We start from the raw sequence: 56639 nt of genomic DNA, 5'->3' as shown, positions 1-56639 counted from the left end.
GTCGTCTTCCTCACCGGTCTCGAGGAGTCCGTCTTCCCGCACATGCGATCGATGGGCGACCCCAAGGAGATGGAGGAGGAGCGCCGGATCGCGTACGTCGGTCTCACCCGCGCCGAGGAGCGCCTCTACGTGACACGCGCCCTCGTACGCTCCGCGTGGGGCGCCCCGTCCCACAACCCACCGTCGCGGTTCCTCGACGAGATTCCTGCCGAGCTCGTCGACTGGAAGCGCACCGAGTCCGACACGACGACCTGGTCGGGTGGCTACCTGCCTCGCCGGACCACGACGCCGATCCGCGCCGCCAGCGCTGCTCGGGCGAGCAAGGAGAAGCGTGACGTCCCGAGCCTGGCGCCCGGCGACCGTGTCTCGCACGACGCCTTCGGTCTGGGCACGGTGGTCGCGCTCGAGGGGGCCGGCGACCGCGCGGTGGCCTCGGTCGACTTCGGGTCGGAGGGCGTGAAGCGCCTGCTGCTGCGCTACGCGCCGGTCGAAAAGATCTAACCTTCCCGGGTCACTTTCTGGCGCCCCCGGGTCGCTGTCGGGCGCTGCCGGGTCGGCGTCTGGCGCCAGACGGCTCGCCGCACCCGCAGAGAGTGACCCGGCACCCGCAGGGAGTGACCCGGCACCCGCAGGGAGTGACCCGGGGTCAGGGGTTGACGTTGTGCGCGCGGAGCGAGGCCAGCGGGTCGATGGGCGATCCGCCGGCCGGGCGCACCTCGAGGTGGAGGTGGGGGCCCGTCGTGTTGCCGGTGGAGCCGACGTAGCCGATCACGGTGCCCGGATCGACCTTGGTGCCGGAGCTGACCTTGACCGACGACTGGTGGCAGTACCAGATCTCCGTACCGTCCTCGAGCGTCAGCACGGTCTTGTTGCCGTAGGCGCCGTCGTACCCGGTGCTCGTGATCGTGCCGCGTGCCACCGCGACGAGCGGTGTGCCGGACGGCGCGGCGAAGTCGAGCCCGGTGTGGACGGTGGACCACAGCGAGCTGGACTGGCCGAAGCGTGCTGTCAGGCGGTAGCCGGTGAGCGGGAGAACCCACTGGTTCTTCTTGATCTGCTGCGAGCGTGCCTCGGTCCGGTCGGCGAGCGCCGCAAGCGAGGCGGAGAGCTGAGCGGCCTGCTGCTCGGCCTGCTTGTCGAGGAGTGCGCGGTCGAAGTCGCGGGTGACGTCGACGTTGTTCGGGTCGTACCTCTTGGCGGACGAGCCGCTCACGTCGGCGGAGAGCGCCTGGAAGTCGGCGGTCTCCATCACAGGCGGCTTGGCCGACGAGACCGCGACCGCGCCGATGCCGGCGATGACGAGCGCTGCGGCGCCGATGAGGGCAGGAGTCGGGAGGCGACGGGACTTGCCGGTGCGGGCCCGCGACGAACGAGACCCGGGAGGGGTCGCGCGACGGGCGCTGCGCATCTCACCGGAGCGACGCTCAGTGACGGTCGTGTGGTCGCTGACCGCGTCGATCTGCGCGGTGGCGTCGCCCGGGATCGGGGGGAGCTCGGCCACGCGCTTGCCGCGGGTCGGCGGAGGCGGGCCGGCAGGGGACGAGCTGGGGGAAGCGGTGCGAGGGGCGCTCTCACGTGGGGCGCTCGCCATCGTCTTGGCGGCGGGCCGGGCGGCGCGGCGGCCACCGGCGGATCGCGACGGTGTCGCGGACGAAGCAGGGGGGTGGGGCGTGGACTGCTGGGCGGAGGACGGGGCCGGAGCCGGGGCTGCTTCCGCCGGGGGAAGGGCGGTCAGCGGTCGGCTGACCTCGGTATGCGCGGCGACCTCGGTGTGGACCGCGGTGATCTCGGTCCGGATCAGCGTCGTCTCGGCCGGTGAGGGCGGAAGGGGCGTCGGAGTGATCTGAGGTGACCGCGTCGCTTCACCTGTCGGTGGGACGGTCTTGCCGGCGACCCTGCGGCCGGGCGAGCTCGATGCCGTGCCAGCGCTGGAGTCTGACGATCGCGAGCCGCCCTTCTTGGGCTTCTCGGCGCGGCGCTTGGGGGCGGGGCGCGACGTCACGAAACGGAACCTCCAGTAGTGGACTGACGGCTGTCGACACTAGCGGAAGCGCCCCCGTTACCGAAGAGTGACAACCCGACCACTGTCCAGCATCTTGGACAGTTGGTCAAGGTTGTCCTCTCGATCGCTGTCATGGCGGGCCGAGCGCCGTAAACGTGTGAACCCGGCCTCACTGGGCTGTCCGCGCAGCATCAGGGGAGGAAATGCGTTCTCGTACGACCTCCGCGACCAGTGCGGGCTCCGTCCACGGCATCCAGTGGCCTGCGTCGACCTCGCGGCGCTGGAGGTAGTCGACGGCGCGGGGGAGGTCTTCGTATAGGGCGGGGGAGAGAAAGGCGTCGCGCAGCGGGACGACGAGCGTGACCGGAACCGTCGTCGACGCCGGCGCTGGGGTCCGCAGCGCGTGGAAGGCGTTCGCGCGGTAGAGGTTGACGCCGTTCGCGCCATCACGCGCCAGCGAGCCTGACCAGTGCGCGTCGTCGAGGCCCTGCGACCGTACGAGCACCCGGCGGACCGACCGCGTCGCGCGGCGCATGACGAGCTCGGGGACGAGCGGGACCTGGAAGGCCGCGATGTACCAGGACTTCGCGAGCTGCTCGGCCAGCACCCCGAAGCGCCTCCGGGAGAACGCGTCGCGCAGGAACGCCCCGTACAGGCGCAGATCGGGGCCGCTGATCGACACGTACGAGGCGATGCGACCCCGCAGCCGATCGTCGGAGCCGGCGGCGAACACAGCCGCCCACAGCTGCACCGAGCCCCAGTCGTGCCCGACGAGGTGGACGGGGCCGCCGTCCGGCCGTACGGCGTCGAGGACGGCGACCAGGTCGTCGATCAGCCGCTCGACCCGGTAGCCGTCGCGGTCGGCCGGCGCCGTCGACGCGCCCGCGCCGCGGACGTCGTACGTGACGACGTCGAGGTCGTCGAGCAGGGGCACGACCTTGTCCCACACGTGGTGGTTGTCGGGGTAGCCGTGGACGAGCACGACGGTGGGCCCCGTACGGGTGCCCGTCCGCCTCACCGCGAGGGTCACCCCTGCGGAAGGCACACTGAGAGGAGCGCTGTCACCGGCCATGCTCGGATCCTAGTCCGCGCACCCCGTCCGGCTGTGACGAGGCTCACGGGACTAAAGTCGCGAAGGTTGTACGGCAGCGTACCTGTACCAAAGGACGGCATCACCGTGGATCTGATGGAGTACCAAGCGAAGGAGCTCTTCGCCAAGCACGGGGTTCCCGTGGCGCTCGGCGTCGTGGCGAACACCCCCGAAGAGGCGCGCAAGGGCGCCGAAGATCTGGGTGGCGCAGTCGTCGTCAAGGCCCAGGTCAAGGCCGGCGGCCGTGGCAAGGCGGGTGGCGTCAAGTTCGCGCCCACGCCCCAGGACGCCTTCGACCGCGCCAGCGACATCCTCGGCATGGAGATCAAGGGCCTCACGGTCAACCGTGTCCTGATCGCGCCCGCTGCCAGCATCGAGGACGAGTACTACTTCTCCTTCCTGCTCGACCGTGCGAACCGGCAGTACCTCTGCATCGCGTCGGTCGAGGGTGGTGTCGAGATCGAGGAGGTCGCCAAGACCAACCCCGATGCCGTCAAGCAGATCCCGATCGACCCGGGCACCGGCGTCGACGCTGAGAAGGCACGCGCGATCGCGACCGAGGCCGGGTTCCCGGAGCCGGTCTTCGAGCAGGCCGTCACCATGATCGAGGCCCTCTGGAAGGTCTTCGTCGAGGAGGACGCCACGCTCGTCGAGGTCAACCCACTGGCGAAGCTCGCGGGCGACACGCTCGAGGCACTCGACGGCAAGGTCTCGCTCGACGAGAACGCCGAGTTCCGTCACCCCGAGCACGAGGCGTTCGTCGACAAGAGCGCGGAGAACCCGCTCGAGGCGAAGGCCAAGGAGCTCAACCTCAACTACGTCAAGCTCGAGGGCCAGGTCGGCATCATCGGCAACGGCGCGGGTCTGGTCATGTCGACGCTCGACGTCGTCGCGTACGCCGGTGAGGCTCACGGCGGCGTGAAGCCGGCCAACTTCCTCGACATCGGTGGCGGCGCGAACGCCCAGGTGATGGCGAACGGACTCGACGTGATCCTCGGCGATCCCGATGTGAAGTCCGTCTTCGTCAACGTCTTCGGCGGCATCACCGCCTGTGACGAGGTCGCCAACGGCATCGTGGGCGCGCTGGACCTGCTCGGCGACGCGGCTACCAAGCCGCTCGTCGTCCGCCTCGACGGCAACAACGTCGAGCTCGGCCGGCAGATCCTCAACGAGCGCAACCACCCGCTGGTCACCCTCGTCGACACCATGGACGGCGCGGCCGACAAGGCCGCCGAGCTGGCGAACGCCTGAGAGGGGACGAGGACATGTCCATCTACCTGAACAAGGACTCGAAGATCATCGTCCAGGGCATCACGGGCGGCATGGGTGCCAAGCACACCGCTCTGATGATCGACGCGGGTTCGCAGATCGTCGGCGGTGTCAACGCGCGCAAGGCCGGCACCACCGTGACGCACAAGAAGGACGGCGCTGAGGTCGAGCTTCCCGTCTTCGGCACCGTCAAGGAGGCGATGGCCGAGACCGGCGCCGACGTGTCGGTCGTGTTCGTGCCGCCGGCCTTCACCAAGGACGCCTGCATCGAGGCGATCGACGCCGGCATCGGCCTGCTCGTCGTCATCACCGAGGGCGTCCCGGTCCAGGACACGGCCGAGGTCTGGTCGTACCTGCAGGGCAAGCAGACCCGCATGATCGGCCCGAACTGCCCCGGCATCATCACGCCAGAGGAGTCGCTGGCCGGCATCACGCCGCACACCATCGCGGGCAAGGGCCCGATCGGCCTCGTGTCGAAGTCGGGCACGCTGACCTACCAGATGATGTACGAGCTGTCGGACCACGGCTTCTCGACCGCCATCGGCATCGGCGGCGACCCGATCGTCGGGACGACGCACATCGATGCGCTCGAGGCGTTCGAGAACGACCCCGAGACCAAGGCGATCGTCATGATCGGCGAGATCGGTGGCGACGCCGAGGAGCGGGCCGCGGCCTACATCAAGGAGCACGTAACGAAGCCGGTCGTCGGCTACGTGGCGGGCTTCACGGCACCCGAGGGCAAGACCATGGGCCACGCCGGCGCCATCGTCTCCGGCTCCTCCGGCACGGCCGAGGCTAAGAAGGAGGCCCTCGAGGCCGCCGGTGTCAAGGTCGGCAAGACGCCGTCCGAGACCGCCGAGCTCATGCGCGAGATCCTCAAGTCGCTCTGACCTGAGGCGCTCGCCAGCGCAGCGTACGAGGCGCCCCGACCCTGCTGGGTCGGGGCGCCTTCGCGTGTGCGCCGTCGGCGTGGGCCGTCCTTTGCGCTGGTCAGCGCCAGTAGGCGAGGCGCTGGGCGGCGCGGTCGGCGACGAGGTTGAACTGGCCCGCGCTCAGGTCGGCGCGCTTGGTGCCGGACTGGGCGACCTCGGTCACCGTGGCTCCGCGACGGACGAGTGCGAGGCGGTAGCTGATCGTCGACTTGCGACCGGTCTCGAAGGTCATCCGCCACGTCTTGCCGCTGTAGCCGGAGCCCTTGACGGCGTTGCCCGTGACGACCTTGGCCGCCTTGTTGCGGTCCTCGCACTTGGCGATGCGCTGCTCGAGCCGCTTGACGAACGTGGCCGCCTGACGTGGTGAACGGAACGTCGCGATCGCCTGGCCGATGCCGAACTGCTTCGGGACAGCCTTGTCGTTGGGGACGACGTAGACGCGCGCACGGGACTTTGCGACGGCGGGGCCCATGAAGCTGGCCCGGTCGCACATCGTGGCCGCAGGGTTGGGGCTTGGGGGCTCGGGCTCCGTCCCGCCCCACGGCTTGGTCTGGCGACCGACCGGCGGCAGGTCGACCGCGGCCAGGAAGCCAGGGTTGGAGGACGTACGGGGGAGCGGGGCGCCCGCGACCTTCGTCGACGTCGTGCACGGCCCGCCGGAGGCGGCGCAGGACAGCCGCATGCTCTCGACGAGCGCCGAACCGAACGCGGCGACCGAGGGCGCCGCGCCGTCTGTACGGTGCACCAGCACCGAGTTGACGACGCCGGCCTGGATGAAGCCGACGGTGAGCGTACGGGAAGGCGAGCCGAACTCGCGCAGACGCAGGATCGTGACCGGTGAGGAAGCACCGGCGATCGTCGCCGCGCTCGCCATCTGAACCCGGGGGACGGAGCAGTCGGCGTACCACTGGAGGCGTCGCTTGAACGCCGCCTGCGCCGACTCGGTGCTGCGGGCGATCTCGAGCGCCTGGATGGCGAGCTCGGGCTCTCCGTACGCCTCGAACTCACGGACGAAGGTCTTGCGCGGGTCGTCCGTCGCAAACCGGCGGGGCGTGCACGCCGTCAGCGGATCGCCTGCGTCCGAGGCGCGATCAGCGGTGTCGGCGGTGCGCTCGTCGTCCGTCGCCTCGTCGGAGGTCGTGGACACGGTGGTCCAGTCGTGGGACGGGTCGATCCGGCTGGCCTCGGTCGCGTTCATCAGCGATTTGGCGGTCACGGCGTCGCCGGGGCGGGCGCTGCTCACCGGGCGTTCGCCCACCCGGTTGCGCTCCTGCGCCTCGGCCTGGCCGAGCGGCGCAGTCGGCGTGACGATCAGGCCCGAGGCGATGACGCCGACGCACGCGGCGGCGACGGCGACGAGCGTGTGGCGACGGCTGCGGCCGCGTGCCTTGTAACGCACCCGGGACGGACTGGGGAGCATGATCTGCTCGGAGACCTCTGACAGGCCCAGCAGGCGACTCTCGACCTGGCCGATGCTCTGGCTCAGCGCCTGCTCGAGCTCGGTCACCGCGTGCTGGGTCTCTGCGACAGCCTCGCTGTCACTGATGCCGACGTCACGGGCGGCGGCCGACAGGTCGAGCTCACCGAGCGTCTGCAGGATGATCAGGCGCCGCGGACGGCTGCCGAGCTCCTGCAGGGCCTCGATCAGCGCGAGGTCGCTGTCGTCCTCGTGGCGCCGCCGCCACGGGCGCGTCCCCCGCGCGAGGCGGGCCTGGCGGAAGGCCTCGCCGCGCACGTACGAGAGCGGGTCACGGGCGCGCTGCTTCGCCCAGCCCCGCCAGGCCTTCTCGTACGCCTCCGCGACAGCTTCGGCCGTGACGGAACGGTCACCACACTCGGCGTACGTGAGGTGCGTCACGTACCGGCTGGTGGAGTCGTAGAAGGTGTCGAACTCATCCACCTTCGGCATGACTCGGGTCTCCCTACGGTTGCGGGTCGGGGCGGTGCAGCTGGACGGCCCCCCGGGCGGTGCGCAACGGCGTGCCTCCGTCCCGGCGACCCAGGCTACAGGGACGATGGTCACGATGATCGAGACCTCGGACACCTCAATGCGCCCGCTCCGCACCCGGCCTGGGCAGGACAGCCGACCCGGCTGGGCTGCCGGGGTGATCGCGGCCGTCGTCGCCGCCCTCCTGGGCCTGCTCGTGTGCGGTGGCCTGACCGTCGTCGTCTGGCTCGCGGGGGAGTCCGGGACGGCCGGAGGGGCCCTGCGCGGCGGCGCGATCGCCTGGCTGGCGGCCCACGGGAGCGGCGTGACAGTGGGTCATACCGTGATCAACGCGATCCCTCTGGGGCTGTTCGCGCTGGTGGTGCTGACCCTCCATGCGACCGTCGCTCGCGTCGCCGCAGGCTGGGGCGTCTCCAGCCGCATCCGTGAGGTCGGCGTGGTCGCCGCGACCTGCGCTGCCTCGTACGCGGCCGTGCTCGCCGTGGTGGCGTGGTGGTCGCAGCTCGAGGTGGCCGCTGTCCACCCGGGGCGGGCGGCGATCGCCGGCCTCGTCGTCGGCGGGGTCTGCGGGGCGACCGGAGCCGCGCACGGCACGGGTTGGCTGCGCCGCCATCACCGCGCCTTGCCGCCGACGGCACGGTCGGCGCTGCGCGGGGGGATCGTCGGGGCGATCACCCTCGTCTCGACGGCCGGCCTCCTCGTCGTCGGTGACCTCGTCGTCCGGGCGGACGCGGCAGGCGCGCTGTGGGACGGACTGCGGCCTGGCCTGCTCGGCGGGATCGGCCTGTTGCTCGTGTGCGTCCTCGTCCTGCCCAACCTCGTGCTGTGGACGGTGGCGGCGATGCTCGGGCCCGGGTACGCCCTGGGCGCCGGCACCTCGGTCACGCTGACCTCCAGCACGCTCGGGCTCGTCCCGGCGCTGCCCGTCCTCGCGGCCGTGCCGCCGGCGGGCCCGCGGCCCGGCTGGCTGATCGCGTTCGCCGCGGTGCCGCTGCTGGCGGGCGCCCTCGCGGGCTACGTGACCGTCACGCGGGCCGAGCGGCGCGCGCTCGGTGCCTTCCGTACCGATGTGGTGGCCGGGGCGGCCGCCGGGGCGTTCGCCGGCGCCGTGGTGGGAGTCGGCCTCCTCCTGTCCGGTGGGGCGGTCGGACCAGGCCGGCTGGGCCACAGCGGACCCGATCTGCCGCTCTCCGTGCTGCTCTCGATCGGCGTCCTCGCCGTGGGTGGCGCGGTCGGCGCGGCCGCGGCGCACTATCGTAGTCGCCGTGGAGCAGACGACGACGCCCTTTTTGACCCGTCCACGGCGGACTCCACCCCCCACGGCTGAACGGCCGGCACGGCTGGTCGTCCTCGTCTCCGGGTCCGGGAGCAACCTCCAAGCGTTGATCGACGCCTGCGCCGATCCCGCGTACGGGGCCGAGGTCGTGGCCGTCGGTGCGGACCGTGACGGCATCGAGGGGCTCTCCCGCGCGCAGCGGGCTGGAGCGGACATCTTCGTCCACCGCGTCCGCGACTACGACGAGCGTGCCGACTGGGATGCTGCGCTCACCGCCAGCGTCGCCTCGTACGAGCCCGATCTGGTCGTCTCGGCGGGGTTCCTGAAGCTGGTCGGGGCGTCGTTCCTGACGGCGTTCGCGGACCGCTACGTCAACACGCACAACTCGCTGCTCCCGAGCTTCGTGGGGATCCACGGTCCGCGCGACGCGCTGGCGTACGGCGTGAAGCTCGCGGGAGCGACTTTGTTCTTCGTCGACGACGGGGTCGACACCGGGCCGATCATCGCCCAGGTGGCCGTCCCCGTCCTCGACGACGACGACGAGGACACGCTCATGGAGCGCATCAAGCAAGCGGAGCGTCGACAGCTGGTCGACGCCGTCGGAGCGATGGTCCGCGAGGGCTGGTCCATCGCCGGAAGAAAGGTCACGATCGGATGAGCGACGACGAGGCTCTGCACGACGAAGGACGGCGCCCGATCAAGCGGGCCCTGGTCTCGGTGTACGACAAGACCGGGCTCGAGGGGCTGGCAGTCGGTCTGCAGGCCGCTGGCGTCGAGATCGTGTCGACGGGATCGACCGCGGCGAAGATCGCCGAGGCAGGCGTCCCGGTGACCAGGGTCGAGGAGCTGACCGGGTTCCCCGAGACTCTGGACGGCCGCGTCAAGACGCTGCACCCGAAGGTCCACGCCGGCATCCTCGCCGACCTGCGTCTCGACGCGCACGTCGAGCAGCTGACCGAGCTCGAGATCGAGCCGTTCGACCTCGTGGTCGTCAACCTCTATCCGTTCAGGCAGACGGTGGCCTCGGGCGCATCACCGGACGAGGTCGTCGAGCAGATCGACATCGGCGGACCTTCGATGGTGCGCGCCGCCGCCAAGAACCACCCGTCAGTGGCCGTCGTGGTGGACCCGCGGCGCTACGAGGGTCTGCTCGAGGCGGTGCGGGGTGGCGGCTTCACCCTCGACCAGCGCAAGCGGCTCGCGGCCGAGGCGTTCACGCACACCGCTTCGTACGACATCGCGGTCGCGTCGTGGTTCGAGAGCCTGTACGCGCCGCAGCCGGCGCAGCAGTTCCCGGCGTGGGTCGGCGGCGACTGGGCGCTGTCGACGACGCTGCGGTACGGCGAGAACCCGCACCAGCCGGCCGCGCTCTATCACGGCGACCGGCCCGGCATCGCCAACGCGACGCAGCTGCACGGCAAGGAGATGTCGTACAACAACTACGTCGACGCCGATGCCGCCCGCCGTGCGGCGAACGACTTCGAGGCGCCGGCCGTCGCGATCATCAAGCACGCCAACCCGTGCGGGATCGCGATCGGTGAGGACATCGTCGAGGCGTACGAGAAGGCGCACGCGACCGACCCGGTGTCGGCGTACGGGGGCGTGATCGCGTCGAACCGTCCGGTGACGGTGGAGATGGCGGAGAAGGTCACCCGGGTGTTCACCGAGGTGATCGTCGCGCCGGACTTCGAGCCGCGGGCCGTCGAGGTGCTGACGCGCAAGAAGAACATCCGCATCCTGGTCGCGCCGCTCGACGAGCACCCGCAGCGGATCGAGATGCGGCCGATCTCCGGCGGGCTGCTGCTGCAGTCGCGCGACCACGTCGACGCGCCGGGCGACGACCCGGCGACGTGGACGCTGGCAGCGGGCGAGGCGGCTGACGACGCGACGCTGGCCGAGCTCGCGTTCGCGTGGACGGCGTGCCGCTCGGTGAAGTCGAACGCGATCCTGCTGGCTAAGGGTGGCGGCGCCGTGGGCGTCGGCATGGGCCAGGTCAACCGCGTCGACTCCTGCCGCCTCGCGGTCGAGCGTGCGGGCACGGACCGTGCGCGTGGCTCGGTCGGGGCGTCGGACGCGTTCTTCCCGTTCGCCGACGGGCTGCAGGTGCTGATAGACGCCGGCGTGCGGGCCGTGGTCCAGCCCGGCGGCTCGGTGCGCGACGAGGAGGTCGTCGCGGCGGCGAACGCAGCGGGGATCACGATGTACTTCACGGGATCGCGCCACTTCTTCCACTGACGTACGACCCGACATCACGACCCGACGTTGCACCCCCGAATCCGGGGTGCAACGTCGGGTCCTTTCGTCGGGTCTTCCGTCATCCACAGGGGTACGAGCGGGCGGAGCCGAATCCGGGCCAGGATCGTGCGCATGTCGGACGAGCTCGAGACGCAGTGTGGCGTGCTGACCACCGCCCAGGCGCTGCAGCTCGTCGGTGAGAAGCGGCTCCGTGCCAAGGTACGGAACCGGCTGTGGCAGCAGCCTTATCGCGGAGTCGTCGTCACGCACAACGGGCCACTGACCCCCGAGCAGGCAACCTGGGCGCACCTGCTGGCCTGCCCGCCCGGCTCTGTGCTCGGCGGCCTCTCGGCCCTCGAGCAGGACGGCCTGACCGGATTCCCGCCGGACGCGACGTACGCCGTCATCCCGGACCACGCGCGCCGCCCCGAGCGAGACGGGCTGGTGGTGCACTCGAGCGTCTACCTCGACGAACGCGACGTGCATCCCCTCCGTACGCCGCCGCGGACGCGCACCCCACGCAGCATCGTCGACGCGGCGAGCTGGTCCGAGGCACCTCGCCGTGCGCGTGCGATCGTCCTCGCCAGCGCGCAGCAGGGGCTCGTCCGTACGCGCGAACTGCGTGATGCCCTCACGCGGCGGGGGACGTGCCGCCACCGCGCGCTGATCGTCGAGTCGTACCTCGATGCCGCGGGCGGGATCCAGTCGCTGCCCGAGCGCGACTTCGACGCGATCCGGGGGCGGCTGCGCCTTCCCGAGCCGACGCGGCAGCGGCGCGTGCGACGCAAGGACGGCAAGTACTACCTCGACGTGGCGTGGGACGAGTACGAGCTCGCGATCGAGATCCACGGCATCCCGCACATGCGCGTCCTCCAGTGGGACGCCGACCTGCTCCGCGCGAACGAGATCGTCATCGGCGGGCCGAAGCTGCTGATCTTCAGCTCGTACGCCGTACGCCACGAGTGCGAGGTCGTCGCGGACCAGCTCCGGAGGTTGTTCACGAATGCCGGCTGGCACGCGTGACGCACGTCAGAGCGCGTACGCGGCGACCTCGACGGAGGGGAGTGCGGCGAGGAGCGCGCCGGGGAGCACGAGCTTGGACCCGCGGATGCCCGACCCGATCAGCGCCCACTCGAATGCGGCCGCCCGTTCGTCGACGAGCACCGGCCAACCCTTCGGTGCCCCGACGGGCGTGATCCCGCCGTACTCCATGCCCGTCGTCTCCGTCGCCCACTCCGTCGGCGCGAAGGACAGCTTGCGTACGTCGAGCCGCCTGCGGATCGCGCCGTTGACGTCGGCACGCGTGTCGGCGCGGACCACGCACGCGGCCGCACGCTCCTCACCGGCGCGCCTGCCGAGGACGACGACGCAGTTCGCGGACGCCTCGAGCGGCACCTCGTACGCCTCGGCGAACGCTGCCGTGTCCGCGAGCGCGGGGTCGATCGCACAGACCCACGCCTCGTCGGCGGCCTGCCCGAGCGTGCCGAGAGCGGCCGCCACGGGATCGGCCAGCAGGTCCAGACGATCGAGCGCGGGGACGAGGTCGAGGGTTCCGAGGCGAGGGCTCACCCTCGAAGTCTGGCATGGGAGACTTCGAGGGTGAGCGCACAGATACTCGACGGCAAGGCCACTGCCGCCGCCATCAAAGCCGACCTCACCACGCGGGTCGCCGCCCTCGCCGAGCGCGGTGTCCGGCCAGGACTCGGCACGCTGCTCGTCGGCGACGACCCCGGCAGCCAGATCTACGTGGCCGGCAAGCACCGCGACTGCGCGCAGGTCGGCATCGAGTCGATCCGCGTCGACCTGCCAGCCAGCGCCACGCAGGACGAGATCCTCAAGGCGGTCGCCAGCCTCAACGCCGACCCCTCCTGCACCGGCTACATCGTGCAGCTCCCGCTCCCCAAGGGCATCGACGAGAACGCCGTCATCGGGGCGATCGATCCCGACAAGGATGCGGACGGCCTCCAGCCGACCAACCTCGGGTGGCTCGTCCTCAACGAGCCCGCGCCGCTCCCGTGCACGCCGCGCGGCATCGTCGAGCTGCTGCGCGCCGGTGGTGTGCCGATCGCGGGGCAGCACGTCGTGGTCGTCGGCCGCGGCGTGACGGTCGGGCGCCCGCTCGGGCTGCTCCTCACTCGCCGTACGGAGAACGCCACCGTCACGCTGTGCCACACCGGTACGCGCGACCTGGCGGCCGAGGTCGCTCGCGCCGACATTGTCGTCGCCGCAGCAGGCGTGCCGTCGATCATCACCGCGGACATGGTGAAGCCTGGTGTCGCCGTCCTCGACGTCGGCGTCAGCCGTGACGCCGACGGCAAGATCGCAGGCGACGTCGACGCCGGCGTCGCCGAGGTCGCCGGCTGGGTCTCGCCCAACCCGGGTGGGGTCGGGCCGATGACGCGGGCGATGCTCCTCCAGAACGTCGTGGAGGCCGCCGAGCGCGCCGCCGGCCTGGCATGACACGCGGGACGGGTGGGGTCGGAGGGACCCAGATGTTCGCCGCGCTGGTCGCCGCGCTCGCCGTCGGTCTCGGCCTGGTCGCGTTCGGTGCCTGGCGTCAAGGCATTGTGCTCCTCGGTGCCGCTCTCGTCCTCGGGTCTGCGGTGCGCGCGGTGCTCCCCGAGGCGCGCGCAGGACTTCTGCGCGTGCGAGGGAAGGCCTTCGACTGCGGATGGATGCTGGTCCTCGGGGCGGCGCTCGTGACGCTCGCGTTCGTCGTGCCGCGCGGATTCACCGGCTGACGGGCGTACGGAGCGCTACGCTGCGGGCATGATCCGCCTGCTGCTCAACGTCGCGATCGCGCTCGGATCGAGTGCCGTCGGCATTCTCGTTGCCACCTGGGTGCTCGACGACATGACGGTGGAGCCTAGTGGCTTCGTCGTCGCGGTGCTTGTCTTCACGCTCGCTCAGGCGATCCTGTCGCCGTTCATCACAAAGGTGGCTGCGCGCAACGCGCCGGTGTTCCTCGGCGGCATAGGGCTCGTCTCGACGCTCGTCGCGCTGATCATCGCGAACGTCTTCACCGACGGCCTCTCGATCTCAGGCGCCACGACGTGGGTGCTGGCCTCGCTCATCGTGTGGCTCGTGACGGCGGTGGCAGCGTTCTTCCTGCCGTTCGTCGTGCTGCGCAACCGGCGCCAGGACGACGCGCCGCGCCGCTGACGAATGACGTAGGACCCGACAGAAGGACCCGACGTTCCACCCCGGATCTGGGGTGAAACGTCGGGTCCTGATGTCGGGTCCTACGTCAGTGGCTCAGATCAGGCCGAGCTTGGTGACCGCGTCGCGCTCCTCGGCGAGCTCGGCGACCGAGGCGTCGATCTTCGCGCGCGAGAAGTCGTCGATCTCTAGGCCCTGGACGATCTCCCAGTCGCCGCCCTTGGTGATGACGGGGAACGACGAGATGAGGCCCTCGGGCACGCCGTACGAGCCGTCGGACGAGACCGCCATCGAGACCCAGTCGCCCTCGGCAGAGCCGAGAAGCCAGTCGCGGGCGGCGTCGATCGTGGCCGATGCGGCGGATGCGGCGGACGAAGCGCCGCGCGCCTCGATGATGGCGGCGCCGCGCTTGGCGACGGTGGGGATGAAGTCGTCGGCGATCCAGGCCTGGTCGTTCACGACCTCGGCGGCGTTACGGCCGGCGATCTCGGCGTGGAAGATGTCGGGGTACTGGGTGGCCGAGTGGTTGCCCCAGATCGTCATCTTGGTGATGTCGGTGACCTTCGCGCCGGTCTTGGCGGCCAGTTGCGAGATGGCGCGGTTGTGGTCGAGACGCGTGAGCGCGGAGAAGCGCTCGGCCGGGATATCGTGCGCGTTCGTCTTCGCGATGAGCGCGTTGGTGTTGGCCGGGTTGCCGGTCACGCCGATGCGGATGTCGTCGGCAGCGTGGTCGTTGAGCGCCTTGCCCTGAGCGGTGAAGATCGCGCCGTTGGCCTCGAGCAGGTCGCCGCGCTCCATGCCCTTCGTGCGGGGGCGGGCGCCGACGAGCAGCGCCAGGTTGGCGCCGTCGAAGATCGTGTTGGCGTCGTCGCCGATCTCGACCGAGTCGAGCAGCGGGAAGGCGCAGTCGTCGAGCTCCATCACGACGCCCTCGAGCGCCTTGAGCGCGGGCGTGATCTCGAGCAGACGCAGCTGGACCGGGGTGTCCGGGCCGAGCAGATCGCCGGCGGCGATCCGGAAGAGCAGGCTGTAGCCGATCTGACCGGCGGCGCCGGTGACGGCCACCTTCACGGGTGTTGCGCTCACGACATCTCCTTGGAGTACAGGGCGTACGACACGTACGTCCTCACGACGCTAGCAAGCCGGGTCCGTACGCCCTGTGACGGGGTACGGACCCGGCTCGCGCAGTGGAACGGCGTACCGGCCGTCGCGCTCAGCGGTCGCTGTCTCCCACGACGTCGATGTCGCTGCGATCGACCCCGGTGATGAAGACGAAGGTCGCCCCCGCGATGGCTGCGCCAATCAGCGGTGCCAGCAGGAACACCCACACCTGAGCGAGGGCGTCGACGCCGGCGAACCAGGCGACACCCAGCGACCTGGCGGGGTTCACCGACGTGTTGCTGACGGGGATCGAGATGAGGTGGATGAGGGTCAGCATGAGGCCGATCGCCAAGGGCGCGAAGCCGACGGGAGCACGCTTGGACGTCACGCCCAAGATCACGTACAGGAACATCGCGGTCATCACGACCTCGCACAGGAACACCGACCACAGGGCGTAGCCGCCGGGCGAGCGGTCGTCGTACCCGTTGGTGGCGAAGCCGCTGTCGACCGCGGAGAACCCGTCGACACCGTTGGCGATGGCGAGGAGGACAGCACCGGCGAGGGTCGCACCGATGATCTGGACGATCCAGTAGGGGAGGACGTCCTTCCACGGGAATCGCTTGGCGACCGCGAGCCCAAAGGTCACTGCGGGGTTGAAGTGAGCGCCGGAGATGTGGCCGACGGCGTACGCGCCGGTGAGGACGGTCAGGCCGAAGGCGAAGGCGACGCCGAGGTGTCCGACGCCGAGGTTGCCCGCGTCGGTGAGGAACACGGCAGCGAGCACCGCCGTGCCGCAGCCGCCGAGCACCAGCCAGAACGAGCCGAGCAGCTCGGCTCCGAGTCGTGAGCGAAGGTCGGGTGTCATCGGGTCCCCCTCGTACGAGGACGTCCCCCTGACGCCCCGTCCGTCTCGCATTGTGCTCGCCTTCAGCGCAGAGCGCGCGCGACACGCCCGATTTGTCCCGTATGGGGGTGAGCAAGTTCACGCCTGTCGGACGGGAATTGTTCTCTCCAGCAACTTATTGTGGAAGTGATGACCTCCACCACGACACCCCGCCGTACCCGCACGCCCCGAACCCTGCGTGAGCGCCGAGACGTGCGACCCCAGAACCTCGTGCTCGCCCTCCTCGCGCTGGCGCTGGGCGGTTTCGCGATCGGGACGACCGAGTACGTGACGATGGGGCTGCTCCCCGAGATCGCCGACGGGGTCGGTGTCTCGATCCCGAGCGCTGGCCACGTCATCTCGGCGTACGCGGTCGGCGTCGTCATCGGCGCTCCGGTCATCGTCTCGCTCACGGCGCGCCTGCCCAAGCACGCCCTCGCGATCGGACTTGTCGCCGCCGTCGCGCTCGGCAACCTCCTCACCGCCGTCGCGCCGACATACGAGACGCTCCTCGGCGCGCGGTTCATCGCAGGCGTGCCGCACGGTGCGTACTTCGGCGTCGCCTCGCTGGTCGCGGCCTCGTTGGTCTCGCCTCAGCGCCGCGGCCGCGCCGTCGCCTCGGTCATGCTGGGCCTCGCCGCCGCCAACCTCATCGGTGTCCCGGCGAGCACCTTCCTCGGGCAGCTGCTCGGATGGCGCGCGGCGTACTGGGTGGTCGTCGCGCTCGCCGTGGTCACGATGGGATTCATTGGCGCCTTCGTGCCGCAGCAGCAGCGTGACACCTCGGCGACCGTACGCCGCGAGCTGCGGGCTCTGCGGCAACCGCAAGTGCTTCTGACCGCCGGAGTCGGCGCGGTCGGCTTCGGCGGCCTCTTCGCCGTCTACAGCTACATCGCGCCGATCACCACCGACGTGACAATGCTGAGCGCGGGGTTCGTGCCGTGGGTGCTGCTCGTGTACGGCGTGGGCTCGATCGCCGGCACCGAGCTCGGGGGACGGCTCGCCGACCACGCGCTGTTCGCATGGCTGTGCGCGATGCTGATCGCGATGGCGCTGCTCCTGGCGCTGTTCGCCTACACCGCGCAGCACGGCCTGCTCCTGCTGCTCGGCGTCTTCCTGCTCTCGACCGCAGCGGCCGCGCTCGGAATGCTGCTCCAGATGCGCCTGATGGAGGTCTCCGGCAGCGCGAAGATGCTCGGTGCCGCCCTCAACCACTCGGCGCTCAACGCCGCGAACGCGCTGGGAGCCTGGCTCGGCGGCGCGACGATCGCTGCAGGGTTCGGCTACCTGGCGACCGCGTGGGTCGGCGTAGGCCTGTCGCTCGCCGGGCTGGCGATCCTCATCGTGTCTGCGTGGCTTTACCGCGGCGAGCGCCTCTCCCTCTCGCTGGCGCACTGACGCCGTCCCCGCTACTTCCGTTGGGCCCCACGGAGAGTCGTGGCCCCACCGCAAGGTTGCGGTGGGCGCGCCGCTCTGCGTGGGGCCCAACGGAAAGGGTCAGGCGGGTACGGGGGAGTGGGCGCCGTTGACCGCGGCGGTCTCGTGCAGCCACACCGACGCACCGTCGGCGAGGCCACGCTTGAGCGCCTCGGAGCGGGTGAGCTGCACGAGGATCGGATCGCCGCCCTCGGTTGGCGTCACCTCCAGGCGCACCTCGTAGCCGATGCGTGTCCACCGCGTGACCGTGCCCGGTACGGCGTCCGGGACGGGCGAGGTGGTGACCTCGATGTCGTGCGGGCGGACCAGACGGTCGCCGAGCGTGGTGACGGGGCCGAGGAATGACAGGACGAAGTCCGACGCCGGCTGGTCGTACAGCTCGTCCGGCGTGCCGATCTGCTCGATCTTGCCCTGGTTGATCACCACGATCTGGTCGGCGACCTCGAGGGCCTCCTCCTGGTCGTGGGTCACGAACACCGTCGTCACGTGCACGTCGTCGTGCAGACGGCGCAGCCAGTCACGCAGCTCCTTGCGGACCTTCGCGTCGAGCGCGCCGAACGGCTCGTCGAGCAGCAGCACGCTCGGCTCGATCGCGAGTGCGCGCGCGAGCGCCATGCGCTGACGCTGTCCGCCCGAGAGCTGGGAGGGATAGCGATCGGCGAACTGCTCCAGGTGCACCAGGCGCAGCATCTCCGCGACGCGCTCGGCGACCTGCTTCTTGGGCTGCTTGCGGATCTCCAGGCCGAACGCGACGTTGCGCGCCACGGTCATGTGCTTGAACGCCGCGTAGTGCTGGAACACGAAGCCGACGTTGCGCTTGCGTGCCGGGAGGCGGGTCGCGTCGGTGCCCTCGATCTCGACGGTGCCGGAGTCGGCGTTCTCGAGCCCGGCGATGATGCGCAGCAGGGTCGACTTGCCGCCGCCGCTAGGGCCGAGGAGTGCAGTGAGCTGGCCCGTCGGGACCGACAGATTGATGTCTTCGAGGGCCACGAAGTCGCCGAAGCGACGGCCGACCCCTGCGATCTCGATGCTCATGCTGGGTCCTTCTGAGTGGGGAGGGGAGTGGCGACGGTGGCGCCTGCGGTGCTGGCCGACTCGCTGTGGCCGGGCCGCAGCATCGTGACGACGATCAGCGCGAGGACGGCGGCCGCCGCGAGGACGAACGAGGACGCGTATGCGGCGGTCTGCTCGAAGTTCTGGTACTTCTCCTCGACGACGAGCGTGGCCGTCTGGGTCTGACCGACGACGTTGCCGGACACGATCTTGACCGCACCGAACTCGCCGAGGGAGCGGGCGAGGCTCAAGACGACGCCGTAGACCAGCGCCCAGCGGATCGCCGGGATCGTGATGCGGCGGAACGTCTGCCACGCGTTGGCGCCGAGGCTGCGCGCGGCCTGCTCCTGCTCCGTCCCGATCTCGGTGAGGACCGGCACGATCTCCCGGATCACCAGCGGCAGCGACACGAACGCCGTCGCCATGATGATGCCCGGTGTCGCATAGATGACCTGGAGCCCCGAGTCCTCGAGCGCAGGGCCGAACCAGCCGTTCGTGCCGCCGTACGCGAGCAGCAGCGCGAGGCCGACGACGACCGGCGAGACCGACAGCGGAAGGTCGATCAGCGCCGACAGCATCCGGCGTCCCGGGAACGTGTAGCGCACCAGGAGGATCGAGATCAGGATGCCGAAGACGGTGTTGATGACCACGGCCCACACGGCCACGATCAGCGTGAGCTGGAACGCGTACGCGGTGGTCTCCTCGGTGAGCGCGTCGACGAAGGTCCCGACGCCTTCGGCGAACGCATTCTTGGCGACCAGCGAGACCGGCCACACGATGAGGAGGCCGAGATAGACGAGCACGATCGTGCGCAGCGCATAGCGGATGAGGCCGTTGCCGGTCATCGTCGCGCCACCCGCCTCGCGATGACGTCGAGGGCGACGATCGCGAACAGGGCCACCAGGAGAAGCAGCGACGCGACGGAGGCGGCGGCCGCCATGTTGCCGTTCTCGATGTAGGTGAGGATCCGGACCGACGTGACCTCCGTACGCATCGGGAGGTTGCCCGACAAAAGCACCAGCGAGCCGTACTCGCTGATCGCGCGGGCGAACGACAGTGCGGCGCCGGCGGTGATAGCAGGCGCGAGCGCCGGGAGGAGGATGCGGCGGAACGTCGTGAACGTGCTCGCGCCCAGCGATGCGGCAGCCTGCTCGGTCTCGATGTCGAGCTCGAGCAGGACGGGCTGGACCGTGCGGACCACGAACGGCGTCGTCACGAACAGCAGTGCGAGGAAGACCGCGATCCGGGTGTTGGCGACGTCGACGCCGATCGGGCTGTTGGGACCGTAGAGGCTGAGCAGGACGAGGCCGGCGACGATCGTCGGCAGCGCGAACGGGATGTCGATGATGACTTCGAGGATGCGCTTGCCCCAGAAGCGGTCACGCACGAGCACCCACGCGATCAGCGTGCCGAAGACGACGTTGGTGAGGGTGACGACGAGCGCCTCGCCAACCGTGAGCGTGATCGCCGCCCACGTCTGGGGCTGCGAGATCGTGTCGACGAACGTCGCCCACCCGCCCTCAGCCGTCGTGAGGACGACCGCCGACAGCGGCAGCATCACGAGGATGCTGAACCAGATCAGCGCGATGCCCAACCCCACCCCGGCGGCGGGGGTGAGGGCGGTTGCCGCGCGGGCGCGGCGCCGGGGTCCCCGGCGCCGCACCTGCGTGAGTGACGGAGAAGTCACGACTTGCCCGTCTCCTGCTGGATCTTCGTGACGATGCCGGCGTTCTCGTCGAAGAACTTCTTGTTGATGGCCTCCCAGCCGCCGAGGTCACCGTCGATGGTGAAGAGCTTGGTCGGCGTCGGGAACGGGTTCTCCGGGTCGTTCGCGCCCTCGACCTTGCCGACCTCGACGCTATTGCTGATCGGGCGGAAGCCCTTGGACACGTACTGCTCCTGGCCCTCGTCGCTCAGGACGTACTCGAGGAACGCCTCGGCCTTGGCGTCGCCGTCCTCGAGCACCGCGCCCGGGTTCTCGATGAGGAGCGTCTCGTCCGGGACGACGTACTCGAACTTCTCGCCCTGCTGGCGGGCCAGGATCGCCTCGTTCTCGTACGAGATCAGGACGTCGCCGGTGCCGGCCTGGAAGGCCGCCGTGGCGTCACGGCCCGAGCCGGGAAGCGCGGCGACGTTCTTGAAGAACTTTGTCAGGTAGGCCGTACCCGCGGCGTCGCCGCCGTCGTCGGCGGCCTGCTGCCAGCCGGCGAGGATGTTCCAGCGCGCGGCGCCCGACGAGCCCGGGTTGGGGGTGACGATCGAGACGCCCGGCTTGACGAGGTCGTCCCAGCTCTGGATGTTCTTGGGGTTGCCCTCGCGGACGACCAGCACGACGACCGAGTCCGTGACGATGCCCTTGTGCTCGCCGTCGTCCCAGGTGTCGGCGACGAGGCCGGCCTCGACCAGGCGCGTCACGTCGGGTGAGAGGGAGAAGTGGACGTAGTCGGCCTTCAGGCCACCCGCGACCGCACGGCTCTGGTCGCCCGAGGCGCCGTACGACTCCTTCCAGACGACACCCTCGCCCGCATCGGTCTTGGCGAACTCCTTCTGGGCCGCATTGTTGCCGGCCTTGGGCACCGCGAACCCGACGAGCGACAGCGTCGTCTTGGAGCTGTCAGCGTCTGCACCGCCGCAGGCCGACAGCCCCAGCGCGGCGGCGAGCGCGGTGGTCGCGGCAATCAGGCGGGTCGACCGCTTGCGTGTGAACATGTCGTGCCTTTCGAGCGAGCGCGATGATGCGCTGTTGATAGTGACTTACTAATCCCGAGTAGATTACTGGACTATAGCGAGAGAAAAGCGCGCTGGCGAGGATTCTCACGATGTGGGCGAGGCGCTCAGGCGCGAGGCGTCAGGGGGAGAGTCGCTGGAGCGTCAGGAGAAGACGACGGTACGGGTGCCGTTGAGGAGCACCCGCTGCTCCGCGTGGAGGCCGACCGCGCGCGACAGCACGCGCGTCTCGACGTCGCGGCCCGCCTGGACCAGCGCGGAGGGGTCCTGCTGATGGCCGACGCGGGTCACGTCCTGCTCGATGATCGGCCCCTCGTCGAGGTCGGCCGTCACGTAGTGCGCGGTCGCGCCGATCAGCTTGACGCCGCGCGTGTGGGCCTGGTGGTACGGCTTGGCGCCCTTGAAGCTCGGCAAGAAGCTGTGGTGGATGTTGATCGCGCGCCCCTGGAGCCGGCGGCAGGCGTCGTCGGACAAGATCTGCATGTAGCGCGCGAGGACGACCAGGTCGATGTCGAGCTCGTCGACGAGCGCGAACATCTGCGCCTCCGCCTCCTCCTTGGCGCCCGCGACGACGCGAACGTGGTGGAACGGGACGTCGTACGAGCGCGCGAGCCGCTCCAGCGTGGTGTGGTTGGAGACGACCGCGCCGATCTCGATGTTGAGCGCGCCGATGCTCTGCCGGAACAGCAGGTCGTTGAGGCAGTGCCCTTCCTTGGACACCATCACCAGGGCGCGGCACGGCGCCTCCGCGACCCCGAGGTCCCACGCCATCGCGTGCTGCTCGGCGACCGGGACGAATGCGTCCCGCAGGGCCTCGAGGTCGTACGGGTCGACGACGCTCTCGAAGTGCACCCGCACGAAGAAGCGCGCGGCACCCGCGTCGGTGAACTGCTGCGCGTCGAGGATGTTGCCGCCACGGTCCACGATCCAGGAGGAGATCGCGTGCACCAAGCCCGGTCGATCGGGGCAGGTGAGGGTCAGGACGTACGTGGCGGCGGTGGACATGAGCGCTAGCGTACGGAACGAACCGTACGCAGATGACGCGGGCGTTCGTACAGCAGCACGGCGACCAGCCCGAGCACCAGCACCGCGGCGGGGAGCAGGAGCGACTGCGACATGGCCGCGCTGAAGCCTTCGCGGGCGGCGTCGGGAAGCGATGCGGCGTCAGGCGCAGCGCCCGCGCCACCGACGGGGAGCTCGGCGGTGAGGCGCGCCTGCATCAGTGCCGCGATCGCCGCGCTGCCGAGGACGCCGCCCACCTGGCGCATCGTGTTGTAGACCCCTGCTCCGGCTCCGGCGCTGCTCATCGGGAGGTTGCGGGTCGCTGTGGAGGCGATCGGTGCCCACATGAAGCCGTTGGCGACGCCGAGCAGGCCGACGGGCAGCAGGATCTGCCAGACCGGGGCGGTGGGCGACAGCACCAGAGCCAGCCACGTGAGCGCCACGATGAAGGAGAGCAGACCGGTCGCGGCGAGGAGGCGCGGATGCACCCTGTCGGCCATCGTGCCCACCCACGGGGCGAGGGTGGCGGCGATCACCGCCATCGGGACGAACAGCAGGCCCGCCTGCGTCGGCGACCACTCTCGGACGGACTGGGCCCAGAGCATCAGCGGAAACGCCATCGCGGTGATACCGAAGCCGACGGTCGTGATCGCGGCGTTGGACAGCGAGAAGTTGCGGTCCTTGAACAACCCGAGCGGCACGAGCGGCTCCGCGCGGTTGACGGCCTGCCAGACCACGAACAGGGCCAGCACCACGAGGCCGAGACCGATCAGCCGCCAGACGGTGACGACGCCCGTGATCGTGCCCCAGTCGTACGTCTCGCCCTCCTGGAGGCCGAAGACGAGGAGGAACATGCCGACCGCGCTCAGCGCGACGCCGACGAGGTCGAAGCGATGGGAGAGCGTCGGGAGGTCGGGGACCAGGCGCACCGCGAGGACGAGGGCGACCACGCCGACCGGCACGTTGACGAAGAAGATCCACTCCCACCCGAGGGAGTCGACGAGCACGCCGCCGAGGAGCGGGCCGACGAGCATCGCGACGCCGGCTACGGCGCCCCACAGGCTCATCGCGCGGCCGCGCTTGTCGGCCGGGAAGGTGCGCGTGATGACGGCCATCGTCTGCGGCGTCATCATCGACGCGCCGAGGCCCTGGAGCACACGGGCCCAGATCAGCTGCTCGATCGTGCCGGTCAGACCGCACCACAGCGACGCCGTGGTGAAGACGACCAGGCCCGTCAGATAGACGCGCTTGGGACCGAACCGGTCGCCGAGCCGGCCGGTGACCAGCAGGGGGGCCGCGTACGCCAGCAGGTAGGCCGAGGTGACCCAGACGACGGACGCGACCTCGGCATCGAAGGCAGCCATGATCGTCGGCGTCGCGACCGACACGATCGTGGAGTCGACGAGGATCATGAAGAACCCGATCACCAGCGCCCAGAGCGCGGGCCACGGGCTACGGGTCTCGGTCTGGGCCGTTCCGGGTGCGGTCACGGCAGATCACCGTACTCCCGGACGACGACAGCCCCCCGGCCGGTGCGGCCGCGGGGCTGTCGAGAACGGATGGGATCAGGGCTCAGGCCTGGGCGGACCCCTGGTCGGCCTGCTGCTTGGCGACCTCGGCACGGACCTCGTCCATGTCGACCTCGCGCACGGCGTCGATGACCTGCTCGAGCGCCTGGGCGGGCAAGGCACCGGGCTGGTTGAACAGCAAGATGCCGTCGCGGAAGGCCATCAGCGTCGGGATCGAGGTGATCTGCAGCGCACCAGCGAGCTCCTGCTCGGCCTCGGTGTCCACCTTGGTGAAGGCGATGTCGTCGTTCTTCTCGGACGCCGCCTCGAAGACGGGGGCGAACTGGCGGCACGGGCCGCACCAGGAGGCCCAGAAGTCCACCAGGACGATGCCGTCGCCGGAGATGGTGTCCATGAAGCTGTCGGCGGTCAGGGCAGTGGTTGCCATGTCACGTCCATTTCGATCGGGTACGTCTGTGCGTCTGTGGGGTTCAACAGCGGACGGGCCCGCAGGATTCCCCGCCGGTACGTCCACCGTACGGGCCACCGGGTTCGGACGACGCGGAGTCGGCAGTGCCGAGGCCAAGGAGTGGGCATTTCACGGAATGGTGTTCCATTCGGGCCTTCAGCGGCGATAGTGTCCGGCCATATCTCGTCGAGGCGAGCGACGACTCCCGCGCGTGCTGCGAAGGAAGCGCTCCCCGGGCGAGGTGGTGATGCTCGCCCTCCTGACGTCGGGCGTGGGGCTGATCATCGTGGTGATGCTGCCGATCGGTTGGCCGCGAGCGTTTGACGGTGCCGTCTTGCTCGCCGGACTGGCGCTGCTCGTCGCGTGGGCGATCGTCGACTTCGTGTCGGCCGCCCGCCGCCCGGAGGAACCGCGCTGGTCGTTCGCGGTGCGGCGAATCGGGCTTGCGCTGAGCCACGTCGGCTTGATCGTCATCCTCGCTACCACGGGGGTGCTGTTCGTCTTGCCTGAGCCGCCGTTCTGGCTGTGGGCGGTCCGCCTCGTCGGCGTCATCGTGTACGGCATCGGCGAGCTCATCGAGCTCGCCGAGACACGGGAGGAACGCGCGCATCAGCGTCAGCGTGACCGCGAGCATCGGGCCTACGAGTATCGGCGCCGGGAGGCGGAACGCTCCGCCGCGGCCGCGGCCGCGGCAGAAGCTACGGCCGAGATTGCCCGTACCCAGGCCGCCACGATCGCCCTGGACCGCCTCCGGCGCCGAGAAGAAGCTACGCGTCGGCGAACCGGTGAGGGTGGGCCGGATAGACGCCCATGACCTGCACCTCGGTGGAGAAGAACGCCAGCTCCTCCAGCGCCCGCGCCAGCGGCGGGTCCTTAGGATGGCCGTCGACCTCGGCGAGGAACATCGTCGCCGTGAACGTGCCGCCCACCATGTAGCTCTCGAGCTTGGTCATGTTGATCCCGTTGGTCGCGAAGCCGCCGAGCGCCTTGTAGAGCGCGGCGGGGATGTTGCGGACGTTGAACACGAAGGTCGTCACCGTCGGCCACTCGCCCTGCGGGGGGATCTCGGGGTGCCGTGAGAGCACGACGAAGCGCGTCGTGTTGTGCTCCTCGTCCTCGACGGTGGTCGCGAGCGTCTCGAGCCCGTACGTCCGCGCGGCCAGCGGCGTCGCCAGCGCGGCCTTGGTGGGGTCGCCCCACTCAGCGACCTCGCGTGCCGCGCCTGCGGTGTCGCCGGCGATGACGGGGGTGAGCCCGAGCTCGCGGATGATGCGCCGGCACTGCCCGAGCGCGTGGACGTGGCTGTGGACCTCGGTGATCGACTCCAGCGTCGCGCCGGGGACGGCGAGCAGGTCGAAGTGGATCGGGAGGAAGTACTCGCCGACGATGTGCAGCCCCGACGTCGGAAGGAAGTGGTGGATGTCGGCGACGCGGCCGGCGAGCGTGTTGTCGATCGGGATCATCGCGAGCCCGGCCCGGCCGTCGGTGACCGCCGCGAACGCGTCCTCGAACGACGCACAGGCCAGCGGCTCCCAGTCGGGGTAGGCGTCGGCGCACGCGATGTGCGAGTTGGCGCCGGGCTCGCCTTGATAGGCGATGCGGCGGGGGAGATCGAGGTCGAGGCTCACGGCGCCCATCATCGCACCGGGCTCCGTACGTCGACGGTCGGCGTGGAGCGACTCGCGGTCACGTGAGGCGGGTGGCGCCGTCGGCGGGGGAGACGACGAACGTGCGAGGCTCCGGGAAGTCGACGCGGGCGAACGCAGCCGCCACGGCCTCGGTGAGCGACCCCACCCGGTCGGCCTCGATCAGCGCGATCGCGCTCCCGCCGAACCCGCCTCCGGTCATCCGCGCCCCGAGCGCACCGTGCTCCATCGCCGCCTCGACGGTCAGGTCGAGCTCCGGGGCGCTCACGTCGTAGTCGTCACGCAGTGAGGCGTGCGACGCCGTCATGAGCTGGCCGAGCTGTGCCCAGTCGCGGGACGACAGCGCCCGCACGGCAGACCGTACGCGCTGGGTCTCGGTGATCACGTGGCGCAGCCGCGCCTTGAGGACGGGGTCCTCAACCTTCAGGACCGCGTCCGGCGGCGCGGCGGCGAGCCGCTCGACACCGAGGAGCGCGCTCAGCTCTTCGGTCTGCGTCCGCCGGACGCCGTACTCGCCGGTGGCCAGACTGTGCTTGGCCCGGGTGTCGACGACGACGAGGGCGTAGCCGTCCTCGACCCAGTACGCCGGAACCGCTCGTACGGTGGGTGGTGTCGGCGCCGTCTCGATGAGAAGGGCGTGGCCGCGCTCTCCGCACATCGACGCGAGCTGGTCCATCGAGCCCGTCGGCGCTCCGACGTAGTCGTTCTCGGCGCGCTGGCACGTCAGCGCCAGCGTGATCGGGTCGATCTCCCAGCCCTCGGCGCCGGCCAGTGCGACGGCGACGCCACACTCGAGCGCCGCCGAGCTCGACAACCCCGCACCGAGCGGGACATCGGAGGAGATCACGAGGTCCGCACCCCCTGTCGTCAGGCCCGACTGCGCCAGCGCCCAGACCGTCCCCGCGACGTAGCGAGCCCACCCCTCCACGTCGCCCGGCCTCGTCGTGACGTCGAACTCTGTCGACCCCTCGGAGACCGACGACCACACCCGCACCTTGCCGTCGTCGCGTCGCCGGACCTTCACCGTGGTGCGCAGATCGATCGCGATCGGCATCACCGGACCGCCGACGTAGTCGAGGTGCTCTCCGATGAGGTTGACGCGACCGGGGGCGGCCCACGTACCGATCTCGCCGGGGGCCAGGGGGAGGGGTGACGTCATGCCGCCATTTTTACCTATGCCCCATGGCTACGCTGGCAGGGTGGACGAGACCCTGTGGAACATCGCCCTCGTGCTCGTGTTCATCGCGTTCGGCGGGGTGTTCGCGGCGGCGGAGATGGCGCTGGTGTCGCTGCGTGACTCCCAGCTCCCCGAGATCGCGACCCGCGGCAAGCGTGGAGCGACGGTCGCCCGCCTGGCCTCCGATCCCAACCGCTTTTTGTCCGCGGTCCAGATCGGGGTCACGCTGTCCGGCTTCCTCTCGGCGGCCTTCGGCGGTGCGACCCTCGCCGGCGACCTGAGTCCTCTCCTCGTCGACGCCGGCCTGTCCAGCGGAGTCGCCTCGGCTCTCGCGCTGATCCTCGTCACGGTCTTCATCTCGTACCTCTCGATCGTGTTCTCCGAGCTCACCGCCAAGCGACTCGCGATGCAGCACGCGGTGTCGTTCTCGCTCGCGCTGGCGCCCGGCGTCGACGCGATCGCGAAGGTCGCCACGCCGGTGATCTTGCTGCTGTCGGTCTCGACGAACTTCGTCGTCCGGATGCTCGGCGGCGACCCGTCCGCGGCACGCGAGGAGATCACCGACGTCGAGCTGCGGGGGCTCGTCCAGACGACGCATGGCCTGTCCGACGAGGAGCGGCGCATCGTCGAGGACGTCTTCGCCGCCGGTGACCTCCAGGTGCGCGAGGTGATGCTGCCGCGGACCGAAGTGGACTTCATGGACGTCGCGACCCCGGTCTACAAGGCGGTGCAGATGGCGCGGGAGAAGCCGCACTCCCGCTATCCCGTGGTCCGGGGGAGCGCCGACGAGGTCGAGGGTTTCGTCCACGTGCGCGACCTGTTCGACCCGGGCATGCACGACCGGTCCGTACGGGTGGGTGACCTGGTGCGTGACGTCGTGATGATCCCCGGCACTCGCAACGTGCTCGCCGCCATCACCGACATGCGTCGCGCCGAGATTCACCTGGCGATCGTGCTCGACGAGTACGGAGGCACGGACGGCATCGTCACCCTCGAGGATCTCGTCGAGGAGCTCGTCGGCGACATCCGCGACGAGTACGACACCGTCGACGCGCAGACCACGCGCTTCACCGGTGGTGCAGTCGAGGTCGACGGCCTGCTCAACCGCGACGCGTTCGCCGAGGAGACGGGCATCGAGCTGCCTGAGGGGCCGTTCGAGACGGTCGCCGGGTTCGTCGTGGCCGGGCTCGGGCGCATCCCCGCCGTTGGGGACTCCATCCTCGTCGACGGGCACCGTCTCACCGTCTCGGCGATGGACGGACGACGTGCCTCGCGCCTGCGGGTCGACGCCGAGCCGAATCCGGAGGCGTCGCCCGAGACCGGGCTGGCAGAATCGGATCATGCCTGATTCGACCACCCGCCCCCGTGTGCTCTCCGGTATCCAGCCGACCGCGGACGCGTTCCACATCGGCAACTACCTCGGAGCGGTGCGGCACTGGGTGGCGCTGCAGGAGGACCACGACGCGTTCTACTTCATCCCGGACATGCACGCGATCACCGTCGCGTTCGACCCTACCGTCGTGCGCGACCGGACGTACCGTGCCGCCGCGCAGCTGATCGCGCTCGGTCTCGACCCGAAGCGGGCGACGCTCTTCGTCCAGAGCCAGGTCCCCGAGCACGCCGAGCTCGCGTGGGTCCTCAACTGCATCACGGGCTTCGGCGAGGCCCGTCGGATGACTCAGTTCAAGGACAAGTCGGCCAAGGGCGGTGTCGAGCAGGCGTCCGTCGGCCTCTTCACCTACCCGATCCTCATGGCGGCCGACGTGCTGCTCTACCAGGCCGACGGCGTCCCGGTCGGCGAAGACCAGCGCCAGCACCTCGAGCTCACCCGTGACCTCGCGCAACGCTTCAACAGCCGGTACGGCGACACGTTCACCGTCCCGGAGCCGTTCATCGTCGCCGGCACCGCGAAGATCCTCGACCTGCAGGACCCGACGATCAAGATGAGCAAGTCGGCGTCGTCGCCCAAGGGGATCCTCGAGATCCTCGAGGAGCCGAAGTCGGCGGCCAAGAAGATCCGGTCCGCGGTGACCGACTCCGACGGCGAGGTCCGCTTCGACGCCGAGGAGAAGCCGGGCGTCTCCAACCTGCTGTCGATCTACGCCGCCCTGACGGGCCGGGCCGTCGACGATATCGCCGCGCAGTACGCGGGGCGGGGCTACGGCGCGTTCAAGGTCGACCTGAGCGAGATCGTGTCCGACTTCGTCACGCCGCTGCGCGAGCGCACCAACGCGCTCCTCGAGGACAAGGGCGAGCTCGACGCGATCTTGCGCGACGGGGCGCAGCGGGCCCGGGAAGTGGCGTCCAAGACGCTCGGCGACGTGTACGACCGGGTCGGGTTCGTTCGCGCCGTGTAGGCCCTCACTGTCGACGGTGCCTGGACGCTAGGGTGGTCGCCATGCCCACGATCGGCGTCGCCATTCCCGTCCCGGATCCCTGGGGCAGTGAGCTGCGTCAGCGCCGAGCCGACTTTGGCGACCCGCAGGCGGTGCTCGTCCCGTCCCACGTGACGCTGCTGCCGCCGACCGAGGTCGCCGACCACGCCCTGGAGCAGATCTACGACAAGCTCACCGTGGACGCGACCAACGTCGAGCCGTTCACGATGCGCCTACGCGGGACCGGCACGTTTCGACCGGTCTCACCGGTCGTCTTCGTCACGGTGAGCGAAGGCATCTCCAGCGCCGAGCAGCTCGCCAAGCACGTGCGCGACGGGCTCCTCGAAGGCGACCTCGAGTTCCCCTACCACCCCCACGTCACCGTCGCTCACCACCTCAGCGACGAGGCGCTCGACCGTGCGTACGAGGCCCTCTCGGGCTTCGAGTGCGAGTTCGAGGTGCGCGCCTTCGCCGTATACCTGCACGATGACGTGGCGGGCTGGGTTCCGTTCCGGGAGTTCGAGCTCGGCTGACGGTCCCCTCAGGGCCGGGACGGGGAGCGGCTGGTGGGCAGGCTGATCGCACGGCTCAAGGCGTGGTTCGCGAGAGTTCGCCGCCGGTGGCCGTTCGTCGACCACGTCGTGCGCACGATCCAGCACTTCGGCCAGGTCCGCGGCAGCATCCTGTCCGGTGGCATCACCTACTTCGGCTTTTTGTCGGTCTTCCCGATCCTCGCGCTGGCGTTCTTCGTGGTCGGCTACATCTCGGAGTACTTCCCCGGCGCGCAGGACGCGCTCGAGACGGCGATCGACCAGATCCTTCCCGGCATCGTGACGGCCGAGGACCCGCCGCCGGCCGGGCAGATCTCGTTCGACCAGATCGCGGCCACCCGCAACGTCGCCGGTGTCATCGGCGCCCTCGGTGTGCTCTACACGGGCCTCGGATTCGTCTCCAACCTGCGGACGTCCCTCGAGGCCGCGTTCGGCGTCCCGACGCAGAAGTCGTACGGATTCCTGCCGGGCAAGCTGCGTGATCTCGCGACGCTCGTGCTGGTCGGGCTGATCCTCATGGTCTCCGTCGGACTCTCCGGTGCGGTCACCCAGTACACCGGCGACCTCCTGCATCAGATCGGGGTGGAGAGCACCCCGGTCGACATCACGGTGAAGGTGCTGAGTGTGCTGCTCGGCATCGCCTCGAGCGCGCTCCTGTTCTTCGCGCTCTACCGGCTCCTCCCGCACACCGACGTCCCCGATCATGCGCTGTGGCGCGGTGCGTTCCTGGCGGCGGTCGGGTTCGAGGCGATCAAGCAGCTTGCGTCGTTCATCCTCGGCGCCGCTGCCGGTGGTGCGCTGGCGTCGCTGGCGCTGTCGGTCACGCTGCTGGTCTGGATCTACTACTTCGCCCAGCTGACGATCTACGGCGCGTCGTGGGCGATGACCTCACCCGAGGCCCGTACGCGCGGCGTCGAGGTCGTCCCGCACGTGGTCCCCGCGTTCGGCGCGGTCGCGGCAGGACCGCTCGGTGCGGCACCCGCACGGTCTGCCGAGGCGGAGGAGGAGCGCTCCGAGGCGATCGCGGCGTCCCGTACGTTGCTGGTGGCGGGTGCCCTTGCCGCGGCGGCGTGGGCGTGGATCCGCCACGACAAGGCGAGGAGCAAGGCGTGACCGTACGACTGCCCGGACGTGAGCAGATCGAGGAGACGTACGCGCGGCTGCGGCCGATGGTGCGCCGGACCCCGGTCGTCGAGATCGCGGGCGGTGACCTCGGGGTGGCGGGGCGGGTGCTCCTCAAGCTCGAGCTGCTGCAGCACACCGGCTCGTTCAAGGCGCGTGGTGCGCTCAACGCCGTCCTCGCGATGCCCGACGGCACCGCCGGCGCGGTCGCGGCGTCGGGTGGCAACCATGGCGCGGCGGTCGCGTGGGCGTGCGGCATCGCCGGGATCGAGGCCGACGTCTTCGTCCCCTCGACCTCGCCGATGGAGAAGGTGCGGCGGATCGAGGAGTACGGCGCAACGGCGCACATCGTCGACGGCTACTACGCGGCCGCGTACGAGGCCTCGCGGGCGTGGGCCGAGGGACGCCCGGTGCTGCCCGTTCATGCCTACGACGCGGACGCGATCATCGCGGGCGCCGCCGGTGTCGGGATCGAGATCGGCGACCAGGCCCCGTACGCCCGTCGCGTGCTGGTGCCGTGCGGTGGCGGGGGGCTCTACAGCGGCACCGCGCTCGCGTTGCGCGACGTGATGCCCGTCGTCCCGGTCGAGCCGGAGCGGTGCCCCTCGCTGGTGAGCGCGCTCGCGGCAGGGGAGCGCGTCGACGTCGACGTTTCCGGGGTCGCCGCGGACTCGCTCGGCGCTGCGCGGATCGGTGAGCGCGCCTTCGCCGTGGTCCGCGAGCTCGCCGCCGAGCCGCTGCTCGTGAGCGACGACCAGATCCTTGCCGCGCGACGCCTGCTGTGGGACGAGTGCCGGGTGCTCGCGGAGCCGGGTGGCGTGACCGCGCTGGCGGCGTTGGTTGCGGGCAAGGTCGACGTCCGCGACGGCGAGACGGTGGTCGTCGTCATCTCTGGCGCGAACCACCCCACGATCCCCGCGGACGTTGTCGCGCCGGTCTCGGGCTGAGGCGGTCCGGTGGTTGAGCCCCGGGTTGGTCCGGTGGGTGGTTTCGACAGGCTCAACCACCCAGGTCGGCTCAGTCGATGAGGTCCATGTCGCCGAGCTGGTCGGCCGCCAGGCCGCGCAGGTAGGCCACGAGCAGGTCGCGGAACGCCTGAGAGGCCAGCGGCATTGCGAGCGTCCGACGGTGGGCGAGCGCGATCGTCCGGGTCAGCTCGGGCTCGTCGATCGGTGTCCCCCGCAGCCCCGGTCGAGACGCGAGCACCATGCTCGGCACCACGGCGTAGCCCAGCCCGGCCTCGACGAAGCGCAGCACCGCGTTCATCTCGCCGCCCTCGATCGCCATCGTCGGCTCGAAACCGGCGTCGAGGCACGCGTTGGTCGTCGTGTCGCGCAGGTCGTACCCCTCCCGGAACATCACCAGCGGCACCCCCTCGAGATCGCGCACCGCGACCGGGCCCGGCCCGAGCCCAGAGGCGTCGGCCGGACCCGCGACCACTAGCCGCTCGCGCAGCAGCGGCGTCGCGACGAGGTCCGGGTCGTCACCTCGCAGCGGCACGATGACGAGCGCGAGGTCGAGGGCACCTCGGCCGAGGTCGCGGGTGAGCAGCCGTGAGCCACCTTCGGTGACCTCGAGCTCGATGCCCGGATACGCCGACCGGAACGCGACCATGGCGTCGGCCATCAGCCCGTCCCACATCGAGGGCGTCGCGCCGACGCGTACACGACCGCGCTGGAGCCCGCTGACCTCGCGGACCGCGCGCAGACCCTCGTCGACCTCGATGAGGATCTCCTGCGCGTGGGGGAGGAGCGCCTCGCCGGCGGGAGTGAGACGGACGGCGCCGCGCTCACGTTCGAACAGCGCCGTGCCGAGGGAGTTCTCGAGGACGCGGATCTGCTTGGACAGGCTCGGCTGCGAGACGCCGGACTCCTCGGCAGCCTGGGTGAAATGTCGCGTACGGGCGACCGCGACGAAGTACGCGAGCTGATGGATCTGCACCCACCCAGTGTTTCATAGCCAACGGCTATGAAAGTAAGCCTCACTATGACTTAGCGCATAGGTGACCTTGCGTCCTATCGTGATCGTGTGGCGACAACTGAGATGACCAAGCAGCGGATGGGCGCACGACGCTCCACCGTCGCGCTCAAAGCACTCATGGCGGTCAGCGGCCTGATCATGGTCGGGTACCTGCTGCTTCACATGTACGGCAACCTCAAGGTGTTCAGCGGTCAGGCCGCCTTCGACGGGTACTCGCACCACCTGCGGATCCTGGGCGAGCCCTACCTGCCGCGCGAGGGAGCCCTCTGGATCATCCGTGTGGTGCTCCTGGTCGCGATCATCGGCCACGTGTACGCCGCGGTCGTGCTCTCGAGGCGCGACCACAAGGCGATCAAGGTCGGTTCCGGCCCGCGCTACAAGTCGAAGCAGAACAAGCGCGGCTTCCAGCGCAGCTACGCGTCGTTCACGCTCCGCTGGGGCGGCGTCATCATCTTGCTGTTCATCATCTTCCACCTGCTCAACCTCACGACGAACGACATCGCGCCGGGCGGTGCTTCGCCGAGCCCGTACGAGCGGGTGCTCAACACCTTTGGCGAGTGGTACATGGTGCTCGCCTACACGATCGCGTTGCTCGCGGTCGGGTTCCATCTGCGCCACGGCGTCTGGAGCGCCCTGACCACGCTCGGCGCCAACACCAGCGTGAAGGCGCGCCGCAACCTCAACGTCCTCGCGTACGCGGTGGCAGGGATCATCACGATCGGGTTCCTGGTTCCGCCGTTCGCCATCTTCTTCGGATGGGTGGGCTGACCCCATGACCGTCAACACACACGCACGCACCGACGACTTCACCGACATCTACGACCTCGGTGAGCCGATCGCCGACACCAAGGCGCCCGACGTCGACGTGACGAAGCGCTGGGACACCCGCCGCTTCGAGGCCAAGCTCGTCAACCCGGCCAACCGTCGCAAGCTCAAGGTGATCATCGTCGGCACCGGCCTGGCCGGTGCCTCCGCCGCCGCCACGCTCGGCGAGGCCGGCTACCACGTCACCAGCTTCTGCTACCAGGACAGCCCGCGGCGCGCGCACTCGATCGCCGCGCAGGGTGGCATCAACGCCGCCAAGAACTACCGCAACGACGGCGACTCGATCTACCGCCTGTTCTACGACACGGTCAAGGGCGGCGACTTCCGCAGCCGCGAGTCCAACGTCTACCGCCTCGCGCAGGTGTCGGTGGAGATCATCGACCAGTGCGTCGCGCAGGGCGTCCCCTTCGCCCGCGAGTACGGCGGCCTGCTCGACAACCGCTCCTTCGGCGGCGTCCAGGTGTCCCGTACGTTCTACGCCCGTGGCCAGACCGGTCAGCAGCTGCTGATCGGCGCCTACCAGGCGCTCGAGCGTCAGGTCGCCGCTGGCACGGTCATCAACCACACGCGCCACGAGATGCTCGAGGTCATCGTCGCCGACGGGCGTGCCCGCGGCGTCATCGTCCGAGACATGGTGACCGGCGAGATCGAGTCGCACTTCGCCGACGCCGTGGTCCTCGCGACCGGCGGTTACGGCAACGTCTTCTTCCTGTCGACCAACGCGATGGGCTGCAACGTCACCGCCAACTGGCGTGCGCATCGCAAGGGCGCCTACTTCGGCAACCCCTGCTACACGCAGATCCACCCGACCTGCATCCCCGTCTCCGGCGACTACCAGTCGAAGCTGACGCTGATGAGCGAGTCGCTGCGTAACGACGGTCGCATCTGGGTCCCCAAGAAGGCCGGCGACGACCGTCCCGCCTCGCAGATCCCCGAGGACGAGCGCGACTACTACCTGGAGCGCCAGTACCCGTCCTTCGGCAACCTCGTGCCACGTGACATCGCCTCGCGCGCCGCGAAGTACGTCTGCGACGAGGGGCGTGGCGTCGGACCCGGCGGGCTCGGCGTCTACCTCGACTTCGCCGACGCGATCGCGCGCCTCGGACGCGACACGGTCGAGGCGAAGTACGGCAACCTCTTCGACATGTACGCCCAGATCACGGGCGAGAACCCGTACGAGACGCCGATGCGGATCTATCCGGCGGTCCACTACACGATGGGTGGCCTCTGGGTCGACTACGACCTGCAGAGCTCGATCACCGGCCTGTTCGTGACCGGTGAGGCCAACTTCTCCGACCACGGCGCCAACCGCCTCGGCGCCAGCGCGCTGATGCAGGGCCTGGCCGACGGCTACTTCGTGCTCCCGTACACGCTGGCGAACTACCTCGCCGACGGCCCGTACGAGCCGATCGACGAGACGCACCCCGCGGCCGTCGAGGCGAAGCAGCAGGTCACCGACCGCATCGAGAAGCTGCTGTCGATCAACGGCACCCGTACGGTCGACTCGTTCCACCGCGAGCTCGGCACCATCATGTGGGAGTACTGCGGCATGGCCCGCACCGAGGGCGGCCTGCTCAAGGCGATCGAGCTGATCCGCGAGCTGCGCACCGAGTTCTGGCGCAACGTCAAGGTCACCGGCGTCAACGAGGACCTCAACCAGACCCTAGAGCGCGCCGGCCGCGTGGCCGACTTCATCGACCTCGGCGAGCTCATGTGCATCGACGCGCTGCACCGCCGTGAGTCGTGCGGCGGCCACTTCCGCGTCGAGAGCCAGACCGAGGACGGCGAGGCACTGCGCCACGACGACGACTTCGCGTACGTCGCCGCATGGGAGTTCGGTGGGGACGGCGGCAAGCCGGTCCTCCACAAGGAAGCCCTGATCTACCAGAACGTCGAGATGAAGCAGCGGAGCTACAAGTGAAGATCACCGTTCGTGTGTGGCGTCAGGCCAACCCGTCCGCCGAGGGCAAGATGGTCGGGTACGACCTCGACGACGTCTCGGAGCACATGTCGTTCCTCGAGATGCTCGACGTGCTCAACGAGCGCCTCACCCTCGAGGGCGAGGAGCCGATCGCGTTCGACAGCGACTGTCGCGAGGGCATCTGCGGCATGTGCGGCCTGGTCATCAACGGCCTCGCGCACGGCCCGGAGCGTACGACCACGTGCCAGCTGCACATGCGCTCGTTCAAGGACGGCGACGTCATCGACATCGAGCCGTGGCGCTCGTCGTCTTTCCCGGTCGTGAAGGACCTCGTCGTCGACCGGGGTGCGTTCGACCGCATCATCCAGGCCGGCGGCTACATCAGCGCTCCCACAGGATCGGCTCCGGAGGCCAACAATCTCCCCGTGCCGAAGGAGGACGCCGACCACGCGTTCGAGGCCGCGACCTGCATCGGCTGCGGCGCCTGCGTGGCGGCGTGCCCGAACGGCTCGGCGATGCTGTTCACCGCTGCCAAGATCACCCACCTCGGTCTGCTCCCGCAGGGCCAGCCCGAGCGTGCCTCGCGCGTGGTCGGGATGGTCGAGCAGCACGACCACGAGGGCTTCGGCAACTGCACCAACATCGGTGAGTGCACGGCGGCCTGCCCCAAGGGCATCCCGCTCGACACGATCTCGCGGCTCAACCGCGACCTGCTCGGCGCGCTCGCCAAGGGCAAGGCCTGACGGTCGCTCACCCGTGACGTCATACGGATCGTGGGTCCCGACCCGCGATCCGTATGACGTCCGAGGATGGATGGCAGCCTCGGCTCGTCTCGCGGCGCGTGCACCGTGCGGCGCGGCACACGACGAGCGTTAGCCTGGGGGCATGCCCACGCCCGCGGACCTCGTCGCGGCCGTCGATGCACTCGTGCCTGACCTGCTCGACGTCCGCCGTGACCTGCACGCCCATCCGGAGTTGTCCTGGCAGGAACACCGCACCACCGAGGTGGTCGCGCGCTGGCTGGACAAGTTCGGTATCGAGGCGACGCGGCTCGACCCGACCGGCCTCGTCGCGGAGATCGGTGAGCACGACGGCATGATCGTCGCATTGCGCGCCGACCTCGACGGGCTGCCGGTCGCGGACAAGACGTCCGACCCGTGGCGTTCGGCGGTCCCCGGCGTCGCGCACGCCTGCGGCCACGATGTGCACACGACAGCGCTGCTAGGCGCCGCGGGCGCGCTCGCGCGCTTCGCCCACGACGGCGGCCTGCCGGTGCGCGTCCGGCTGGTGTTCCAGCCGGCCGAGGAGGTCATGCCCGGGGGCGCCCTCGCGGTCCTCGCCGCCGGGGCGCTGTCGGGGGTCTCGCGGACGTTCGCGCTGCACTGCGACCCCTCGCTCGACGTCGGTCTCGTCGGCCTGCGTGAAGGGTCCATCACCGGCGCGGCCGACCGTGTCCGCATCCAGCTGACCGGTCGCGGCGGGCACACCTCACGCCCGCACCTCACCCAGGACCTCACGTTCGCCCTGGCGACCCTCTGCACGCAGCTGCCGGCCGCGTTGTCGCGGCGGCTCGACCCCCGTGCCGGCGCGAGCCTGGTCTGGGGGAGCATCAACGCCGGGAGCGCGCCGAACGTGATCCCCGCGACGGGAGAGGCCACCGGCACGCTGCGGATGCTCGACGCGACCGCCTGGCACGAGGCAGAGCACCTCGTACGGGCGCTGGTGCGCGAGATCGTCGCTCCGTACGGGGTCGACGCCGAGGTCACCTACACCCAGGGTGTGCCGCCCGTCGTCAACGACGTGGAGTCGACCGAGATCCTGCGTGACGCGGTCGCGGTCGCCCTCGGTCCGAGCGCGGTGACGAGCACCAGCCAGAGCCTCGGGGGAGAGGACTTCGCGTGGTTCGTCGAGTCCGTCCCGGGGTCGATGGGCCGGCTCGGCACCCGGACGCCCGGGGGGCCCACGTACGACCTCCACCAGGGCAACCTGCGCATCGACGAGCGCGCGGTCGCGATCGGCGCGAAGGTCCTCGCGATGGCGGCCCTGGCAAGCGCTCCGACCCTCTGACCGAGCGATCGGAGGCCGCGACTACGGCAACTGTCGCCATCGTCGTCGCCGCCTGATTGTGGGTGTTCTCCGATGCCGGACGTCGGTACGGCAACAGCCCGTCTTTCAGGATAACAAGTGAGTATCGGGTCCTCTCCCCGCGAGGGGTTCACCCACGTGTCAAGGGTTGACGGGGTTATTGTTCGAAAATCCTCTGGGGATGGCCCGGGGCGATGAACACTCGTGACTGAGGAGTCCTCTTGCGTCGAATGGGCAAGATCACCGCGCTGGCCGCGGTGGCCGTGCTGGCTCTGGCCGGCTGCGGCAGCGACGATGACAACGGCGGCGACGACGACAATGCCGGCAGCAGCAACACGCTCGACTGCTCGGTCGCCGAAGGTGACGGCCCCAAGGTCGGCATCGCTTACGACGTGGGTGGTCAGGGCGACAAGTCGTTCAACGACGCCGCCGCGGTCGGTGTGAAGAAGGCTGTCGACGAGCTCGGCGCCCGGTGCACCGAGGCCGAGGCTCAGGACGGCGAGGCCGAGTCGGCTCGCGAGGACCGCCTCCGCCAGCTGGCCGACGCCGAGCACGATCCGATCATCGCCGTCGGATTCCTCTACAGCGAGGCCGTCAACAAGGTGGCGCCGGACTACCCGGACGTCAGCTTCGACGTGGTCGACGGCTTCGACCCCGACGACCAGGCCAACGACAACGTCGCTTACCTCACCTTCGCCGAGGAGCAGGGCTCCTTCCTCGTCGGTGCCGCTGCGGCGCTGAAGTCGACGACCAACAACGTCGGCTTCGTCGGTGGCGTCAACTCCGACCTCATCAAGAAGTTCGAGGCCGGCTACGCCGCAGGTGCGAAGGCGGTGAAGCCCGACATCAAGATCCAGGTGAAGTACATCGAGGAGTCCGACGCGAGCGGCTTCAACGATCCCGCCGGAGGCAAGGCAGCAGCGACCGGCATGTTCGACCAGGGCGCCGACGTGGTCTACCACGCTGCCGGCGGCTCGGGTGCGGGTGTCTTCCAGTCTGCCGTCGAGGCCGGTGACGGCATGTGGGCCATCGGTGTCGACTCCGACCAGTGGCAGACCGCCTCCGACACGGAGAAGCCGCACATCCTGACCTCGATGCTCAAGCGCGTCGACGTCGCGGCCTACGACGCGATCAGCGCCGTGGCCGAGGATTCGCCGCTGGTGGGTTACCAGACGTACGATCTCGCCAAGGATGGCGTCGGCTACGCCACCTCGGGCGGATACGTCGACGACATCATCGGCGACCTCGACGGCTACGCCGATCAGATCAAGAGCGGCGAGATCAAGGTTCCGACCGCGCCGTGACCTTCGGGGGAGGGCCGACGCGCCCTCCCTCCAAGGTCGTGATGGGCCCGGGGTGGCGTTCTGCCGCCCCGGGCCCACGCCTCTCGATCGGTACTCAGAAGGAGCACGATGACGACCTCCGCGGTGGAGCTCGAGGGGATCGAGAAGCGATTCCCCGGTGTGATCGCGAACGACGACGTCAACCTGCGCATCGCACCCGGAACGGTCCACGCGCTCGTCGGCGAGAACGGCGCCGGCAAGTCGACGCTGATGAAGATCCTGTACGGGGTGCAGAAGCCTGACGGCGGGACCATCACCATCGACGGTGAGAAGGTCGAGTTCGCCAGCCCGTCCGACGCGATCGCGCGCGGCATCGGCATGGTGTTCCAGCACTTCATGCTCGCCGACAACCTCACGGTGCTCGAGAACGTCGTTCTCGGCGCCGAGAAGCTGTACGGCACCGGCGCGAAGGCCCGTGAGCAGGTCCGGGAGATCTCGCACCGGTTCGGGTTCAACCTCGACCCCGACGTGCTGGTCGAGGCACTCGGCGTCGCCGCGCGCCAACGGTTGGAGATCCTCAAGGTCCTCTACCGCGGCGCCAAGATCATCATCCTCGACGAGCCGACGGCGGTCCTCGTCCCGCAGGAGGTGGAGGCGCTCTTCGCCAACCTCGAGGGTCTCAAGGCCCAGGGGCACACGCTCCTGTTCATCTCGCACAAGCTCGACGAGGTGCTCGCGATCGCCGATGCGATCACGGTGATGCGACGCGGCACCACGGTCGGCAGCCCCGACCCCAAGCAGGTCACCAAGCGCCAGCTCGCCGAGCTCATGGTCGGCTCTGAGCTGCCGTCGCCCGAGACCGAGGAGTCGACGGTCACCGACGTCGTCGAGCTGCGCGTCAGCGACCTCACGATGGTCGACGAGTTCGGCCGTACGGTGCTCGACAGCATCGACCTCGAGATCCACCGCGGCGAGGTCCTCGGCATCGCCGGCGTCGAGGGCAACGGCCAGACAGAGCTCGTCGAGGGGATCCTCGCGATGCGGCCCACGACGGGCGAGGTGGAGCTCGGCGACACCGACATCTCGCAGTGGGCCACCCGTCGCCGTCGCGCCGCCGGGATCGGCTACATCCCTGAGGACCGGCACCGGCACGGGCTCCTGCTCGACTCCCCGTTGTGGGAGAACCGCATCCTCGGCCACGCGTACGAGGACGTCGCCGTCAAGGGCGGATGGATCAACCGCGGCGGCGCCCGCCGCGACTCCGAGCGGATCGTCGAGCAGTACGACGTCCGCACACCCGGCATCGACACCATGGCGCGCGCGCTGTCGGGCGGCAACCAGCAGAAGTTCATCGTCGGGCGCGAGCTGTCGGGCAAGCCCAGCCTGCTGATCGCGGCCCATCCGACCCGCGGCGTCGACGTCGGCGCGCAGGCGGCGATCTGGGACCAGATCAAGGACGCCCGACGCGCCGGGCTCGCCGTCCTGCTCATCTCGGCAGACCTCGACGAGCTCATCGGCCTGTCCGACCGCATCGAGGTCATCCTCCGCGGTCGCATCGTCGGCTCGTTCGACCCGCAAACCGTCACCCCGCAGGACCTCGGTGAGGCCATGACGGGCGGACAGGAGGAAGCATGAACCAGCTGCGCAACGTGGGCATCGCGATCGCCGCGCCGCTGCTCGCGATCGCGTTCTCGCTGGCTGTCACGAGCCTGGTCATCGAGATCTCCGGAGGCTCGGCCTCGGACTTCATCGGGATCATCTTCTCGTGGCCCGCTGACCGGATCCTGGTCAACATCGCCAACCAGTCGTCGTTGATCTACCTCTCCGCGCTCGCTGCCGCGGTGGGCTTCCGGATGAACCTCTTCAACATCGGTGTCGAGGGCCAGTACCGCATGGCCGCGTACGCCGGAGCCGTGTTCGCCGGGGCGGCGCTGCTGCCCGGCGCCCTCAACGTGCTCGGCTCGCTGCTCGTCGCGGTCGCGGCCGGCGCCGCGTGGGCGGGCATCGCAGGCCTGCTGAAGGTCACCCGCGGGGTGAGCGAGGTCATCTCGACGATCATGCTCAACGCGATCGCGGTGACCATCACGGGCTACCTCCTCAACACGTACGGGTTCAAGGCCGGCGACTCGCGTCGTACGACCGAGATCCCGGAGTCCAGCCAGGTCCCCGGCTGGCAGCCGTTCGAAAAGGCCTCCGGGGAGGTCTGGACCCTGGGGCTGCTCGCCGTCTTCGCGGGCATCGCGTTCTGGCTCGTCCTCAACAAGACCCGCTTCGGCTTCGACCTGCGTGCGACCGGCCAGTCGGAGTCGGCGGCGGTGGCCAGCGGCGTCAACACCAAGAAGATGACGATGCTGACGCTGCTCATCTCCGGTGGCATCGCGGGCCTCATCTGGATGCCGTCGCTGTTCGGCAGCGCGCACTACTACGGCACCACCTTCCAGCTCGGACTCGGCTTCACCGGCATCGCCGTCGCGCTGCTCGGACGCAACCGTGCGCTCCCGATCGCGTTCGCCGCGCTGCTGTTCGCGTTCCTCAACGAGCAGTCGAACCGCCTCACCATCGAGGCCGGCATCTCCGTCGAGGTCATCCAGATCACCCAGGGCATCATCGTGCTCGCAGTCGTCATCGCCTACGAGCTCGTGCGCCGCTATCGCGTCCGCGCCGAGGAGCGGCAGGTGGCTCAGGCACCCCGTCCCGACGCGACCCCTGAGGAGGTCTCGGCATGAGCACCGTGGTCACCGAGACGGCGCCCCCGCCGCCGCCGTCCCCGTCCGCGTCGCTCGGACGCTCCTACCGCTGGCTCGTGGTCACGTTCGGCTTCCTCGCGCTCGTCGCGTCCGTCCGCCTCATCAGCGGCGCCCACGAGATCGACTCGGTCGGGACGATCCAGGCCGCGCTGATCGCCACGTGCCCGATCCTGCTCGCCGCGCTCGGCGGTCTGTGGGCCGAGCGTGCCGGCATCGTCAACATCGGCCTCGAGGGCCAGATGATCCTCGGGACCTGGGGCGCCGCCTACTTCACCTACTTCTACGGTCCGTGGGTCGGCCTGATCGGCGCCGCTCTGATGGGCGCCCTCGGCGGCATCCTCCACGCGATCGCGACCGTCACGTTCGGCGTCGACCACATCGTCTCCGGCGTGGCGCTCAACATCATCGGCGCCGGCGCGGTCGCGTTCCTCGCCGAGGCGTACTTCCGTGATCTCGACGGCGGCGGCATCAAGCAGCTGACGGGTCTGTCGACCCCACCGAAGGTCGAGATCCCCTGGCTCGGGGAGGCTGCTGCCGACCTCGCGGAGAAGCACTGGTTCGTGATCTCCGACCTCGCGGCCGTGGTCGCGGCGCTCACCCGCAACATGTCGATCATGGTCTACCTGGTCGCGGCGCTGGTCGTGTTCACCTCGTGGATCCTCTGGAAGACGACGTTCGGTCTGCGGCTGCGCTCGTGCGGCGAGAACCCGCAGGCTGCCGAGACGCTGGGCGTCAACGTCTATCTGTTCAAGTACATTGCGGTCATCATCTCCGGCGTCTTCGCCGGACTCGGCGGCTACATGCTGGTGCTGGTCTCGTCCAGCGGCTTCGTCACCGGGCAGACCGGCGGACGTGGCTACATCGGCCTCGCGGCGATGATCTTCGGCAACTGGCGGCCGTTCGGTGCCGCAGGTGCGGCGACGATGTTCGGCTACACCGACGCGATGCAGCTGCGCAACGCCGCCGCCGTGCACGCGCTGCTGCTCCTCGTGGCGGTCCTGCTGCTCGTCTTCATGCTGCTGCGCCTGCGCAAGGGCGACCGCAAGAACGCGATCCTGTTCGGCGCCGTGGGCGTGGGCTTCCTGGTGTGGTACCTGCTCAGCGACGAGGTGCCGCGTGAGTTCGCCGGCATGACCCCGTACGTCGCGACGCTGCTCGTGCTCGCACTCGGGACGCAACGTCTCCGCATGCCCGCGGCCGACGGCAAGCCCTATCGCAAGGGCCAAGCCGGATGAGCGGGGTCTCGACAGGCTCGACCGGCGGGGGCGGGGGCGACGTCGACTGGGAGGTCCTCCACGACGCGGCGGTCGAGGTCATGCGGCGCGCGTACGCCCCGTACTCGCACTATCGCGTCGGTGCCGCGGGCCTCACCGAAGACGGCCGTGTGGTCGTCGGCTGCAACGTCGAGAACGCCGCGTACGGCGTCGCGCTGTGCGCCGAGTGCGGCATGGTGTCGTCGCTGCACTCCACGGGCGGTGGCCGGCTCGTCGCGGTCGCGTGCGTGAACGGCGCCGAGCAGCCGGTGATGCCGTGCGGTCGCTGTCGCCAGCTTCTCTGGGAGAACGGTGGTCCGCAGATGCTGCTGCGCACCGTCCGCGGCGTCGTACCGATGACCGAGGTATTGCCCGACGCGTTCGACGACGAAGACCTCGCGGCCCGGTCCTGAGAGTTGCGAGCGATGATGAACCCGTGAAGATCGATGTCGACCTGAGCGATCCCGCCTTCGTCGCCGACCCGTACCCGGTGCTCGCCGAGCTGCGCGCTGCGGGCCCGATGCTGTGGCACGAGCCGACCCAGCGGTGGCTCGCGACCACGCACGACGCGGTCAGCCAGACGCTTCGCAAGCGGCGGCTCGGACGGATCTGGACCGACTGGGAGCCGACCGACGACATGGAGCCGTTCAACGCGCTCCATCGCAACCAGATGATGGAGAACGAGCCGCCGGCCCACACGCGGCTGCGCCGTCTGGTCGCGGGCGCGTTCGGGCGCGGCCACGTCGAGCGGATGCGCCCGCGCGTCGAGGCGCTCACCGCACGGCTGCTCGACGGACTCTCGGGCACGGCCGACATCCTCGGCGACTATGCGGAGCCGCTCCCGGTGTACGTCATCTGCGACCTCCTCGGCGTCCCTGGCGACGACCACGCCCAGCTGCGGACGTGGTCGCAGGGCATCGTCCACATGTACGAGCAGGGCGTCGGCGAGGAGACCAAGCGCGAGGCGATTACGGCGAGCGTCGCGTTCAGCGAGTACGTCGCCGCGCTCGTCGCGGAGCGCAAGGCGCAGATGGCCCGCGGTATCCGCGGTGATGACCTGCTGACCGACCTGATCGCCGAGCGCGACACGGAGTCCGGCGGCGCCGCCCGCCTGAGCGAGGACGAGCTGGTGGCGACGGTCGTGCTGCTGCTCAACGCCGGCCACGAGGCCTCGGTCAACGTCTTCGGCAACGGTGTCCACGCGTTGCTGTCCCACCCGGCACAGCGCGACCGCGTGCTGTCCGGCGTGGTGTCGGTCGCGACGGCGCTCGAGGAGCTGATCCGCTACGACGCGCCGCTGCAGCTGTTCGAGCGTACGGCGACGGCGGACGTCGAGATCGCGGGCACCACGGTCCGTACGGGCGAGAAGGTGGCCTGCCTGATGGGCTCGGCCAACCGTGACGCCGCGGTGTTCGCCGAGCCCGACGCGTTCGACGTGTCGCGCGACCCCAACCCGCACGTCGGGTTCGGGATGGGACTGCACTTCTGCCTCGGCGCGCCGCTGGCACGGATGGAGCTCGAGATCTCGCTGGGCCGGCTGCTCGAGCGGTTCCCGCGGCTCGCGCTGAACGGAGTTGCACCACGCCGCCCGACCTGGGTGCTGCGTGGGTTCGAAGGTGTCGAGATCGATCTAGGAGAGGCCGCATGAGCATGGGCAGGCACGACGCTGTCGAGGTGATCGCGGCGAAGCGTGACGGGCACGCGCTGTCCGGTTCGCAGATCGACTGGGTCGTCGACGGCTACACGTCCGGCGAGGTGGCCGACGTCCAGATGGCGTCGCTGGCGATGGCGATCGTGCTCAACGGCATGGAGTTCGCCGAGGTCGCCCGCTGGACCGACGCGATGATCCGCAGTGGTGAGCGGATGGACTTCTCCGGGCTCTCGTGGCCGACGGCCGACAAGCACTCGACGGGCGGGGTCGGTGACAAGATCACGCTCCCGCTGGCGCCGCTGGTCGCCGCCTGCGGCGTCGCGGTGCCGCAGCTGTCGGGCCGTGGGCTCGGGCACACCGGCGGGACGCTCGACAAGCTCGAGTCGATCCCGGGGTGGCGCGCCGACCTGTCGAACGACGAGATGATGCGTCAGCTCGAGGACGTCGGCGCGGTGATCTGCGCCGCCGGCTCAGGGCTCGCTCCCGCGGACAAGAAGCTGTACGCGCTGCGTGACGTTACGGGCACGGTCGAGTCGATCCCGCTGATCGCGAGCTCGATCATGAGCAAGAAGATCGCCGAAGGCACCGGCGCGCTCGTGCTGGACGTCAAGGTCGGGTCGGGCGCGTTCATGAAGGACCTCGACGCCGCCCGCGAGCTCGCTCGCACGATGGTGGCGCTCGGCACGTCTGCCGGCGTGGACACCCGCGCGCTCGTCACGGACATGTCGACGCCGCTCGGGATGACCGCCGGCAACGCGCTCGAGGTCGCCGAGTCCGTCGAGGTGCTCGCAGGCGGCGGTCCCGCCGACGTCGTCGAGCTGACGCTCGCGCTCGCCCGCGAGATGCTCTCGGCCGCCGGGCGCGAGGACGTCGATCCCGCGGACGCGCTCGCCTCCGGCCGTGCGATGGACGTGTGGCGCCGCATGATCGCCGCGCAGGGCGGCGACCCTGACGCGGAGCTGCCGCACGCCTCCGACATCCAGGTCGTCGCCGCCGCCCGTGACGGCTACGTGGGGCGCGTCGACGCGATGGCGGTCGGGCTCGCCGCGTGGCACCTCGGCGCGGGCCGCTCGCGTCCTGGCGAGTCGGTCCAGGCCGGCGCCGGGGTCGAGCTGCACGTACGACCGGGAGACCGTGTCCGTACGGGCCAGCCGTTGATGACGCTGCACACGGACACTCCTGAGCGGTTCGCGAGGGCGCTCGCTGCGCTCGACGGCGGCTACGACGTGGTGGACGCCGCACCCGAGCCTCGTACGTCCCCGGTGCTCGAGCGCATCGTCTGAGCGCCGCACTAGGCTGGGCCGATGGTGAGCCCCGAGCAGATCGCGCGCGTCCCGAAGGTCCTCTTGCACGACCATCTCGACGGGGGCGTGCGCCCGGAGACCGTCGCGGAGATCGCCACGCGGACGGGGCACGCGCTGCCGGTCGTCGATCCGGGAGAGCTCGGTGACTGGTTCGCCGCCGCCGCGACGTCGGGGAGCCTCGTGCGCTACCTGGAGACGTTCGAGCACACCGTCGGCGTGATGCAGACGACCGACGACCTCGTACGGGTCGCCCGCGAGTGCGTCGAGGACCTTGCCGACGACGGCGTCGTGTACGCGGAGGTGCGGTGGGCTCCTGAGCAGCACCTCCGCGAGGGCCTCACGCTGACCGGCGCCGTGGACGCCGTGCGCGAGGGGTTCGTGCAGGGGACGGCCGAGGCCGCGAGGCGCGGACGGACGATTCACGCGCGCCAGATCCTCACCGCGATGCGGCACCAGGCGCGCTCGCTCGAGATCGCCGAGCTCGCCGTGGCGTACCGCGACCGCGGCGTCGTCGGCTTCGACATCGCCGGCGCCGAGGCCGGCTACCCGCCCACCAGGCACCTCGACGCGTTCGAGTACCTCCACCGCGAGAACGCGCACTTCACCATCCACGCCGGCGAGGCGTTCGGGCTGCCGTCGATCTGGCAGGCCATCCAGTGGTGCGGCACCGACCGGCTCGGTCACGGTGTCCGGATCATCGACGACATCGACCTCACCGATCCGGACGAGCCACGCCTCGGTCTGCTTGCCGCGTACGTGCGTGACAAGCGCATCCCGCTCGAGCTGTGCCCGTCGTCGAATGTCCAGACAGGGGCGGCGCCGTCGATCGCCGAGCACCCCATCGGCACGCTCGCGTCGCTGGGTTTTCGCGTCACCGTCAACACCGACAACCGGCTGATGAGCCAGACGTCCATGACCCGAGAGATGTCGCTTCTCGTGGAGGCGTTCGGCTACGATCTGGACGATCTCCGGTGGTTCACGGTGAACGCGATGAAGAGCGCGTTCCTCCCCTTCGACCAGCGGCTCGCGCTCATCCAAGATGCGATCAAGCCGGGTTATGCTATATAGCCCTTTCCGGACTCTGCTACCTTGTGCGCAGCCGCGTGTGAAACATGCCACGAAGTAGGGAGAATCCATGGGCGGGCGTCACGCCATTGCCAAGGAGAACGAGGCCGGCCATAAGTGGCAGTACGGCATCGGACTCGTTGTCATCGCCACGATCCTCACCGGGGTCTTCGTCCTGAGGGACAAAGAGGCCCCGGCCGCTGCGTCGTGCGCGACGACGCACGACGTGTCCGTCGCCGTCGCGCCCGAGATCGCGCCGGTCGTTGAGGCGGCGGTCGAGCGTGTCGGCGAGGACGCCTGCGCGGCGTACACGGTCGAGGCGCAGGCCCCGGCTCTCGTCGCGCAGTCGCTCGCGATCGGTGAGGGAGCGCCAGATCTGTGGATCCCGGACTCGACGCTCTGGCTCGCGCGCGTCACCGCGCAGCAGCCCGAGGGTGCTGCTGGTCCGGAGGTCGTCACGAAGTCCGTGGCGACATCACCCGTCGTGCTCGCTCTCCCGAAGGGCGGGCCGGGACGCCCCGACACCTGGCTCCAGGCGATGTCCGACCCGAAGTTCACCAACGGTGACGCGCTCGCGACGACGCAGGCCACCGTACCGCTCCTCGCTGCGCAGGCTGAGGCAGCGAAGGGGCTCACGAGCGCCGAGACCGTCGGGGCCGCGTTGGTCACGCTGGCGCAGCGCCAGTCGGCTGCTGCACCCAAGACCAACCCTGCCGAGCTGCTCGCCGACGTCGCGAAGGTCGGTGGCAGCACGGTCGTGAGCGAGCAGACGTTCAGCGCCGTCCCGGGCAGCGCCGAGTTCGTCGCCGTGATCCCCAAGACCGGCAGCCTGGTCCTCGACTACCCGCTCGCCGCCGCGTCCGACAACCCCGGCAACGCCCGCGCCGCAAAGGCGCTCACGTCGGCCCTCGGGTCCGCCGACGGTGTCAAGGGTCTGACCGAGGCGGGCTTCCGCAAGCCGTCGGGTGAGCCGTTGCCGGAGGGCAAGGGCGTCGGCCAGTTCACCCCGATCGCGCTCGACAACCCGCAGCTCATCGCGCAGACCCTGCGCAAGTGGTCGGTCATCGCGCTTCCCGCGCAGACCGTCGCCGTGATCGACGTGTCGGGCTCGATGGAGGCGCAGGTCGGCGACTCCACTCGCATGGGCCTGACCATCGAGGCGGGGCTGACAGGGCTCTCCCTGATGCCCGACTCGTGGGCCGTCGGCTCGTGGGCGTTCTCGCACAAGCTCGACGGCGAGCAGGACTGGAAGAAGCTCGCCCCGATCCGCAAGCTCGGCTCGGTCGACGGCGGGGTCAAGCACCGCGACCTGGTCGTCGAGAAGATCAAGCAGATGGGGACGCTGGTCGGCGGCGGCACGGGTCTGTACGACACGGTTCTCGCGGCCTGGCGCACCGTCCAGGCGCAGTACGACCCGAAGTCGATCAACTCGGTCATCATCCTCACTGACGGCAAGAACGAGGACTCAGACAGCCTGTCCCAGTCCGAGCTCCTTGCCACGATCCAGCGCGAGCGTGACCCGGCGCGTCCGGTCACCGTCATCGCGATCGGGATCACCGAGGACGCCGACGAGGACGCCCTCAACAAGATCGCGAAGGCCACGGGGGGCCAGGCCTACATCGCGCGGGAGGCTTCAGAGATCCCGAAGGTGTTCGTCAACGCCCTCGAAGCCCGAGGGTGACACACTCACACTCCGCTCACCCGGCGTCGCGCCGTCCGTTCGCACGGGCGGCGCAGCGCTGTCGGTGTGGCGCCTAGGCCCTCGGGTAGGAGCAAGGACCAATGGCAGGACGTCATGCGGACGCCAAGGACGGCGCCGACAACCGACCGATGACGTACGCGATCGGCTTCGCAGTGGTGGTGGTCCTGGTCGTCGGCTTCCTCGTGCTGCGAGACGATGACGAGCCAGCGGCCGCCGACTGCGCGAAGACGGCCCCGGTGCGGGTCGCGGTCACCCCGGAGCTCGCGCCGATCGTCGAAGCCGCGACCGAGCGCGCCGACACCGACAGGTGCGTGTCGTACGAGGTCCTCGCCGAACAACCCGCGCTCACCTCGCAGGCGGTCACGCTCGACGACGGGGCACCCGACGTCTGGATGCCCGACTCGAGCGTGTGGCTGACGCGCGTCGCCGGCCAGCTCGTCGAAGGGGTCGAGGCTCCGCGTACGCTCGTCCGCTCGGTGGCGACCTCGCCTGTCGTCCTCGCGTGGCCGAAGAGCGGCGGCGATCCGCCCTCGAAGTGGCTCCAGGTGCTCACCAACCCCGGGTTCACCATCGGTGACCCGCTGTCGACCGCGACCGCAACGGCCCCGCTGCTCGCCGCGCATGCAGAGGCAGGGAGCAGCCTGACGCCGGCGGCGTTCGACACCGTCAGCTCGGCACAGGTGACGCTGGCCCAGAGGCAGTCCGGCAACCCCGCGACGGCCGACCCCGCGGGGCTGCTCGACACGACCGCGAAGTCCGGCGGGAGCACTGTCGTCAGCGAGCAGGTCTTCAACGCGTCGGCGGCCGCCGACTCCTTCGTGCCGGTGCTGCCGGGGGAGGGGAGCTTCGCGCTCGGCTATCCGTTGGCCCTCGTCTCGGGCGATCCGGCCCACGAGGCCGCGGCGAAGGCGCTCGCGGCCGCGCTGACGTCGGCGAAGGGCCTCGCCTCGCTCGAGAAGGCCGGGTTCCGAGCCCCGTCCGGCGAGCCGCTCTCCGAGGGCAGCGCGATCGGCTCCTTCGCGTCGATGACGATCGAGGACCCAGCCGTCATCGCCGACACCCTGCGGCGCTGGTCCTTGATCGCCCTCCCGGCGCGGGCGCTCGCCGTGATCGACGTGTCCGAGCCGATGGGGGAGCGTGCCGGCGATTCGACCCGCATGGGGCTGACCACGGCGGCCGCGCTGACCGGGCTCGGGCTGATGCCCGACTCGTGGTCGCTCGGGTCGTGGGCCTTCTCGCGCAAGCTCGACGGCAAGAAGGACTGGAAGGAGCTCGCTCCCATCAGGCCGCTCACCGCCACCACGGGGGGCAAGAACCAGCGCGACATCGTGGTGCAGCAGACGAAGTCGCTCCGCAAGCTCGTCGGTGGCCGCACGGGCCTGTACGACACGACGCTGGCGGCCTACCGGACCGTGCAGGCGCGGTACGACCCGAAGGCCGTCAACTCAGTGATCATCCTCACGGGCGGGCGCAACGACGACCCGGGGAGCATCTCGCGCGCCAAGCTCGTCGAGACGCTCAAGCGCGAGCGCGACCCGGCGCGCCCCGTCGTCGTGATCGCGATCGGCATCACCGAGGACGCCGACGCGTTCTCGTTGCAGGAGATCGCGAAGGCGACCGGCGGGCAGGTCTACCTGGCGCGCCAGCCGGGCGAGATCGCGGACGTGTTCGTCAACGCCCTGCGTTCGCGCCACTGACGCCGCCGAGCGCCGCGATCCGGCGCTCGGCCTGGCGGGGCGTGACGGGCCGGCAGCCGTGCTCCTCCGCGAGCGCGACCACGGCCGGCTCCTCGCGCGTGAGGTGCAGGCCGCGACGCAGCAGCACAGGCAGCGACTTGCGCTTCTCGCGCAGGTCGCGCGCCAGTCGCAGGACGAACGTGACGAGCCGGTGGTGGCGGACACACAGCGCGTCGACGAGCAACCCGCGCCGGGCGAGCTCGGCCACGATGACGTGCGCGAAGAGTCCCTCGGCGACGACCATGGTGGCGTCGCCGAGGATGAGCGTGTGCCAACCCGTGCGACGGCTCAGAGAGATGTCGTACACCGGCACGTCGACCGTGCCGGTGGTGCACAGCGTCTCGAGGGCATCGCACGCCGCCTCGGCGTCCCACGACCGGAGGTCGTCCCAATCGACGACCTCGGTCTCGCCGAACGTGATCGTGGGCAGGCCCGGGTCGCCTGCCTCGCGGTAGAAGTCGTCGAGCCTGACCACGGGCAGCCCGCTGCGCTCGGCGACCCGGGACTTGCCGGAGCCGGACGGACCGGACAGGACGACGACACCGACGGGGGTGCTCACACGCCCACGGGGTGCCACACGGTCTTCGTCTCGAGGAAGGCCGTCATGCGGGCGATCGACGGCTCGGCCGTCCAGTCAGGGCTGCTGGGGCGCAGCACGCGCTTCAGGTTGATCGCGGCCTCGGCCTCGAGCTCGGTGGCGAGGTCGTGGTCGTCGACCCCGGTCAGGTCGAGCGCGTTGACGTCGAGGTGTGCCGCGAGCCAGGGCCCGAGCTCGGTGACGTCGCCGGTGAGGACGTTCACCACGCCGCCGGGCACGTCGGAGGTCGCGAGGACCTCGGAGAGCGTGACGGCGGCGAGCGGCCGCTCGCACGAGGTGACGACGACGGCGGTGTTGCCGGAGACGATCACCGGTGCGAGCACCGACACCAGGCCGAGCAGGCTGTCGTCGGCGGGTGCGGCCACGGCGACGACGCCGGTCGGTTCGGGGGAGGAGAGGTTGAAGTACGGCCCGGCGACCTGGTTGGCGTTGCCGGTGACCTGGGCGAGCTTGTCGGCCCACCCCGCGTTCCAGACCCACCGGTCGATCGCGGCGTCGACGACCTTGGCCGCCTGCGCCTTGGTCCGCCCCTCGGCGGCGACGACGTCGGCCGTGAACTGGTCGTGGCGTCCCTCGATCATCTCGGCGACGCGGTAGAGGATCTGGCCTCGGTTGTACGGGGTGCGCCCTGCCCAGCCGCCGAAGGCCTTGCGGGCCGCCACGACGGCGTCGCGGGCGTCCTTGCGCGAGGCCTTGGCCGCGTTGGCCAGGAAGCGGCCCTGGGTGTCGGTCACCTCGTACGTGTGGCCGGACTCGGAGCGGGGGAACGCTCCGCCGATGTAGAGCTTGTACGTCTTGCGTACGTCGAGCCGGCTCATGCGGTCTCGCCCTCCTGAAGGTCTGCGCTCGTGAGGTACGCGGCGAGGCCCTGGCGCCCGCCCTCGCGGCCGTAGCCGGACTCCTTGTATCCGCCGAACGGCGAGGCTGGGTCGAACTTGTTGAAGGTGTTGGCCCACACGACCCCGGCACGGAGGCGGTCGGCGATCGCGAGGATGCGCGACCCCTTGTCGGTCCAGACGCCCGCCGACAGACCGTACGGAGTGTTGTTGGCCTTGGCGACCGCCTCGTCCGGCGTCCGGAACGTGAGGACGGACAGCACCGGGCCGAAGATCTCCTCGCGCGCGATGCGGTGGGCCTGGGTCACGCCGGTGAAGACGGTCGGCGCGTACCAGAAGCCCGACGTTGGCAGCTCGCACGGCGGCGACCAGCGCTCGGCGCCCTCGTCGTCACCGGTGCTCGCGAGCGCGGTGATGCGGTCGAGCTGCTCGCGGGAGTTGATGGCACCGATGTCGGTGTTCTTGTCGAGGGGGTCGCCGACGCGCAGCGTGGTCATGCGGCGCTTGAGGCGCTCCATGACGTCGTCGTACACGTTCTCCTGGACCAGCAGCCGGGAGCCGGCACAGCACACATGGCCCTGGTTGAAGAAGATCCCGGAGACGATGCCTTCGATCGCCTGGTCCATCGGGGCGTCCTCGAAGACGATGTTGGCGGCCTTGCCGCCGAGCTCGAGGGTGAGTCGCTTGTCAGTGCCGGCGACCGACCGCGCGATCTGGCGGCCGACGTCGGTCGACCCGGTGAACGCGACCTTGTCGACGTCGGGGTGGGTGACGAGCGCCTGCCCGGTCGCACCGGCGCCGGTGATGATGTTGACGACGCCCGGCGGGAGGTCGGCCTGCTGGCAGATCTCGGCGAACAGGAGCGCGGTCAGCGGCGTGGTCTCGGCGGGCTTGAGGACGACCGTGTTGCCGGCGGCGAGCGCGGGCGCGATCTTCCACGACAGCATCAGCAGCGGGAAGTTCCAGGGGATCACCTGGGCGGCGACCCCGAGGGGGCGTGGCTGGGAGCCCAGTCCTGCGTACGCGAGTTTGTCGGCCCATCCGGCGTAGTAGAAGAACCACTGCGACACGAGCGGGATGTCGACGTCGCGCGACTCCTTGATCGGCTTGCCGTTGTCGAGCGACTCCAGCACGGCCAGCTCGCGGCTGCGCTCAGCGAGGATGCGGGCGATGCGGTAGAGATACTTCGCACGCTCGCGGCCCGGCATCCGCGACCAGCTGCGGAAGGCGCGGCGGGCGGCGGCGACCGCGGCGTCGACGTCGGCGTCGGTCGCCTCGGTGACCTCGGCGAGCACCTCCTCGGTCGCGGGGTTGACGGTCTTGAACGTCCGGCCGTCGATCCCTTCGGTGAAGGAGCCGTCGATGAACAGCCCGTACGAGGGCTGGAGGTCGACGATGGCCCGCGACTCGGGTGCTGGTGCGTAGTCGAGCGGTGTGGGGGGTACGGCGTGGTCAGCCATGTCGGTGCCTCAGTCGATCGTCACGTAGTCGGGTCCGGCATAACGGCCGGTCTCGAACTTCTGGCGCTGCATGAGCAGGTCGTTGAGCAGGCTCGACGCCCCGAACCGGAACCAGGTTGGCGTCATCCAGTCGACGCCTGCGGTCTCGTTGACCGTGACGAGGTATTTGAAGGCGTCCTTGGTCGTCCGGATGCCGCCTGCGGGCTTGACGCCCACCTGCACGCCAAAGGCGTCGCGGAAGTCACGCACCGCCTCGAGCATGAGCAGCGTCACCGGCAGCGTCGCCGCAGGGGAGACCTTGCCGGTGCTGGTCTTGATGAAGTCGGCTCCGGCGAGCATCGCCAGCCAGGACGCGCGACGGACGTTGTCGTACGTCGCCAGCTCGCCGGTCTCGAGGATCACCTTGAGGTGGGCGCGAGAGCCGTCGCCACGCTCGCACGCCGCGCGGACGGCGACGATCTCCTCGTACACCTTCAGCAGGTCGCCGGCGAGGAACGCGCCACGGTCGATGACCATGTCGATCTCACTGGCACCCGCGGCGACGGCGTTCTCGGTGTCAGCGATCTTGATCGGCAGCGCGGCGCGTCCGGACGGGAACGCGGTGGCGACGCTCGCGACGCCGACAGGCGCGTCGCCGAGGGCTTCGCGGGCGACGGCGACGAGGTCGGGATAGACGCAGACAGCAGCGACCTGCGGGCAGGTCGGGTCGGACGGGTCCGGGCGCAGAGCCTTCGCGGCCAGCGACCGCACCTTGCCGGGGGTGTCGGCCCCCTCGAGCGTCGTCAGGTCGACCATCGAGATCGCGAGGTCGATCGCCGTGCGTTTGGCGTCCTTCTTGATGGATCGGGTCGCGAGTGCGGCGGCGCGCGCCTCCAGCCCGACCTGGTCGACCCCGGAGAGGTCGCCCAGCACGGACCGGACGTCGGCGGCGCTGCCGAGCACGGTGGGTGTCATGGTCACAAGGCCAGTCTAAATGCGTGGGGGAGGTGCTACCCCCCATGCTGGGGGCATGGCTGATGCACAGGGACCGGTCGTGGTCGGAATCGATGGTTCGGAGGATGCGACGCTCGCGCTCAGGTGGGCGAGTGTTTACGCGGTGGCGACCGGGGCGGCGGTGAGAGCGGTCGCCGTCCTGGGGCACGACCTGGCGGGCTCCGACGCCGCGGACGAGGTCGAGACGACCCTGGTCCAGGAGGCCCAGTCCGTGCTGGCGGAGGCCGGCGCGACGACGTACGAGGTCGAGACGCGCGTAGGAAAGGCGTCCGAGGAGCTCATCGCGCTCTCGTCGGAGGCGTCCGTCGTCGTGCTGGGGAGTCAGGGCCACGGGGCGATCGAGGGTCTGGTGGTCGGCTCGGTGAGCCAGCACGTCTCTCGCCACGCCGACTCTCCGGTCGTGGTCATCAGGGAGCCTGCACGACCGCAGGCGACCCGGGTTGTCGTCGGCACCGACGGTTCGGACGAGTCCGCCCCCGCCGTGGAGTGGGCCTTCGCCTATGCGGCTGCGACGGGGGTGGATCTGACGGTGGTGTACGGCTTCCGTACGTCGGCGTCGAGCCCCGCGATCCTCTCGGGATACATCCCGACCAACGTCGGCGACGAGATCGCGGTCGCGGAGGGGGTGCTCGCGGACGTGGTGGCGCCCCTGTCCGCCCGCTACCCCGGGGTGAGCGTTCAGCAGGAGGCGATCACGGTTCCTGCTGCGGTCGCGCTCGCCGATGCGTCGGAGACAGCCGCGCTCGTCGTGGTCGGCTCGCGGGGGAGGGGCGCGTTCGAGGGCATGCTGCTGGGCTCGGTGAGCCAGAGCCTGCTGCACCACGCTCGGTGCGCGGTCGCTGTCGTGCGCTGACCTGCGCCACTGCTCGTCCTGGCGCACTGCCAGCTGGCGTTGCACGTGCTATTTGTCCGATTTGTTCAGATATGTCACTCTCGGATAAGGAGTACGGCCCTCAGTGGCCTTGCGTGTAGCGTCCCCCGCACCCCCGGGCGGGCGTGGACGCTGGGATGACGAGCATCCGCTCCTGTGCGTCCGGTGGCGGCGGTATCCGCCGCTTCCGGGCGCCGTACGTGCGACCCCCGGCGCGTAAGAGGCAGTCCTCACGATGTTCACCGAGCCCTTGTGCTCGGTCGATCCCGCCTGCTCCGGACCGGTCGCTACGCCATGACCGACCGGTACAGGAGCAGCACCATGAACACCCCTATCCTCCGACGCCGGGCACGCCACGCAGCCGTGGTCGTGCTCGCCGTCGGCGCCTCACTCGTAGGCGCCACCCTCGCCACCTCGGCGCCCGCCTCGGCGGCGCAAGTCCCGGCTCAGACCCCCGCGGCCCAGACCTCCGCAGCATCCGTGGCATCCGCGGCGTCCGCGACCAAGGCGGTGTCCGCGAAGGCCGCCGACAAGTCCGGCAACGGCGTCGCACGCGGCATCGATGTCTCGGGGCACCAGCACCCGCGGGGCCGGGCGATCAACTTCACCAAGGTCCGCAAGGCCGGCTACACCTACGCCTTCATCAAGGCGACCGAGGGGCGGTCGTTCGTCAACGAGTACGTCAAGACCGACGGCCGTGCGAGTCAGCGTGCCGGCATCGCCACCGGCTACTACCACTTCGCGCGTCCGGGGACCCCTGCCGTCGCGCAGGCACGCCACTTCGTGAACCAGGTCCGCCGTACGGGCGTCGACAAGCCGATGCTCGTCCTCGACCTCGAGGACACGGACGGCCGCTCGCGCTCCCACCTGCGCAGCTGGGCCAAGCGCTGGCTTCAGACGGTCGAGCGGATGACGGGCACACGCCCGCTCCTTTACACCGGTCCGGGCTTCTGGAACGCGTCCGTCCGCGGCTCCATCCCCTTCGCGAAGTACCCCCTGTGGGTCGCGCACTACGAGACGCGGCGCCCGACCGTACCCGCACCGTGGCGCAAGCAGGCGATCTGGCAGCACTCCAGCACCGCACGCGTCCCCGGTGTCCCCGGGCTCGCCGATGTGAACGTCGCCTCGCCTCAGGTCGCCGCGCGCCTCGCGCCGCCGAGTTCCGACCTCGCCCGGAGCGCCAAGACGGCCGCCGCCGAGACACAGACCAGCCGGTCGGGCGAGCGCCCCGCCGCTCCCAAGGCAGCCGCCCCTGCGGCGGAGGAGCCGAAGGTCGCCGACGCGCGGATCGAAGGCGCATCCGCCGAGAAGAGCGCGAAGTCCCCGCTGCCTGGCGTCCTGCTCGACGCGCTCACCGAGCATGCTGA

53 protein-coding genes (1 of these 53 running past the window's edge) are annotated in these 56639 nt (G+C 70.1%); 33 read left to right on the top strand and 20 right to left on the bottom strand.

Going from position 1 to position 56639, the window contains the following annotated elements; genetic code table 11:
* Positions 1-501 carry the 3' portion of a DNA helicase PcrA gene (gene pcrA / locus ACFSDF_RS08120; protein WP_167251660.1) on the top strand. Its footprint begins 1917 nt before the window's first position, so the window shows 501 of its 2418 coding nt (coding positions 1918-2418); its start codon lies beyond the left edge, outside the window; it ends in the stop codon at positions 499-501.
* A 145-nt stretch (positions 502-646) separates the two neighbouring features.
* Here pcrA and ACFSDF_RS08115 read toward each other — a convergent pair whose 3' ends face one another.
* Both ACFSDF_RS08115 and ACFSDF_RS08110 read right to left on the bottom strand, forming a co-directional pair.
* The gene (locus ACFSDF_RS08115; RefSeq protein ID WP_377157030.1) at positions 647-1501 is read right to left on the bottom strand and encodes a M23 family metallopeptidase; all 855 of its coding nucleotides are present in this window, start codon (positions 1499-1501) and stop codon (positions 647-649) included.
* A gap of 670 nt (positions 1502-2171) precedes the next feature.
* Positions 2172-3074, bottom strand: coding sequence for an alpha/beta fold hydrolase (locus ACFSDF_RS08110; protein ID WP_377157028.1), 903 nt, complete (start codon positions 3072-3074; stop codon positions 2172-2174).
* A gap of 105 nt (positions 3075-3179) precedes the next feature.
* Here ACFSDF_RS08110 and sucC point away from each other — a divergent pair, with 105 nt between their 5' ends.
* Entirely contained in the window at positions 3180-4343 is a 1164-nt protein-coding gene (gene sucC, locus ACFSDF_RS08105) for an ADP-forming succinate--CoA ligase subunit beta (protein ID WP_377157026.1), read from the top strand.
* 14 nt (positions 4344-4357) lie between these two features.
* Positions 4358-5251: a succinate--CoA ligase subunit alpha gene (gene sucD / locus ACFSDF_RS08100; protein WP_167005443.1), complete on the top strand. Its 894-nt coding sequence runs from the start codon at positions 4358-4360 to the stop codon at positions 5249-5251.
* Positions 5252-5351: 100 nt separating this feature from the next.
* Here the strand turns inward: sucD and ACFSDF_RS08095 are convergent, their stop codons facing one another.
* Positions 5352-7202, bottom strand: a complete 1851-nt coding sequence (locus ACFSDF_RS08095; RefSeq protein WP_377157024.1) for a sensor domain-containing protein — start codon at positions 7200-7202, stop codon at positions 5352-5354.
* A 115-nt stretch (positions 7203-7317) separates the two neighbouring features.
* Between ACFSDF_RS08095 and ACFSDF_RS08090 the strand changes: the two genes are divergently transcribed.
* The 4 genes from ACFSDF_RS08090 to ACFSDF_RS08075 all read left to right on the top strand — a co-directional run bounded on the left by ACFSDF_RS08090 (position 7318) and on the right by ACFSDF_RS08075 (position 11775).
* Positions 7318-8568, top strand: a complete 1251-nt coding sequence (locus tag ACFSDF_RS08090) for a cell division protein PerM (protein ID WP_220471277.1) — start codon at positions 7318-7320, stop codon at positions 8566-8568.
* Positions 8531-9175 carry a phosphoribosylglycinamide formyltransferase gene (gene purN / locus ACFSDF_RS08085; RefSeq protein WP_220471309.1) on the top strand — a complete coding sequence of 215 codons (645 nt, stop codon included), beginning with the start codon at positions 8531-8533 and terminating at the stop codon, positions 9173-9175. The genes ACFSDF_RS08090 and purN overlap by 38 nt, the downstream gene beginning before the upstream one ends.
* A complete protein-coding gene (gene purH, locus ACFSDF_RS08080) occupies positions 9172-10752 on the top strand; it encodes a bifunctional phosphoribosylaminoimidazolecarboxamide formyltransferase/IMP cyclohydrolase (protein ID WP_377157022.1) in 1581 nt (526 codons plus the stop codon). The genes purN and purH overlap by 4 nt, the downstream gene beginning before the upstream one ends.
* Before the next feature lie 132 nt (positions 10753-10884).
* Positions 10885-11775 (top strand): hypothetical protein, encoded by an 891-nt coding sequence (locus ACFSDF_RS08075; RefSeq protein WP_377157021.1) that lies wholly within the window; start codon positions 10885-10887, stop codon positions 11773-11775.
* Positions 11776-11781: 6 nt separating this feature from the next.
* Here ACFSDF_RS08075 and ACFSDF_RS08070 read toward each other — a convergent pair whose 3' ends face one another.
* Positions 11782-12321: a YbaK/EbsC family protein gene (locus ACFSDF_RS08070; RefSeq protein WP_377157019.1), complete on the bottom strand. Its 540-nt coding sequence runs from the start codon at positions 12319-12321 to the stop codon at positions 11782-11784.
* A gap of 30 nt (positions 12322-12351) precedes the next feature.
* Between ACFSDF_RS08070 and ACFSDF_RS08065 the strand changes: the two genes are divergently transcribed.
* From ACFSDF_RS08065 to ACFSDF_RS08055, 3 genes are read left to right on the top strand one after another with little or no spacing between them, the layout of a single operon-like run.
* Entirely contained in the window at positions 12352-13212 is an 861-nt protein-coding gene (locus ACFSDF_RS08065) for a bifunctional methylenetetrahydrofolate dehydrogenase/methenyltetrahydrofolate cyclohydrolase (RefSeq protein ID WP_377157016.1), read from the top strand.
* Between the two features lie 32 nt (positions 13213-13244).
* Positions 13245-13493: a DUF3017 domain-containing protein gene (locus ACFSDF_RS08060; protein ID WP_377157014.1), complete on the top strand. Its 249-nt coding sequence runs from the start codon at positions 13245-13247 to the stop codon at positions 13491-13493.
* Between the two features lie 28 nt (positions 13494-13521).
* On the top strand, positions 13522-13914 hold the full coding sequence (locus ACFSDF_RS08055; protein WP_167005420.1) for a phage holin family protein: 393 nt from the start codon (positions 13522-13524) through the stop codon (positions 13912-13914).
* Positions 13915-14007: 93 nt separating this feature from the next.
* Here the strand turns inward: ACFSDF_RS08055 and ACFSDF_RS08050 are convergent, their stop codons facing one another.
* Both ACFSDF_RS08050 and aqpZ read right to left on the bottom strand, forming a co-directional pair.
* Positions 14008-14997 carry a malate dehydrogenase gene (locus tag ACFSDF_RS08050; RefSeq protein ID WP_377157011.1) on the bottom strand — a complete coding sequence of 330 codons (990 nt, stop codon included), beginning with the start codon at positions 14995-14997 and terminating at the stop codon, positions 14008-14010.
* Positions 14998-15124: 127 nt separating this feature from the next.
* Positions 15125-15877 carry an aquaporin Z gene (gene aqpZ / locus ACFSDF_RS08045; protein ID WP_167005414.1) on the bottom strand — a complete coding sequence of 251 codons (753 nt, stop codon included), beginning with the start codon at positions 15875-15877 and terminating at the stop codon, positions 15125-15127.
* 168 nt (positions 15878-16045) lie between these two features.
* Between aqpZ and ACFSDF_RS08040 the strand changes: the two genes are divergently transcribed.
* Positions 16046-17293, top strand: coding sequence for an MFS transporter (locus ACFSDF_RS08040; protein ID WP_167005412.1), 1248 nt, complete (start codon positions 16046-16048; stop codon positions 17291-17293).
* Positions 17294-17392: 99 nt separating this feature from the next.
* On the opposite strand, the gene ACFSDF_RS08035 is transcribed toward ACFSDF_RS08040, so the two are convergent.
* The 7 genes from ACFSDF_RS08035 to trxA form a co-directional block, all read right to left on the bottom strand.
* Positions 17393-18367 carry a sulfate/molybdate ABC transporter ATP-binding protein gene (locus ACFSDF_RS08035; protein ID WP_167251666.1) on the bottom strand — a complete coding sequence of 325 codons (975 nt, stop codon included), beginning with the start codon at positions 18365-18367 and terminating at the stop codon, positions 17393-17395.
* Complete coding sequence (locus tag ACFSDF_RS08030; RefSeq protein WP_167251667.1) at positions 18364-19230, bottom strand: sulfate ABC transporter permease; 867 nt, start codon at positions 19228-19230, stop codon at positions 18364-18366. The genes ACFSDF_RS08035 and ACFSDF_RS08030 overlap by 4 nt, the downstream gene beginning before the upstream one ends.
* Positions 19227-20072, bottom strand: a complete 846-nt coding sequence (cysT, locus tag ACFSDF_RS08025; protein ID WP_167005403.1) for a sulfate ABC transporter permease subunit CysT — start codon at positions 20070-20072, stop codon at positions 19227-19229. Before cysT ends, ACFSDF_RS08030 begins: the two co-directional genes overlap by 4 nt.
* Positions 20069-21094: a sulfate ABC transporter substrate-binding protein gene (locus ACFSDF_RS08020; protein WP_377157008.1), complete on the bottom strand. Its 1026-nt coding sequence runs from the start codon at positions 21092-21094 to the stop codon at positions 20069-20071. The genes cysT and ACFSDF_RS08020 overlap by 4 nt, the downstream gene beginning before the upstream one ends.
* 162 nt (positions 21095-21256) lie before the next feature.
* The gene (purU, locus tag ACFSDF_RS08015; protein ID WP_167005398.1) at positions 21257-22117 is read right to left on the bottom strand and encodes a formyltetrahydrofolate deformylase; all 861 of its coding nucleotides are present in this window, start codon (positions 22115-22117) and stop codon (positions 21257-21259) included.
* 5 nt (positions 22118-22122) lie between these two features.
* Positions 22123-23604 carry a DHA2 family efflux MFS transporter permease subunit gene (locus tag ACFSDF_RS08010; RefSeq protein WP_167251670.1) on the bottom strand — a complete coding sequence of 494 codons (1482 nt, stop codon included), beginning with the start codon at positions 23602-23604 and terminating at the stop codon, positions 22123-22125.
* An 82-nt stretch (positions 23605-23686) separates the two neighbouring features.
* Complete coding sequence (gene trxA / locus ACFSDF_RS08005; protein WP_167005394.1) at positions 23687-24070, bottom strand: thioredoxin; 384 nt, start codon at positions 24068-24070, stop codon at positions 23687-23689.
* Positions 24071-24338: 268 nt separating this feature from the next.
* Here trxA and ACFSDF_RS08000 point away from each other — a divergent pair, with 268 nt between their 5' ends.
* The gene (locus ACFSDF_RS08000) at positions 24339-24905 is read left to right on the top strand and encodes a hypothetical protein (RefSeq protein ID WP_167005392.1); all 567 of its coding nucleotides are present in this window, start codon (positions 24339-24341) and stop codon (positions 24903-24905) included.
* Here ACFSDF_RS08000 and ACFSDF_RS07995 read toward each other — a convergent pair.
* Together ACFSDF_RS07995 and galK are read right to left on the bottom strand one after the other, a co-directional pair.
* Positions 24859-25719 (bottom strand): prephenate dehydratase, encoded by an 861-nt coding sequence (locus ACFSDF_RS07995; protein WP_243845150.1) that lies wholly within the window; start codon positions 25717-25719, stop codon positions 24859-24861. The two genes, ACFSDF_RS08000 and ACFSDF_RS07995, sit on opposite strands and share 47 nt — an antisense overlap.
* A 58-nt stretch (positions 25720-25777) precedes the next feature.
* Entirely contained in the window at positions 25778-26896 is a 1119-nt protein-coding gene (galK, locus tag ACFSDF_RS07990) for a galactokinase (RefSeq protein ID WP_167251672.1), read from the bottom strand.
* Positions 26897-26936: 40 nt separating this feature from the next.
* Between galK and ACFSDF_RS07985 the strand changes: the two genes are divergently transcribed.
* From ACFSDF_RS07985 to ACFSDF_RS07965, 5 genes are read left to right on the top strand one after another with little or no spacing between them, the layout of a single operon-like run.
* Positions 26937-28262 carry a hemolysin family protein gene (locus tag ACFSDF_RS07985; protein ID WP_167251673.1) on the top strand — a complete coding sequence of 442 codons (1326 nt, stop codon included), beginning with the start codon at positions 26937-26939 and terminating at the stop codon, positions 28260-28262.
* Entirely contained in the window at positions 28255-29271 is a 1017-nt protein-coding gene (gene trpS, locus ACFSDF_RS07980) for a tryptophan--tRNA ligase (protein ID WP_377157004.1), read from the top strand. Before ACFSDF_RS07985 ends, trpS begins: the two co-directional genes overlap by 8 nt.
* Positions 29272-29312: 41 nt before the next feature.
* Positions 29313-29822, top strand: coding sequence for a 2'-5' RNA ligase family protein (locus tag ACFSDF_RS07975; protein ID WP_167005378.1), 510 nt, complete (start codon positions 29313-29315; stop codon positions 29820-29822).
* A gap of 33 nt (positions 29823-29855) precedes the next feature.
* The gene (locus ACFSDF_RS07970) at positions 29856-30953 is read left to right on the top strand and encodes a YihY/virulence factor BrkB family protein (RefSeq protein ID WP_167005375.1); all 1098 of its coding nucleotides are present in this window, start codon (positions 29856-29858) and stop codon (positions 30951-30953) included.
* Positions 30950-31909, top strand: a complete 960-nt coding sequence (locus ACFSDF_RS07965; RefSeq protein ID WP_243845151.1) for a serine/threonine dehydratase — start codon at positions 30950-30952, stop codon at positions 31907-31909. Before ACFSDF_RS07970 ends, ACFSDF_RS07965 begins: the two co-directional genes overlap by 4 nt.
* Positions 31910-31979: 70 nt before the next feature.
* On the opposite strand, the gene ACFSDF_RS07960 is transcribed toward ACFSDF_RS07965, so the two are convergent.
* Complete coding sequence (locus ACFSDF_RS07960) at positions 31980-32903, bottom strand: LysR family transcriptional regulator (protein WP_377157001.1); 924 nt, start codon at positions 32901-32903, stop codon at positions 31980-31982.
* Between the two features lie 87 nt (positions 32904-32990).
* On the opposite strand from ACFSDF_RS07960, the gene ACFSDF_RS07955 reads away from it, so the two are divergent.
* The 14 genes from ACFSDF_RS07955 to ACFSDF_RS07890 all read left to right on the top strand — a co-directional run bounded on the left by ACFSDF_RS07955 (position 32991) and on the right by ACFSDF_RS07890 (position 50475).
* Positions 32991-33710: a succinate dehydrogenase cytochrome b subunit gene (locus ACFSDF_RS07955; RefSeq protein ID WP_167251675.1), complete on the top strand. Its 720-nt coding sequence runs from the start codon at positions 32991-32993 to the stop codon at positions 33708-33710.
* 4 nt (positions 33711-33714) lie between these two features.
* On the top strand, positions 33715-35688 hold the full coding sequence (locus tag ACFSDF_RS07950) for a fumarate reductase/succinate dehydrogenase flavoprotein subunit (protein ID WP_167005366.1): 1974 nt from the start codon (positions 33715-33717) through the stop codon (positions 35686-35688).
* Positions 35685-36431: a succinate dehydrogenase/fumarate reductase iron-sulfur subunit gene (locus ACFSDF_RS07945; RefSeq protein WP_167005363.1), complete on the top strand. Its 747-nt coding sequence runs from the start codon at positions 35685-35687 to the stop codon at positions 36429-36431. Before ACFSDF_RS07950 ends, ACFSDF_RS07945 begins: the two co-directional genes overlap by 4 nt.
* Before the next feature lie 142 nt (positions 36432-36573).
* Positions 36574-37755: an amidohydrolase gene (locus ACFSDF_RS07940; protein ID WP_167005360.1), complete on the top strand. Its 1182-nt coding sequence runs from the start codon at positions 36574-36576 to the stop codon at positions 37753-37755.
* Between the two features lie 248 nt (positions 37756-38003).
* Positions 38004-39077, top strand: a complete 1074-nt coding sequence (locus ACFSDF_RS07935; RefSeq protein WP_167005357.1) for a BMP family lipoprotein — start codon at positions 38004-38006, stop codon at positions 39075-39077.
* Positions 39078-39185: 108 nt separating this feature from the next.
* A complete protein-coding gene (locus tag ACFSDF_RS07930; protein ID WP_167005354.1) occupies positions 39186-40691 on the top strand; it encodes an ABC transporter ATP-binding protein in 1506 nt (501 codons plus the stop codon).
* The gene (locus ACFSDF_RS07925; protein WP_167005351.1) at positions 40688-41782 is read left to right on the top strand and encodes an ABC transporter permease; all 1095 of its coding nucleotides are present in this window, start codon (positions 40688-40690) and stop codon (positions 41780-41782) included. The genes ACFSDF_RS07930 and ACFSDF_RS07925 overlap by 4 nt, the downstream gene beginning before the upstream one ends.
* Positions 41779-43038, top strand: a complete 1260-nt coding sequence (locus ACFSDF_RS07920) for an ABC transporter permease (RefSeq protein WP_167005348.1) — start codon at positions 41779-41781, stop codon at positions 43036-43038. Before ACFSDF_RS07925 ends, ACFSDF_RS07920 begins: the two co-directional genes overlap by 4 nt.
* A complete protein-coding gene (locus tag ACFSDF_RS07915; RefSeq protein ID WP_167005345.1) occupies positions 43035-43469 on the top strand; it encodes a cytidine deaminase in 435 nt (144 codons plus the stop codon). Before ACFSDF_RS07920 ends, ACFSDF_RS07915 begins: the two co-directional genes overlap by 4 nt.
* Before the next feature lie 23 nt (positions 43470-43492).
* The gene (locus ACFSDF_RS07910; RefSeq protein WP_377156996.1) at positions 43493-44704 is read left to right on the top strand and encodes a cytochrome P450; all 1212 of its coding nucleotides are present in this window, start codon (positions 43493-43495) and stop codon (positions 44702-44704) included.
* 2 nt (positions 44705-44706) lie between these two features.
* Entirely contained in the window at positions 44707-45990 is a 1284-nt protein-coding gene (locus ACFSDF_RS07905; protein ID WP_377157049.1) for a thymidine phosphorylase, read from the top strand.
* Between the two features lie 21 nt (positions 45991-46011).
* The gene (locus tag ACFSDF_RS07900; protein WP_167005342.1) at positions 46012-47079 is read left to right on the top strand and encodes an adenosine deaminase; all 1068 of its coding nucleotides are present in this window, start codon (positions 46012-46014) and stop codon (positions 47077-47079) included.
* A gap of 67 nt (positions 47080-47146) precedes the next feature.
* Complete coding sequence (locus ACFSDF_RS07895; RefSeq protein WP_167251676.1) at positions 47147-48757, top strand: substrate-binding and VWA domain-containing protein; 1611 nt, start codon at positions 47147-47149, stop codon at positions 48755-48757.
* 101 nt (positions 48758-48858) lie between these two features.
* Positions 48859-50475: a substrate-binding domain-containing protein gene (locus ACFSDF_RS07890; protein WP_167005336.1), complete on the top strand. Its 1617-nt coding sequence runs from the start codon at positions 48859-48861 to the stop codon at positions 50473-50475.
* Here ACFSDF_RS07890 and ACFSDF_RS07885 read toward each other — a convergent pair.
* The 4 genes from ACFSDF_RS07885 to deoC are packed head-to-tail and all read right to left on the bottom strand — an operon-like array spanning position 50450 to position 54362.
* Positions 50450-51073: a uridine kinase family protein gene (locus ACFSDF_RS07885; protein ID WP_167005333.1), complete on the bottom strand. Its 624-nt coding sequence runs from the start codon at positions 51071-51073 to the stop codon at positions 50450-50452. The genes ACFSDF_RS07890 and ACFSDF_RS07885 overlap by 26 nt on opposite strands.
* Complete coding sequence (locus ACFSDF_RS07880) at positions 51070-51930, bottom strand: aldehyde dehydrogenase family protein (protein WP_377156993.1); 861 nt, start codon at positions 51928-51930, stop codon at positions 51070-51072. The genes ACFSDF_RS07885 and ACFSDF_RS07880 overlap by 4 nt, the downstream gene beginning before the upstream one ends.
* Positions 51927-53408 (bottom strand): aldehyde dehydrogenase family protein, encoded by a 1482-nt coding sequence (locus ACFSDF_RS07875; protein WP_167005327.1) that lies wholly within the window; start codon positions 53406-53408, stop codon positions 51927-51929. Before ACFSDF_RS07875 ends, ACFSDF_RS07880 begins: the two co-directional genes overlap by 4 nt.
* Positions 53409-53417: 9 nt before the next feature.
* The gene (deoC, locus tag ACFSDF_RS07870; protein WP_167007076.1) at positions 53418-54362 is read right to left on the bottom strand and encodes a deoxyribose-phosphate aldolase; all 945 of its coding nucleotides are present in this window, start codon (positions 54360-54362) and stop codon (positions 53418-53420) included.
* 55 nt (positions 54363-54417) lie between these two features.
* Here deoC and ACFSDF_RS07865 point away from each other — a divergent pair, with 55 nt between their 5' ends.
* Positions 54418-55254: a universal stress protein gene (locus tag ACFSDF_RS07865; RefSeq protein ID WP_167005324.1), complete on the top strand. Its 837-nt coding sequence runs from the start codon at positions 54418-54420 to the stop codon at positions 55252-55254.
* Between the two features lie 339 nt (positions 55255-55593).
* Positions 55594-56639: glycoside hydrolase family 25 protein (locus ACFSDF_RS07860; RefSeq protein WP_377156990.1), on the top strand; the 1046-nt coding region annotated here is incomplete at its 3' end.

Source organism: Mumia zhuanghuii (assembly GCF_042681565.1).
Taxonomy (GTDB): Bacteria; Actinomycetota; Actinomycetes; order Propionibacteriales; family Nocardioidaceae; genus Mumia.
Note: the sequence above shows the minus strand (reverse complement) of the source record. Positions and strands in the feature narration are given on the sequence as shown.

What these genes read in the sequence shown, in the direction of transcription:
- ACFSDF_RS07865 (WP_167005324.1), top strand. Translation starts at nt 54,418, where the DNA reads ATGGCTGATGCACAGGGACCGGTCGTGGTCGGAATCGATGGTTCGGAG.
- ACFSDF_RS08035 (WP_167251666.1), bottom strand. Translation starts at nt 18,367, where the DNA reads ATGAGCATCGAGATCGCAGGGGTCGGCCGTCGCTTCGGCGACTTCGTG.
- ACFSDF_RS07890 (WP_167005336.1), top strand. Translation starts at nt 48,859, where the DNA reads ATGGCAGGACGTCATGCGGACGCCAAGGACGGCGCCGACAACCGACCG.
- ACFSDF_RS08030 (WP_167251667.1), bottom strand. Translation starts at nt 19,230, where the DNA reads ATGACCGGCAACGGCCTCATCCGCTATGCGCTGCGCACGATCGTGCTC.
- purH (WP_377157022.1), top strand. Translation starts at nt 9,172, where the DNA reads ATGAGCGACGACGAGGCTCTGCACGACGAAGGACGGCGCCCGATCAAG.
- ACFSDF_RS08060 (WP_377157014.1), top strand. Translation starts at nt 13,245, where the DNA reads ATGTTCGCCGCGCTGGTCGCCGCGCTCGCCGTCGGTCTCGGCCTGGTC.
- ACFSDF_RS07920 (WP_167005348.1), top strand. Translation starts at nt 41,779, where the DNA reads ATGAGCACCGTGGTCACCGAGACGGCGCCCCCGCCGCCGCCGTCCCCG.
- ACFSDF_RS08040 (WP_167005412.1), top strand. Translation starts at nt 16,046, where the DNA reads ATGACCTCCACCACGACACCCCGCCGTACCCGCACGCCCCGAACCCTG.
- deoC (WP_167007076.1), bottom strand. Translation starts at nt 54,362, where the DNA reads ATGACACCCACCGTGCTCGGCAGCGCCGCCGACGTCCGGTCCGTGCTG.
- ACFSDF_RS08095 (WP_377157024.1), bottom strand. Translation starts at nt 7,202, where the DNA reads ATGCCGAAGGTGGATGAGTTCGACACCTTCTACGACTCCACCAGCCGG.
- ACFSDF_RS08110 (WP_377157028.1), bottom strand. Translation starts at nt 3,074, where the DNA reads ATGGCCGGTGACAGCGCTCCTCTCAGTGTGCCTTCCGCAGGGGTGACC.
- ACFSDF_RS07880 (WP_377156993.1), bottom strand. Translation starts at nt 51,930, where the DNA reads ATGAGCCGGCTCGACGTACGCAAGACGTACAAGCTCTACATCGGCGGA.
- ACFSDF_RS08000 (WP_167005392.1), top strand. Translation starts at nt 24,339, where the DNA reads ATGCTCGCCCTCCTGACGTCGGGCGTGGGGCTGATCATCGTGGTGATG.
- ACFSDF_RS07940 (WP_167005360.1), top strand. Translation starts at nt 36,574, where the DNA reads ATGCCCACGCCCGCGGACCTCGTCGCGGCCGTCGATGCACTCGTGCCT.
- ACFSDF_RS08020 (WP_377157008.1), bottom strand. Translation starts at nt 21,094, where the DNA reads ATGTTCACACGCAAGCGGTCGACCCGCCTGATTGCCGCGACCACCGCG.
- ACFSDF_RS07950 (WP_167005366.1), top strand. Translation starts at nt 33,715, where the DNA reads ATGACCGTCAACACACACGCACGCACCGACGACTTCACCGACATCTAC.
- ACFSDF_RS07895 (WP_167251676.1), top strand. Translation starts at nt 47,147, where the DNA reads ATGGGCGGGCGTCACGCCATTGCCAAGGAGAACGAGGCCGGCCATAAG.
- ACFSDF_RS08055 (WP_167005420.1), top strand. Translation starts at nt 13,522, where the DNA reads ATGATCCGCCTGCTGCTCAACGTCGCGATCGCGCTCGGATCGAGTGCC.
- ACFSDF_RS07900 (WP_167005342.1), top strand. Translation starts at nt 46,012, where the DNA reads ATGGTGAGCCCCGAGCAGATCGCGCGCGTCCCGAAGGTCCTCTTGCAC.
- sucD (WP_167005443.1), top strand. Translation starts at nt 4,358, where the DNA reads ATGTCCATCTACCTGAACAAGGACTCGAAGATCATCGTCCAGGGCATC.
- ACFSDF_RS07915 (WP_167005345.1), top strand. Translation starts at nt 43,035, where the DNA reads ATGAGCGGGGTCTCGACAGGCTCGACCGGCGGGGGCGGGGGCGACGTC.
- ACFSDF_RS07975 (WP_167005378.1), top strand. Translation starts at nt 29,313, where the DNA reads ATGCCCACGATCGGCGTCGCCATTCCCGTCCCGGATCCCTGGGGCAGT.
- purU (WP_167005398.1), bottom strand. Translation starts at nt 22,117, where the DNA reads ATGTCCACCGCCGCCACGTACGTCCTGACCCTCACCTGCCCCGATCGA.
- ACFSDF_RS07875 (WP_167005327.1), bottom strand. Translation starts at nt 53,408, where the DNA reads ATGGCTGACCACGCCGTACCCCCCACACCGCTCGACTACGCACCAGCA.
- ACFSDF_RS07935 (WP_167005357.1), top strand. Translation starts at nt 38,004, where the DNA reads ATGGGCAAGATCACCGCGCTGGCCGCGGTGGCCGTGCTGGCTCTGGCC.
- trxA (WP_167005394.1), bottom strand. Translation starts at nt 24,070, where the DNA reads ATGGCAACCACTGCCCTGACCGCCGACAGCTTCATGGACACCATCTCC.
- ACFSDF_RS07905 (WP_377157049.1), top strand. Translation starts at nt 44,707, where the DNA reads ATGGGCAGGCACGACGCTGTCGAGGTGATCGCGGCGAAGCGTGACGGG.
- aqpZ (WP_167005414.1), bottom strand. Translation starts at nt 15,877, where the DNA reads ATGACACCCGACCTTCGCTCACGACTCGGAGCCGAGCTGCTCGGCTCG.
- galK (WP_167251672.1), bottom strand. Translation starts at nt 26,896, where the DNA reads ATGACGTCACCCCTCCCCCTGGCCCCCGGCGAGATCGGTACGTGGGCC.
- ACFSDF_RS07930 (WP_167005354.1), top strand. Translation starts at nt 39,186, where the DNA reads ATGACGACCTCCGCGGTGGAGCTCGAGGGGATCGAGAAGCGATTCCCC.
- ACFSDF_RS07925 (WP_167005351.1), top strand. Translation starts at nt 40,688, where the DNA reads ATGAACCAGCTGCGCAACGTGGGCATCGCGATCGCCGCGCCGCTGCTC.
- ACFSDF_RS08090 (WP_220471277.1), top strand. Translation starts at nt 7,318, where the DNA reads ATGATCGAGACCTCGGACACCTCAATGCGCCCGCTCCGCACCCGGCCT.
- trpS (WP_377157004.1), top strand. Translation starts at nt 28,255, where the DNA reads ATGCCTGATTCGACCACCCGCCCCCGTGTGCTCTCCGGTATCCAGCCG.
- ACFSDF_RS08075 (WP_377157021.1), top strand. Translation starts at nt 10,885, where the DNA reads ATGTCGGACGAGCTCGAGACGCAGTGTGGCGTGCTGACCACCGCCCAG.